At 64.9% G+C, this 42045-nt stretch carries 28 protein-coding genes (1 of these 28 cut by a window edge); 15 read left to right on the top strand and 13 right to left on the bottom strand.

The genetic code is table 11. From position 1 onward, the window contains the following. Positions 1–471: 471 nt before the first annotated feature. The 5 genes from QHF83_RS28825 (at position 472) to QHF83_RS28805 (ending at position 5336) form a co-directional block, all read left to right on the top strand. Complete coding sequence (locus QHF83_RS28825; protein ID WP_282421180.1) at positions 472–1434, top strand: hypothetical protein; 963 nt, start codon at positions 472–474, stop codon at positions 1432–1434. Positions 1435–1553: 119 nt separating this feature from the next. After that, positions 1554–2597, top strand: a complete 1044-nt coding sequence (locus QHF83_RS28820; RefSeq protein ID WP_282421179.1) for a hypothetical protein — start codon at positions 1554–1556, stop codon at positions 2595–2597. A 52-nt stretch (positions 2598–2649) separates the two neighbouring features. Continuing rightward, positions 2650–3738: an RNA polymerase sigma factor gene (locus QHF83_RS28815; RefSeq protein WP_282421178.1), complete on the top strand. Its 1089-nt coding sequence runs from the start codon at positions 2650–2652 to the stop codon at positions 3736–3738. Positions 3739–4359: 621 nt separating this feature from the next. Then, positions 4360–4926, top strand: a complete 567-nt coding sequence (locus tag QHF83_RS28810; RefSeq protein WP_282421177.1) for a hypothetical protein — start codon at positions 4360–4362, stop codon at positions 4924–4926. A 134-nt stretch (positions 4927–5060) separates the two neighbouring features. Next, positions 5061–5336: a hypothetical protein gene (locus QHF83_RS28805; RefSeq protein WP_282421176.1), complete on the top strand. Its 276-nt coding sequence runs from the start codon at positions 5061–5063 to the stop codon at positions 5334–5336. 20 nt (positions 5337–5356) lie between these two features. Here the strand turns inward: QHF83_RS28805 and QHF83_RS28800 are convergent, their stop codons facing one another. Next, positions 5357–7021, bottom strand: a complete 1665-nt coding sequence (locus QHF83_RS28800) for a serine/threonine-protein kinase (protein ID WP_282421175.1) — start codon at positions 7019–7021, stop codon at positions 5357–5359. Positions 7022–7116: 95 nt separating this feature from the next. Next, on the bottom strand, positions 7117–7884 hold the full coding sequence (locus QHF83_RS28795; RefSeq protein WP_282421182.1) for an FG-GAP-like repeat-containing protein: 768 nt from the start codon (positions 7882–7884) through the stop codon (positions 7117–7119). A 1020-nt stretch (positions 7885–8904) separates the two neighbouring features. On the opposite strand from QHF83_RS28795, the gene QHF83_RS28790 reads away from it, so the two are divergent. Next, a complete protein-coding gene (locus tag QHF83_RS28790) occupies positions 8905–9111 on the top strand; it encodes a hypothetical protein (RefSeq protein ID WP_282421174.1) in 207 nt (68 codons plus the stop codon). A gap of 59 nt (positions 9112–9170) precedes the next feature. Here QHF83_RS28790 and QHF83_RS28785 read toward each other — a convergent pair whose 3' ends face one another. Next, the gene (locus QHF83_RS28785; RefSeq protein ID WP_282421173.1) at positions 9171–10589 is read right to left on the bottom strand and encodes a sigma 54-dependent Fis family transcriptional regulator; all 1419 of its coding nucleotides are present in this window, start codon (positions 10587–10589) and stop codon (positions 9171–9173) included. Between the two features lie 311 nt (positions 10590–10900). On the opposite strand from QHF83_RS28785, the gene QHF83_RS28780 reads away from it, so the two are divergent. Continuing rightward, complete coding sequence (locus tag QHF83_RS28780) at positions 10901–13093, top strand: discoidin domain-containing protein (protein ID WP_282421172.1); 2193 nt, start codon at positions 10901–10903, stop codon at positions 13091–13093. A gap of 341 nt (positions 13094–13434) precedes the next feature. On the opposite strand, the gene QHF83_RS28775 is transcribed toward QHF83_RS28780, so the two are convergent. From QHF83_RS28775 to QHF83_RS28750, 6 genes are all read right to left on the bottom strand, one after another. Beyond that, positions 13435–14781: a sigma 54-interacting transcriptional regulator gene (locus tag QHF83_RS28775; protein ID WP_282421171.1), complete on the bottom strand. Its 1347-nt coding sequence runs from the start codon at positions 14779–14781 to the stop codon at positions 13435–13437. Positions 14782–14793: 12 nt separating this feature from the next. Then, positions 14794–15888, bottom strand: coding sequence for a LuxR family transcriptional regulator (locus QHF83_RS28770; protein ID WP_282421170.1), 1095 nt, complete (start codon positions 15886–15888; stop codon positions 14794–14796). Between the two features lie 21 nt (positions 15889–15909). After that, positions 15910–18438, bottom strand: a complete 2529-nt coding sequence (locus QHF83_RS28765) for a hypothetical protein (RefSeq protein WP_282421169.1) — start codon at positions 18436–18438, stop codon at positions 15910–15912. A gap of 422 nt (positions 18439–18860) precedes the next feature. Continuing rightward, on the bottom strand, positions 18861–21560 hold the full coding sequence (locus QHF83_RS28760; RefSeq protein ID WP_282421168.1) for a DUF4215 domain-containing protein: 2700 nt from the start codon (positions 21558–21560) through the stop codon (positions 18861–18863). 24 nt (positions 21561–21584) lie between these two features. Next, positions 21585–23675, bottom strand: coding sequence for a Hint domain-containing protein (locus tag QHF83_RS28755; protein ID WP_282421167.1), 2091 nt, complete (start codon positions 23673–23675; stop codon positions 21585–21587). 33 nt (positions 23676–23708) lie between these two features. Beyond that, complete coding sequence (locus QHF83_RS28750) at positions 23709–26699, bottom strand: DUF4215 domain-containing protein (protein WP_282421166.1); 2991 nt, start codon at positions 26697–26699, stop codon at positions 23709–23711. A 363-nt stretch (positions 26700–27062) separates the two neighbouring features. Here QHF83_RS28750 and QHF83_RS28745 point away from each other — a divergent pair, with 363 nt between their 5' ends. The 3 genes from QHF83_RS28745 to QHF83_RS28735 are packed head-to-tail and all read left to right on the top strand — an operon-like array spanning position 27063 to position 31063. Further along, the gene (locus QHF83_RS28745) at positions 27063–29546 is read left to right on the top strand and encodes a serine/threonine-protein kinase (RefSeq protein WP_282421165.1); all 2484 of its coding nucleotides are present in this window, start codon (positions 27063–27065) and stop codon (positions 29544–29546) included. Between the two features lie 40 nt (positions 29547–29586). Continuing rightward, the gene (locus QHF83_RS28740; protein ID WP_282421164.1) at positions 29587–30312 is read left to right on the top strand and encodes a hypothetical protein; all 726 of its coding nucleotides are present in this window, start codon (positions 29587–29589) and stop codon (positions 30310–30312) included. A 4-nt stretch (positions 30313–30316) separates the two neighbouring features. Next, positions 30317–31063 carry a hypothetical protein gene (locus QHF83_RS28735; RefSeq protein ID WP_282421163.1) on the top strand — a complete coding sequence of 249 codons (747 nt, stop codon included), beginning with the start codon at positions 30317–30319 and terminating at the stop codon, positions 31061–31063. Between the two features lie 515 nt (positions 31064–31578). Here QHF83_RS28735 and QHF83_RS28730 read toward each other — a convergent pair. Next, entirely contained in the window at positions 31579–31968 is a 390-nt protein-coding gene (locus QHF83_RS28730) for a hypothetical protein (protein ID WP_282421162.1), read from the bottom strand. Between the two features lie 6 nt (positions 31969–31974). Further along, positions 31975–32565, bottom strand: a complete 591-nt coding sequence (locus QHF83_RS28725; protein ID WP_282421161.1) for a hypothetical protein — start codon at positions 32563–32565, stop codon at positions 31975–31977. 745 nt (positions 32566–33310) lie between these two features. Between QHF83_RS28725 and QHF83_RS28720 the strand changes: the two genes are divergently transcribed. The 5 genes from QHF83_RS28720 (at position 33311) to QHF83_RS28700 (ending at position 39506) form a co-directional block, all read left to right on the top strand. Continuing rightward, on the top strand, positions 33311–35587 hold the full coding sequence (locus QHF83_RS28720) for an AAA family ATPase (RefSeq protein ID WP_282421160.1): 2277 nt from the start codon (positions 33311–33313) through the stop codon (positions 35585–35587). Further along, a complete protein-coding gene (locus QHF83_RS28715) occupies positions 35584–36933 on the top strand; it encodes a hypothetical protein (protein WP_282421159.1) in 1350 nt (449 codons plus the stop codon). Before QHF83_RS28720 ends, QHF83_RS28715 begins: the two co-directional genes overlap by 4 nt. 499 nt (positions 36934–37432) lie before the next feature. Further along, complete coding sequence (locus QHF83_RS28710) at positions 37433–37609, top strand: hypothetical protein (RefSeq protein WP_282421158.1); 177 nt, start codon at positions 37433–37435, stop codon at positions 37607–37609. 966 nt (positions 37610–38575) lie between these two features. Next, complete coding sequence (locus QHF83_RS28705) at positions 38576–38785, top strand: hypothetical protein (RefSeq protein ID WP_282421157.1); 210 nt, start codon at positions 38576–38578, stop codon at positions 38783–38785. A 169-nt stretch (positions 38786–38954) separates the two neighbouring features. After that, entirely contained in the window at positions 38955–39506 is a 552-nt protein-coding gene (locus QHF83_RS28700) for a hypothetical protein (RefSeq protein WP_282421156.1), read from the top strand. Positions 39507–39623: 117 nt separating this feature from the next. Here QHF83_RS28700 and QHF83_RS28695 read toward each other — a convergent pair whose 3' ends face one another. Beyond that, a complete protein-coding gene (locus QHF83_RS28695; protein ID WP_282421155.1) occupies positions 39624–40727 on the bottom strand; it encodes an ADP-ribosylglycohydrolase family protein in 1104 nt (367 codons plus the stop codon). Positions 40728–40937: 210 nt separating this feature from the next. Beyond that, positions 40938–42045 carry the 3' portion of a tetratricopeptide repeat protein gene (locus QHF83_RS28690; protein ID WP_282421154.1) on the bottom strand. Its footprint extends 224 nt past the window's final position, so the window shows 1108 of its 1332 coding nt (coding positions 225–1332); its start codon lies off the right edge, out of view; its stop codon occupies positions 40938–40940.

Here is a 42045-nt window from a genome sequence, read left to right as displayed (position 1 = left end):
ATTACGCAACAATCTCTTCGACCTGAGACGCCATGCCGCCATGCTGAACCTCGAGGTAATCCAGCGTCGCAGCGACATGGCCAACGCCGCGTAGTTCCTGGGAGGATCGAACCGTTCGGCGCTCTAGACATCCAGACTTGCCTGGGACAAACGTTTGTCCAGGAGGATGCGCCCACGCTCCGTGCACATCGACTCGTGAGCACCCACCCGGCAGCACCGGGAAACGGGACCGAGTAAAACCCAAACCCATCGCCGGACCTCGTGGGCGCCTCTCCTCCGCCTTTTTCTCGACGCCAACATCAGATAAGTGCCGGATCGCCCGGAGGTTGGGGCTCGTGCGTGCGGCCCCGGACGAACCGTTCGGTTTTTCCTTGCTGCCGCCCCTTGCGGAGCACCGACCTGTCCTGGTAACCGTCCGCGCCGATGGGGTCCGGGGTGCGCCGATGGGCTTGGGCGATCGCGACGGGGGCGGTGGGCTGCCTCCTCGCGCCTCGCGCGCAGGCCACGGTCGTCGTCCCCCATAGGCTGGTCTACGAGGCGCCGAAGGAGTGTCCCGACGAACGGGCGCTCCGCAACTCGATCATCGAGCGCATCGGCCGAGACCCCTTCGATGCAAACGACCCGAAGACGTTGTCGGTCCGGATCGAGCGCGCGGAGCATGGGTTTCGCGCAACGATTGTCACGACCAAGGGCGAGAGCATCCGAACGCGAACCCTCGAGTCTCCGATCAGCCGTTGCACCGACATCTTCAAGGATGTCGACTTCGTCGTCGGTTCGATCGTGGAGCCTATCCTGATCGATCTGCCGGTGAGGGAGGCTGTGCCGCCCGCGCCCTCGGCGTCCCCACCTCCCGCCCCGCCCCCGCCGCCCGCGCCGACCCCCTCCGCGGCTCTACCGGCCGCTACGCGGTCGTCGCACGGTTCGTCCAAGGCTGATGCCCCCGGGGCCCCCCTGCGCGGCGAGATCTTCGCCGGCTTCTCGATCGCTGGTCTCGCGACGCCGGGCCCGGTGGCGCTGGGGGCCACGGTCGGGGGCGGGCTGCGAGCGGGCCTGTGGACCTTCGGCGTCGAGGTCCGCGGTCTTGCCGACGTGCCCGGTAGCACGGAAGCCATTCCGGCTGACGTTTCGTTATGGACCGGCGGGCTGTTCGCGTGTGCGTTCCGGCCGCTCTCGGTATGTCTCGCGCTTACTGGAGGGGTGTATCAAGCCGCGCCGGAGGACAACGTCCGGATGCGGTTGACGCGAGCTCCGTTCGTTGCGCCTGCATTTAGGCTCGCGTACGAGTTCCCGATATTGCGTGGTATATCCGGCAGAGCACAACTGGACGTCGCGATCCCAGTCACGCAAGCGCTTCTCGTTGACAGAGGGCAGTTCACTTGGTCCTCCGACCCAGTCTTGTTGACTGGGACATTGCTGGTCTTAAAGCCGTTTTGATCGATCTTGCGGCACTGAAGCGACGTATGGTAGCTGTTGGCATGGCCCGCCGAACCAATCGAATCGCGATGTCGATCCTTCTGCCAACGGTGGCTGTAGCCGGGGCGGGGGGTTGCTACGTGACCGAGCTCGTCATCGAGAGGCCCTTCGAGGACGCAGGCACCGATGCCGGTGAGGCAGATGCCGGCAACGACGGCGACTCGCCCGATGCCTTTGAGGAGGACGCCGGCCCAAGTTGCAGCGGCGATTGCGCTCCGATCAACCATCCCGATTTCGATTTACCGATGCTCTTCTGGTTCGGGCCGCCCAACCAGATCCCCGATTGCCCGGTTCGTGCACCGGTACGGCAGGACCTCCTTCACGCCGACCTGCTCGTCCCTGCGGACGACTGCGAACCCTGCACCTGCAAGCCCTCCACGGGCTCCTGCGGGCTACCGGAGACGTTCACGGCGCACGCCGGTCTTTGCTACTCCGGGGCCGTAGGCACCTCGTTCGATCCTCCGCCGGACTGGGACGGCTCCTGCACGGCAGCGAACTCCATCGCTACGCAGGCGCAGTGCCCTCCGGGGAGCGGCGTTCCGTGCGTCCAATCGCTCATGCTTGGAGCACTCACGAAGCTCGACGAAAAATGCGAACCCGACCTGCCGCAGGTGCCGAAGGTGAAGCACTTCTCGGGCGTATCGTGGGGACTCGCCGCGATCTCCTGCCAGGGCTACACGAACCCGCCGCTCGCGGGATGTCAGGATCCTGGCGAGATCTGCGTGCCCGCCGCGGACCTCGAGGCCGGGTTCCGCCAGTGCATCCGCGCGCGGGACGACGTCATGTGCCCAGGGCAGTCCTACACGAAGAAGTTCGTGTTTTACGAGGGGTATGACGATCAGCGAACCTGCACGGCCTGCACGTGTGGCACGCCAACCGATGCCGTGTGCACGGCGACGGTTTCCGTGTTCAAGGACGCGATGTGCACGGATCCCGTGTTCCAGGGGGTCACCGCAGCGTCCGTGGGGCCCTCGTGCCACGACATCGTCCTGAAGGGCCAACCCCTCGGCAGCAAGTCCATCTCCGACGTCACGTACCACGCGGGAATGTGCGCGGCCGGTGGTGGGGAGCTCGAAGGAACGGTTGTCCCGGTACGTCCGATCACATTCTGCTGCCAGCCGTAAAAATTCTTCGGCCCCGTGCAACAAAACCTACCCCTCACGACATAAGGGGGGTGTGACGTCTCAGGACCGACCGGAGCATGAGGCCGCCTTCTCGGCCCTGTACCGCGACCACTTCGAGGCGGTCCTGGCCTGGTTGTTACGCAAGGCCGTTCCACCCCGCGACGCCGTGGACGTCGTCCAGCTCGTCTTCATCGCTGCCTGGGAGCACAGGAGCGATATCCCGGCGCCCCCCGGTGAAGCACGCGCGTGGCTCCTCGCGACAGCCAATAACCAGCTGCTGAATTATCGACGACGCCAGATCCACGCAAAGCTCCTACCCGAGGATGTCGTGCCCTGCCTCGCCGACGAGCAGTTACTCGCCGAGCAACGCTTGATCAAGGGGCAGCTCATCACGAAGGCAATCGACGCCATGGAGGATGGGCCCAATCGGGCGGCGTTCGTGGGCGTGTACATCGAGGGAAAAACGACCGCGACGATCGCGACCGAAACTGGCGTATACGAGGGCTCGGTCCGGAGCGCCTTGAGCCGTGGTCGGGCCGAGTTTCGAGAGATCTACGAGCGTCTCCACGGCGAGCGAGACGACCTCGATGCGCTCGATGCGGCGACGCTCGCCGTGGTCGCGCTTCTCCTGTTTTCGAGGGTTCGTATCTGGGGCTACGTCGACCAGATCCTCGGCCTCATAGAGCCCCGCGAGCCTGCAGGGGCGATGCCGAGACGCGAGCCCTCTACGCGCTCGCCGTGGCGACGTCTCGCGCCCGCCCTTGCCGCGCTGCCGCTTCTGCTGCCATCCGCGCCTCACCCCGTATTACCCGAGGCCCCCCAGTTTGCCGCTGCTGCGCGTGCCGCCGAGGCCCTCCACAGTCCACCGTCGCCGCCGCCGGTCACGACACCGTTGGCCTCGACCACGTCCCGGCGCCCGTCCCCGCGGAAACGCACCGAGCAGCAGCTCGAGGATTCCCGAGAGACCGAGCGCAACATGTTGCAGCAGGCAGCTTCGCTTCTCGTCCGCAAGGAGCCAAGGAGCGCCTTGGTCCTGCTCCGCGAGCATGCCAGGAGATACCCCGAGAGTCGCCTCGCAGAGCAACGTGACTCCTATACTCGACAAGCCATGATCGCGCTTGGAGAGCGCATAGGCGAGTGAGGTTGGCGCGTACGCGGTTGACGCGCGCCTTTGCTGTTCGTCCGAATTGCAGGGTGTCATCCCTGGAGAGGAGCATTCCATGCGTGGTATCGGGAAGTGGCCTCGAGCGTCGGTATTCGTGACGTCGTCCGCGCTCATCGCCATGCTGTTGGCCGCAAGCTGCCAAGAAGCGCTCGACATCGAGGAGGCCGACCTCATCTGCCCTGCCGACTTGCCCGATTGTACGCTGTGCGAGGAGGTCGAAGACTGCGGCCCCGGAACGGAGTGCCACACGTGGACCTGCACGAACTCGATCTGTCGACCCATCAATGCGGCACCGATGACCGAGTGCTCGACGGGCGTATGCAGTGAAGATCCTGTCTCCGTATGCGTCGCGAGCGCGGCTGACGGCGGATGAAGCATCAAGGAGGCGCAGCACCAATGCTACCCGCGAGCAAGCGATTAACGCCGGTTCCGACAGGCGACGAAGAGGAGCCCGAAACGCAGGTATGGAGGGGGGCGCCCCTCTTGGACGGCGGCGCTGGGATGGCTCCTGCTTGGGCGAGCACTGCGCCGCCCAGCGCCGCCGTCCAAGGGGGGCCGCCCCTCGATGATGACCCGGAGCTGCCACGCGATACCCGCGTGGATCCTCCGCGCGTCTTCGACGAAAACGCGCCCCCCGAGAGCAGCGTGGTCCCCGTCGCCAGTCGTCGGCAACCCTGGTGGGCGCGGTTCTTCGCCACGCTCGCGGACGCCTTCGGCAGCCCACCGCTGTGGAAACGGCTTCCGCCGATCCCGCCGCCGCGCTCCCCCGAGGCAACGCGCGTCTCTGCGGGGGCCGTGGGACACGACGAGCACGGCGAGTACATGCTGTTCGCCCTTCTGCGGGCCCCCAGCGTCTATCAGCGGGCCGCGGTGCACGTTGCTTACCGCGCTCTAGATGCGCGACGGCGGGGCGACGACGCCTACGCCGAGTTCATCGTGCAGTTCACGCTGTCTCGGATGCGCCCTGATCGGGATGGCAGGATCTCGATGCAGCGGTTGCAGGACTCCCTCTGTCATCTCGGACATGCGGGAGGCATCGCACCCGTGTTGAGACGGCTCGAGGACCAGGGGATCGTAGAGCTCGTTCTGAAGGACAGTGACGATCCGATGGCTGCCATTCTCCGGCTGGACATCACGCACGTCGTGCTCCGAGTGAGGGCGTGAACGTGGAGAGGACCCACATGGATCAAAGCCACCCCAATCCGGAACCGCGCATCCCCACGGAGCTCGCTCTCGCAAGCGATGGTGTCGTGTACGTTCACGCGGAGGAGGGCTCGCCTCCTGATGAGGGACGCGCAGTGTTCGTCGGATATGCCCTCAAACCTCGCGAGGTGGCGGCGTACGGCGTGCGCCAGCTCCTCGCGTGGGCCGTGATCGGTCGGCTCGCGCTCGGAAGCGATGGGCGCGTCTACGTGCACGAGGGGGAGATCGGCGGGCATGGCGTGCGGAAGGCGTTTCGTGGGGTTGCCATGACGTCCACGGAGCGGGCCGCTCTCGTGGAGGAGCTTCATCGGACCGCGTTCAATCTGACGCTGCGCGTGCAGAGCAAAGCTGGCCAGCGAAAAAGCACCTGACCATCGGTGATCGTGCTCCCTCACTTGTACCATTTTATGACCTGGCCACGCTCGCCGCGGTTTGTCCAGTAAACGGCTTCCTCGTCGACGAGTACGTCGTAAGGGTTGTCCTGTCCATCCGCGATTACCTCGGCCCCCCCGCCCTGCTTGGGTATTCGCAATACGCGCCCCTCTTCGGGGCTCGTCCAGTACACATGCATATCATCGACGGCAATACCTTCCAGGCCGACCGCGCTCATTGCAAGCACCTGCTCTTCTCCACCGGCCTTGGCCACTCGCATCACCGAACCGCCGGACTGATTCACCCAGTACACATGTGTCTGATCGAGGGCGATGCCCTGCGGCCATGGTTGCCCCGAGGCAAGCTCCTCCGGCGTACCCCCCTCGCGCCGCATGCGAGCCACGGTTCCACCCTGATTCGTCCAGTACACGTGCGCCTCGTCTATTGCCACGTCATACGGTCGGTTCTGGCCAGCAGCGAGGACCTGCAGGGAGTTCTTGCCACGCGGATCAACCCGCAGGATCTCGCCGCTCTGCCACCCCGTGTAGAAGACGGCACCATCCTCGCCGACCGCGATGCCACCGGCCAGTTTGCTGGGCCGCTGCAAGACTTCGACCGGAACGCCGCCGAACCAAGCCCATAACTGGCCATCCGTATCGTTCCAATACAACTGGCCCGATGCCGCGAACGCGACGGCCCTGGCGCATAGCGCTGGCCCCCGCGCGATCACTTCGGGAGTCCCCCCTTCGCGCTTCACACGCGCCACGACGCCGCCACCGTTTGTCCAGTATACATATGCGCCGCCGCGTGCGAGAAACCCAGGAAGAAAATCGGTCTCCGCGAGCGCCACGGGCCGGCGTGGCGAGAGATGCGTCCAGAAGGGCGCAAGGATCGCCGCAACCATTGCGAACCCCAACATCGTCACCCCGACGCCCCGGCGCCGCCTCCGCGCCGTGTCCGTACGCGCTATATCGAGCACGCGCGCCACTTCGTGCGGCCTGGGGCGCGCACGCGGATCACGCGCCAGGCAGTCCCTCACGACACGCGCGAGACACCGGGCGAGGCCGCGCGGCTCCACCTCGCCCGCGACGGGCGCGCAGCCGCCGGCCATTTCCGCAAGGATCAAGCCCAACGCGTAGATGTCGCTTGCCGGGGCGGCCGGCTCGCCTGCACGTTGCTCCGGCGCGGCATACGCAGGTGTCATGATATCGGGATCGTCGACCTCGCCGCCCTCGATCGGGGTCACGAGATCGAGGTCGATGACGATCGGCTCGTGGCCGTCCCGCAATACGATATTTTCGGGCTTGAGATCCCGAAGGACGATCCCCGCCTCGTGTATCGAGGAGAGCGTGCGGGCGAGGGCTATGCCTATACGCACCGCCTCGTCCACGCGGAGTACGCGCCGATGCTCGAGAACCTGCCGCAGGGTCGGCCCCGGGACGAATTCCCGCACGAGAAAATGGATATCCTCGTGCTCTTTGATTTCCGGCTCGATCGGCCGTGCCACACCCGTGCAGTTCTGCATATGGTTGAGCCATCGGGCCTCACGAGCCAGCCGGAGGCGGGTCTCGACACGCGCCTCGAGGGCGAGCTTGATCGCCACTCGCCGCGGTGGCGCCGCCCCAAGGTCAAGCGCGGCGAACACGCGCGCATCGACGCCTTCGCCCAGCACCTCTTCGAGCACGTAACGGGCCGCGAGGACATTCCCGGACGCGCAGCATGGCTCTACGCGTCCAGGGACTGGGAGCGTGCGCGCATATCCGCTGGGCTCGGTCCAGCTCATCGCGAGCGCTCCGAAGGCGGCGGCCGGACCGGTATAACCACGGATACCGTTGCCGACATGACGAATCGGCCCGTGCCGTCCCCTAGATGAATGTCTCTCTTGGCGGGCATGTCCGCAGTGGTCCGTGGCACTGGATCATAGGTCACGTCTGCGTCGAGCAATCCGTCGCCATTCCAGTCGATGAGGGAGAGGCCGCCGCTCCCGCCCCGGTCCTGACCGTGTTCGATCGCGGGTAACACATCGAATGCCGCCTCCGGCGGGCGGAACCCCCGTCCATCGCCGCGCAGGAGCCAGACCTGCCCGGGGTCGCCGTCGTCATCCGGCGCGAGCACGAGGTCGAGAAGGCCGTCGCCGTCTACGTCTCCGAGGTCACCCTGGTTCGCCGGCATCGGTATCTCAGCGACGAGGCCTGGCGCATGGCCGAGCGGGACGTCGCTTTTCGGAGCAAATCTGCCGGCGCAGTCGCCGGATAGCAGATACACCTTGGTGGGGCTGACCCCACCGCTTGCGTAACTCGCCACGACAAGGTCCGCGCAGCCGTCTCGATCCACGTCCCCGAGCGTCCGCGTCGGCGAGGTAATGTAGCTCTGGATCTCCGAAAGGTCGAATGCATCTTCCACGAGCACGGCGCCTTCGTTCATCGCGTCGAGCACGGTGGTCCCCACGAAGATCCTGGGACGCCCCGCGTTGCCGGGGAACTGCCTCCACGTCACGACGTCCAGGCGACCATCGCCATCCACGTCTCCTCGAGAGATTCTGCTCATCACACTGGCGGGCATGCGTGGCAATCCGCAAGGGGGGGCCGCACGCACGCTCGCTCCACCCTCTGCACAGAGGCGTATGCGCTGGCTGTGACACGTGTCCCCGACCCAGCCTGTGAGCTCGAGCTCGCCATTACGATCGAGGTCCGTCCACATGGGTGAATCCAAGCAGGGATACTGGAAGGACAGGGGCGGGTCGAGCGTCCCATCTCTGCGGATCACATAAAACTCGGCCCCGCAGGAGGGCGCCGTCCTCGAAGGCTGCCTGCCGAGGACGTGAACCTGCTCGATGGGCACCTCGAGTGGTGTACACATCCTCGGCGTGGCGAGCGCTTGATGCCTCGCCACGCCCAAAGCGAGCGCCGCAGCGGAGACAGCACAAGCCCAGGGCGTGCGCCCGTGCGCGGTGCGGCCGCTCGACGCCGCCAGCCGCGCGGCGACGTTCCGCGCTGTAGGACGCAGAGCCGGGTCGGGCTGCATGCATTGCATAATGAGGATCCTCAGCCAGCCAGGCACCTCCTGCGCGAGCGCGCGCCAATGCGCAGATGGCGGAGCTCGTCGCAGCGCGAGCGTCTCCGCAGGGGTCTCGCCTGCGAGCGGCACGTGGCCCGTCAACATCTCGAACAGGCATACCCCGAGTGCGTACACGTCCGCGGCCGGCAAGGCAGGTCGACCCGCCAGCTGCTCCGGAGCTGCATAACGCGGCGTCATCGGAGCGGGTCTCCTCCGCGTGATCACCTGCGTCTCCCACAGGGCACGCGCGATACCCAGATCGACGAGCACAGGCTGCCGCCCGCCTCGTAGCCGGACATTGGAGGGCTTGAGATCACGATGAACCCCGCCCACCCCATGCAGGGCAGAGAGCCCTCGGGCCATGCCCGCCCCCAGGCGCGCGGCCTCTGCAGGCGGCAATGGCCCCGTTTCTTCCAGCATTTCCCGCAACGAAGGCCCTTCGATAAGTTCGAGCACGAGGAACGGCAACCCATCGTGCCAGCGCAACTCGGACTCGATGAGGCTGACCACGTGCGCGCTGCCCCCGACCGCCTGTACGCGCGCGAGCATGCGCAGTTCGCGCGCGACGAGCCGGCGAAGAGCCTCCCCGGAGGCCGCGTGCTCGGGACGGAGGACCTTGATCGCCACGGGCCGTGCCCGTGCGCCGTCCCACGCGCGAAATACGAAGCCGAATGCTCCGTTCCCGATCGGCGCCTCGATCACGTACCGGTCGGCTAGAGAATTGCCGACACCAACGAACTGAACGTCCCGCTCGTCCGACATGTGACGCACCAATGTCAGAAGCGCAAGTCGACGACGGTCTCCCCGCTGCCCTGGCTGCCCCCGGGTCCACGAAGATTGCGCAGGCCATGACGCTCCATAGCCCGCTGGATGTACCGGCGGCCCACGCCCGCAAGCTCGGCCGTGTGGGTGACGTTGTAGCTCGTCTTCTCGAGGGCCTTCAAAATGTACGCGCGCTCGTACCCTTCCTTGATCCGATCTATGCCCTTGAAGAGATGCTCGTCGAGGTTCACGGGGATATCCTCGAGCGCCAGGTGCACCTCTTCCTTCGGTCCCTCCGAACGCTCGGCGCCCAGCAGCATGGCGAGCCGAATCTTGTGCCGGAGTTCCCGCACGTTTCCGGGCCAGGACCTCTGCTGAAAGCCCGCGATGGTCGTGTCGGGTAGAGGGGGACTCTCTGGGCTCTGTGCGCGGAACTCGGCCTCGAAATGGCGAGCGAGGAGCGGAATGTCGTCGAGGCGATTGCGAAGCGTCGGGACCTGAACCACGACCTCGGCGAGCCGATGGTAGAGGTCCTCCCGAAATCGACCTCGCTCGACCTCAACGTTGAGAGAGCGGTTTGTCGCGGCGACGATGCGGACGTCGACCTTCCGGACTTCATCGTCACCGAGGCGGCGGACCTCGCGGCGCTCGAGGGCACGCAACAGCTTGGGCTGAAGCTCGAGGGGCAGTTCGCCGATCTCATCGAGGAAGAGGGTACCTCCATGCGCCTCTTTAAAGCGGCCGCCACGGTCTCCCGCGCCGGTATAGGCGGTTCTTCGGGTGCCGAATAGCTCCCCTTCGATGAGCGTCGCCGGGATAGCCGAGCAGTCGAAGACCACGAGGGGGCCATTATCGCGGCGGCTGTGCCGATGTATTCCTTCGGCGACGAGCTCTTTGCCCGTGCCCGTCTCCCCCTCGACGAGGACTGTCATGTCCGTGGGGGCCACGAGCTCGAGCAACCCGAATAGGCGACGCATGGCGACGCTGCGACCCAGCATGGATCCGAAGCGGTCTTTCGCGGAGAGGGGGATCTCGATGGCCTCATCCAGCATGCGCAGGCGCAGCATGGAGGTCCCGAGGAGGAGTGTGGCGTCAGGTCGGGCGTATGCGTCGAAGACGCGCACACCGTCAAGCACGGTACCATTACGACTTTTGTTGTCGACGACCCGGATGGACTCGCCCTCGATGCGCACGGTGAGGTGGTGGCGGCTGACGGTCGGGTCGGGGAGGATGAGGTCTGCCCCCGGGCCACTTCCGATTCGGGCGCCGTGGCCGTGGAGTTCGGCCTTCAGGCCCTGGGCGGGGCCGCGGACGACCTCGACGCAGACCTTGCGAGAGCGGAGCTTGATGGGCTCGTCATGACAGGGAGCCGTGCGCGTCCAGTCTCCCTTACCGTCTCCCTTGCCCTGAGATCGTTCATCGGATGAACTCATCGTGACCTTGCTACCACAGGATTACCGGAGCACGCACGCGCATATCTCTAAAAATGCTGGATCCGTCCGGATCCGCTTCGGCCTTCGCAGGCGCCGCAGTGCGTCCCGTGGGACGCGCCTGTGCGTGGATTATCGGTATAGCCTGTGCGTGCCGTGATCGCAGCCAATGAGCCGTCGTGTGTCTGGCGCAATTACAAATTTTCCCGGAATCACATATCATCGACGCGCCCTGCGAGCAGCCAATCGCGCCGTCCCGAGGTGCGTTCATTGGGTACCACTCCGCCTCCTGCGGAGGGCAAAAGTGCGTCCACGTGGACGCACCTAATCTCGCCGAGGCAGGGATTTTCCGCGCCATCACGCTCGGCATGCCCCGTGCAATTCGGGGGCGCCGCCGCTGGCATCGCCCGTCGCGTCATTGCGCGCACGGACCACAGGCGATGCTGGCGAATGAGATGAATGGAGTGAAGCTCATGCCTGCTAAATCGATTGGTTACGCCATCGCCATGGTCGCTCTCGTCGGATCCTCCGGCTGTACTGGTCCGGATGGACTGGGGACAAAGGGCGCACCCGCTGAATCCGGGGTCGCGGATCACTACACGGAAACGATACTCGCCTCTGGCCCGGGATGGTCCAAGCTCCGTATCAGCGGGTATGCGCTCGATAGCGGCGGGCAGTATTTCGATGGCAACGTCTACGTGCTTCGTAACGCAGCTGGCATTGCCACCTCGCCACTCGACGATGGAGTCAAATCCGAGCTGGAGCTCGAGGCAGGTGGTGTGGACGGAGATGTCGTGTACTCCGTGAGCGAAGACACCATAAAAGAGATCATGGCCTCGGAGAAAGCCGGCGCGCTCTCGCCTGCCTTACAGGCGATTGCCGAGCCCGGTGACGTCGACTCCGATGCGCGGGGAGGTGCCAAGCTCTTCGGCAAATGCAGCAGCAAGTCCACGACGATGACGAAGGCGGTCGATCTGAGTGCCGTCCTCACGTCGACCCACGAGTTCGGCTCCGGCTTCACAGGGACCCTGGCCCTGGATGGCAATGTCGAGGGCTCCGCCACGGTGGAAATCAAGGTCGAGCGTAAGCGATACGCCATTTTCGGCGCCTGCATCCCGTACGCTATACGTTTCGAGCACGCGCGGGCGTACGGAAACGCAGTCGTTGGACCCAGCCTGAGCCTCACGGGAACCCTCACCTACAAACCCAAGCCCTGGGAAACGGAGATCGCCAAGCCGTCCTTGGGTGCGCTCACGTTCATGGTAGGGCCGGTTCCTGTCCGAATCCCCTTGAGCCTGCCGGTGTCCGTCGGCTTCGATCTCGAGGCGAGCGCTACCGGGACACTCGTGTACAACACCGGGCAGACCGCCAGCGGCAACTTTGACTACCAGTGCACGCTCAACGAGTGCTCTGGCACCGGAAGCTACAGTTTTTCGGGCTCATCGCAAACTCCGACCGTCACAGCCAGCGCGGAGGGACGTGTCAAGCCGGCCGTCTGGGCACAAGTTGCGGTGCGTGCTGCCTTGTACGACGAGAAGCTCGCATACGCCCAGGCTGGTGTTCGTCCGTATGTGTACGGCGATCTCTGGGGTTACTATGGCAATAACTGCGGCGATGCCAACGAGGACGGCGAGAACGAGACGGTTGATGCGCTCACGTTCGATCTGGACTGGCAGGTCCGCATCACGGGGGAAGCAGCTGCGTTCGGTGGCACCCCCAAGCGGTGGAAGCTCTGGCAATCGAAACGCAACCATATCGCATTTTGGGACCTCGCTGGCTCCAAGGCCATCGAGCCCATGCTGAGCGGTCCGGCGACTGCCTCGACGGGGGCATCCTCGCAATATGGCGCGAAAATGCGGCCCTGCTGGCCCTACGAAGACAGCGTCAACTACGCTCTCGCGTGGGGCAACGACACAACGGCATACTTCAGCGGTCCCGCCCAAACCTGGACCAACGTCACGGGGGCCTGGGGCAACGTGGGGTCTTATACAATGAATCTCACGGCGCTGTCCGACGAGCATGGTCGAAATTTCAATGGAACGACGGCGCGTACCGTGCATATCGGTCAATCGAGTGAGAACCTGGCGCTCGGGGCAAGCACATCGGCGTCCTCCACATTCTGCTCTGGCAGCGACGTGCACTGCTACCACCCCGAGCGCATCAACGATGGAGACCCCAGCACGGCGCTCGGCGGCTACACGAGCTGGTCGAATGATTATGGCAACTCATTGCCACAGTGGGTCGAGCTGAATTTCGGCAGTGCGCATAGCTTTGCGCGTGTCGAGCTGTACACGACCATGGGCTACGAGGTGCAGAATTACGAGCTGCAATACTGGAACGGCAGCGCATGGCTACCCTTGGTCACCGTGTCTGGCAACACCGAGGCTCACCGCACGCATACATTCCAGAGCGTAAGCGCATCGAAGCTGCGCGTCATGGGACTGCTCGGCTCCGTCGTGCAGCCCGGATACGTCAGGCTCAACGAGGTGGAGGTCTACGAGAACTAGGGGCCTGGGACGGGGATGCCCCGCCCCCTGTTGAACTTGACGTTTGCAGCGGCGGCCCGGACGAACCCTACGCGACGTCCTCTCGATATAATCCAGACAACACACAACTTTCCTGACGCAGGAGGCTGTTTTCGTGGCTCTTCTTTAGGGGTTGGCGAACGCTACGCTGCATCGAACCCGTGTGCCGTCGTCGCGCGAGAGCTACGGCAGCGCGGCGTCGAGGCCAGCGTGCGCACGGTTCAGCGCGCGGCAGCCGACCGGCAGAGGTCACTATCGCTTGACACGTCCTGACCCGAGGAGCCCCCGCCCTGCCCCGAAGAGCGCGAGCATCGCCCGCTACATCATGGTTCTAGGTCGCCTCGAAGCCCGTACCGCTTCATCGCCATCTGTACGAATTTCCGTCCCACGCGGGCGAGCTCTGCTGCGCGAGATACATTGCCGTCCGTCTTCTGGAGCATCAGCCTTAGGTAGTGCTTTTCGTATGCCTGGGCCACGCGATCGCGGCCGTGAAGCAGCGGTTCGTCCAGGCGAATGCCGAGAGACTGTACATCCGGCTCCCACCCTTCGTTGCTCTTCGACCCTTCGCTGGTCCTGAACGCGAGGGCGCGCGCCACCGCGTTGCGAAGCTCTCGCACGTTCCCGTTCCACGTCAAACCCGAAAAACTGTCGATGACCTCCTGCGAGAGCGGATGCGTGGACCGCATGCGCGCCGACAGCTCCTGTTCGAAATGGCGAACGAGCATTGGGATGTCCTCGGAGCGCTCCGAGAGCGGCGGCAGACGCACCGGGACCACGGCGAGCCGATAATACAGGTCCTCGCGGAACGCACCGAGGTCGACGGCGCGGGACAGCGGCCGGTTCGTGGCGGCGACGACGCGCACGTCGAACCGCTTGGGCAGATTTGCTCCCACGCGACGCACCTCCAGGCTCTCGAGCACCCGCAAGAGCTTCGGCTGAAGGCCATGCGGGAGTTCCCCGATCTCGTCCAGGAAGACCGTTCCTCCGTCGGCTTCCTCGAAGATTCCAGGCCTATCCATCGTTGCACCGGTGAATGAGCCCCTGATGTGCCCGAAGAGCTCGCTCTCCGCGAGCTCCTGGGAGAGGGTCGAGCAGTCGAGCACGATGAAAGGCCCCTTGGCCCGCGGGCTGGCCTCATGAATCGCTCTCGCGGCCACCTCCTTCCCCGTCCCCGTTTCCCCCTCGATCAGCACCGTGGCGTCGGTGGCCGCCGCGCGTTCCAGCACGGCAAATATGGCCCGCATCGCGGTGCTTCTTCCGAGCATGTGCCCGAAGCATTCACCAGGGAAGAGAGGCAGCTCGATGAGCGTGTTCACCATCAAAAGTCGGAATACGGTCTGGCCAATCGTGATACACGAATCCGGACGTGCATAACCATCCCGCACCTGAACGCCGTCAACGGTGGTGCCGTTGAGGCTACCGGCGTCTAGGATCCTGATCTTGTTGCGCTCGATCCGCAAGGTCAGGTGGTGCCGGCTCACGGTTGGGTCCTTGACCTTGAAATCACAGTCGGCGCCGCTACCGATCCGGACCCCGGGGCCCGGGAGCTCAAGGATCTCCCCAGCCTGGGGCCCCTGAATCACCTCGACGCGAATCTTATTAGTTCGTAACGTCAATCCGTTCGGCGACGGCACTATCGTATTCGTCGAGTCGTCGTCCCCTCGATTCATTGTTCCTCCTCGTCAGGCTCGGTCGTTTAGGAGCTTCGTAAGCCCCGCGCGGGACTGCACGCCGAGCAAGCTGTAGATGTGCTGAACGTGCGTGCGGAACGTATTCGGACTGATGTGCAGCTGGTAGGCGAGCTCCTTGTAGGTAAGGCTGGAGCGAGCCAAGAGGAGCGCAATCTCACGCTTGCGCTCGGGGAGCTTCTCCAGAATGGGCGAGCTCTCGGCACGGCAAGGGCGCAGGTTGCTCGGCAGGCTCCACTCCCGCATCGACAGGAGGTGTACATCCTCGTGAAGCACGTGCGTTTCTTTGGGGAGCACGTGCACGTGCACCTCGAGCGCGGCAAACCGATCGGGATGACCGACCTGCCAGGATCCGCCGCCGGCCGTGAGCCGCTGCGCGGAGCTCACGAAATCGAGCAGGGCGCCGCGGCTTTGGGTAGCCCTGCCAGCATGGTATCGCGCGATCAGGTCAAGTGCCCTCTGGTTCACTTCCAGGACTGCGCCGCTCTTTCGGGCAAGGCAGATGTACCCGAGCCTCTGCTCTTCCACGATCTGAGATAGGATCGAACGCGACGCCACCAGGGGCAAACTGGCTCGATGGACGGCGTCCCGCACGTCGTCGACCAATGCTTCCATAAGCAAGGGCGCGGCCGTCGGGAATTGCGTGCCTCTCTCCGTGAGCAGCGCCAGCATGACGTGCTCCGTGCCGCGGCCGGGAACCATCCGTTGATGCACCTTGTAGCCGGCCCCCTCCCCCAGCCCGAATGCGTCGAGGGCCTGGAGCACTTCCAGGCCGTCACGCAGGGGCCCTGCTATGGCATCCGCGTCGCGCCAGAAGCCGCCGGGGCTCGCCTCGAGGACGAGGCGGAGCGCGGGCTCCAAGTGCTCGGAGCTCGTGCTCATCCACCCCTCGAGGAGCTCCGTGGGCAAACGCATCGCGTGACTGATGAGGAGCTGCGGTGCGTCCCTGCGCACCACGGAGAGCAGGCCCGCCACGGTAGGGACGCACTGCGCGAGGGCGTCGAGGATCACCGTGGGGTCGTCCCCCGCGGCGACCCTCGATAACATCTGCGCAGCACGACGCAAGGCCCTTCGCTGACGATCGTCCATGGTGCTCCTTGTCACGCCAATCTACCCGCTTCCCGTGAGGGGAAGCAAGGCATCCACGAGCGACGCGGACGAGCCCCGCGCAGAACTCCCACTGGCTGGAGGATCGAGTCGGGGCCGCGCCCGGCTCACCTTGCCGATGAGCGCCAGCATCCCCTCCGATGACAGGGTCGTGTAGTGCGCGCACCGGTACACGCCTCGGCCCACGTGCACGGCTCTCGTCATTTTCTCCGCCATGGATGGCCACGGGGACGCGAGCCTCGCCATCGCGTGCCCCAGATGCTCCTCGAGCCACGCGAGGTACTTCTCTCCGAGCGCACGCGCATGTTCCCGGGCCTCCGCGTACTTCGAGGCCGAAACGCCCTTCGGGATCAGAATCGACAGGCAACTCTCCTTGCCGGGGTCTCGATCGCCACCGTTCGGGTTCAGGCTGGCGAAGTCGTTCGCTAACCGGAAGGTATGGTCGGCGAGCTGTCCGACCTCGATCAAGGCTCGCAAGCGCTCCTCGTGGACGTGCTCTGCAGGCGTCGCGAGCCCGCAGAAGAGAAATAATACCTCCACGGCAATGGTCGGCGCCGTGTCCGCCACGTGCAGCAGCAATCGAAGCTCGCGGCGTAGCTCGGCGAAGCGGGCAGGATCGCTCGCATCCTCGCGCAGGAGGAGCCGAATTCGTTCGCCGACGGGGCCAGGCGCCCTGGACGCATACCTCGCCTCGATCTGCTCGATCGCTTCCTTTCGCGGAGGTCCGCCGAACCCGAGCCGGCGCACGAGTGGATTGTCGACAACGTCCGGCGCGCGTTCGAGCGCGTTGGCCCGATAATGGCGTACGAGCGCGTCACGGCAGGCCTGCGCGAGCGCGCCGCTTGCGCTCGCGTGGCGCGCGAAGAGGCTCTCCCATTGCTTGCCGATGGCGTCGACAATCCGCATGCCCCGCCCGACCGGGGGAGCGGCAGGTCTATCTCCACGGGCGATCGCCTCCAGGTGCTCCGTCGCAGAATGCAGTCGCGCGCGCCATGCCTCCGGCGTCTCGCCAGGCAGGACCCGATCGAAGACACCATTGTCGCCTGCCGAGATGGCGAGCATGCAACGAATGGCGAGTTCGGCCGAACGCTCCCAGCCCTCCCCCGTCGGGTCCGCCTCGTCCGGCACGCGGAGCATCATGTATGCGCCCGTGTACGCATAATTGCGATCTCCCTGGCGCAAGGCTCGATCCGGGAGCAGGAGCCCCTCGGACAGCGCCTCGCCGAGCACCCGCGCTGACATGGCCTCGACGAGCAGGTCACGCTCGGCGTCCGCGTCGGCGTCCCTGGGCAAACGCGCTCGCACGATCTGCTCGATGGAGCGCTCGGGCTTCGCTGCCATCACCTCGATGAGGTCCAGGAGCTCGGCGGGCCAAGGCGGCTCGACCGAGATCGATGGCCCTAGACTCCTGTCCGCGCCCTGCAAAAGGACGTGCGCGACAGGGAAACGAACCGCGCGCCGGAGCGCATGAAGAATGCCTTCCGCCGTGGGAGCGCACGGATGGACCGGCGCCGCTGCCGTGGCAGGCGCGGCCAGGAGGATGTTCTGTGCAGCCTGACCCGGGGCGATGACCGCGTCGTAGTCTTCGGTCGTGCAATCGGACCAGCGGGCCGCGGGGACAATTCGAATCGCGTACCAGGCATCGTCCACGAGCGCGCGCTCGTGGCCACGCATCTCGCGCGCGTCCAAGCGGCGCACCTCCACGGCGGGCTCTTTCGTCGGATCGGCGTGGCGGGCTTCCAGCCTCGCGTCGACCTCCTCTGCTGAGGCGCAGACGGGAATGGTGAGCCGCAGCGGCGCAGGTATGCGAGAGCGCGGCAGCGACTGAACGAGCTCGAACACCTGATCGAGGTCGTATCCGGGCGCAAAATGAGACGGCGCGTCCCGCAGACCTCGATCGATGAGGTTTCCGATCTCCTCGGGACGGGCGTCGGGCCACAACGTCGTCGTCGCGACGCACGGCACGAAAGGAGGGAGGCAGAAGCCGGGACGCACGACGTCCGGCTCCTCGGCGCCGGTCCGGAGGACGAGATCGACATCCCGCTCCCAGGCGAGCTCGTCCGGATAGTCGATCCAGAATTCGAGGACCATCCGTGGCTCCGGGAGAGACTTGGTCGCCTCGCAGGCCGCCTCGATGCAAGCGACGAGCCTGGCCCGGGAGCCCCCCGAGGTGCGCATTCGTGCGAGGTTACCGCGCACGCTGGAGCGAATCCCGCGTTGAACGAGCGCTCCGTGTTCCTGGATCTCCGCACGCAACCACTCGAATTGCGCGGCGACGACGTCGAAGAATGCTTCCGGCCTCTTGTCGACGTTTTGACGGGAAGCGATGCAGACGAGCAGTGTTCCCACGTCGCCGCGCAGCGCGACGTGCTCGGTGCAGGCGACGACATTGGCGGCTCCGGCGGCGTAATCGCGACCGGATTCGCCTTTGCGATGGTTTCCGTCCGGGAGCAGGATGATGCGACGCGATTCTTTCCTCGCGGCCCGCCAGGGCGGCTGACATTTGACCTCAAACCAACGCGGAGGCTGCATGGGAAAACTCCTTGCTCGCAGGGTAGAGCCGCCGACCCAATGAAGATCGAGCGGCAGGGATGCCCCGCGGCAGTGCAGGAGCCATGCCTGCGGTCCGGAAGCGTTTTTCCCGGGTTTCTCCGGGGGTGGGTGCATCCGGCAGAGCGCAGTGGGAGGCCATTCGGAGGGTCGGGCTGTATCCAGGCGGCGGCAGTCCCTCCAGTGCGATGACCCGCGAGGAACCCGAGGACGCGCCAAACCTCCTTCAGGCTGGGCAAGGCGAGGTTCCTCCTGGCGCGTCTCCGGCGGCCTGGATGGCGCCGGGCGTGCCGCTGGTCCCTCCGTCGGGGGTCAGGGCCAAGAATAGGTTGGTTGTATCGAGATCGCGGCGAACGCTGCCGGCAGCGTGCGCCTCGGCGAGCAGAACCTCGAGGCAGGTCCCTTCAGGGGGCGAACTTCCGCAGCCAGACGTTGCTGCCCTGGCCGGTCACCGCGTCGTATCCCGTCACCAGGACGTTGTCGGCCCCGTCGGCAGCGATCCCCATTCCGTAATCGTTCGCGTTGGCGGCGCCGTTGTACCCGTTCGTCCACAGGACCATGCCCGTCGGCGAGAACTTACGCGTCCAGACGTTGATCCCCTCGCCCACCACGTACTCATAGCCCGTGACGAGCACGTTCCTCCCGGAATCGGTGGCCACGTCGTTGCCTCGATCCCAATAGTTGGCTGCGCCGTTCCACGTGCTCGACCAGATCGAAGCTCCCTGGGAGGTGTACTTCTGGATCCAGACGTTCTCGTCCTGGCCATTAACGTAAACGTAGCCACTCGCGATGACGTCACCATTCACATCCACGGTCACGGCATTGGGACGATAGCCGGTCGCATTGAAGGTCATAGCCGAGGTGAGCGTCCCGTTCGCGGCGTACTTGATCACCCAGATCTTGTCCGCGCCGCCGGAGAGCGACGTCTCGAACCCCGACGCGATAACGTTGCCGGCTGCGTCGAAGCTGACGGACATCTTTCCGATTGCGAAGCCCGAGGAGGCGGCGTAGTTCCTCATCCAGCTCAGGGTCCCCGTCGCGGTATACCTGGCGATCCAGAAGGACGCGGGGCTACCCGACGCCGATCCGACGACCGCGATGAACCCCGACGCATCCACCGCAACGTCGTATCCGATGTCGTCCCCGGGAAGCGCGTGGGTCGCCTTCCAGAGGACTCCGCCGCTCGTCGCGCTGTGCTTACGGATGACGATATCAAGGCCGGTAGACGAGCTCGCCTCCGCGCCGACGACGACGGGATCCCCCGAAGGGGCGACGGCGACGCCATACCCATAGTCGTTCCCGCTGGCGGCCCCGTTGGCGTTCGTGGACCAGAGCAGGCCGCCCTTGGGGGTGAACTTCCCGAGCCAGATGTTGAGCCCTTGCCCGACGACCGATTCGACGCCGGTCACCAGGATGTTGCCTGCGGCGTCGCTCGCGATGGCGAACCCTTGATCCTGCCCGCTGGACGCACCGTTGTAGTTGCCGGTCGCGAGCGCGGAGCCAGGAGAAACACAGCTATTGTTGCAGCCATCGCCATTGTTCGTGTTCCCATCGTCGCAGATCTCGCCGGGCTGGACGAACCCATCACCACACGCGGGCGGCTTGCAGAGCATCGTGCACGTGTCGTCGTTGTTCGCGTTCCCGTCGTCGCACTGCTCGGTGAGCTGCTTGATACCGTCTCCGCACGTAGGCGGCTTGCAGAGCACCGTGCAGGTATCCTCGTTGTTCGCGTTCCCGTCGTCGCACTGCTCGGTGAGCTGCTTGATACCGTCTCCGCACGTAGGCGGCTTGCAGAGCGTGGTGCACGTATCGTCGTTGTTCGTGTTCCCGTCGTCGCACTGCTCCGTTGCTTGCTTGATGCCGTCTCCGCAAGCAGGCGGCTTGCAGAGCGTGGTGCACGCGTCGTTGTTGTTCGTGTTTCCGTCGTCGCAGGTCTCGCCGAACTGCAGGAATCCATCACCACAAAAGGGGGGCTGGCAAAGCGTGGTGCAGGCGTCGGTGTTGTCGAGATCCCCGTCGTCACACGCTTCCCCCACTTGCACGATGCCATCCCCGCACGCAGGGAGCTTGCAGGTGTTCGAGCATGCATCCGCGTCGTTACCGTTTCCGTCGTCGCATGCCTCGCCCGGCTGGACAAACCCGTCCCCGCATTTCGCGTTCTTGCAGGCATTCGTACAGGCGTCTGTGTTGCTGGTATTGCCGTCGTCGCACTGCTCGGCAGCCTGCTTGATGCCGTCGCCGCAAGAAGGCGACTTGCAGAGCGTCGTGCACGTGTCGTCGTTGTTCGTATTGCCGTCGTCGCACTGTTCGGCGACCTGCTTGATACCGTCACCGCAAGAGGGCGGTTTGCAGAGTGTGGTGCACGTGTCGTTGTTGTTCGAGTTGCCGTCGTCGCACGTCTCGCCGGGCTGTGTATACCCGTCACCGCATACCGCGAACTTGCAGGAACTGGTGCAAGCGTCGAGGTTGCTCAAGTTGCCGTCGTCGCACTGCTCACCTGCCTGGAGGATGCCGTCACCACACTTGGCCGACGAGCATCGGTTCGTGCAACCGTCGTTGTCGACGGAGTTTCCGTCATCGCATTGCTCGGTGCCCTGCTTGACGCCATTCCCGCACAACGTGACGGCAACGGCGGCTGCATCGCAAAGCGAGAACCCCGCGCCGGCATAGGATTTAGCCACGATGGGGGCCGTGGAGGTCGCGGTGAGGGAGAACGGATCCAGCACCTTGTATCCTGCCGGATGGCTGAGCGAAAGCTTGACGTTCGTGTAGGGCTTGACCTCGACTACGGCGAAGCCGTCGGCGCCCGTGAAGACCGAACCGCCGATGTGCGTGTATTCGTCGCTCGTCACGAGGACACGCATGCCCGCGACGGGGATCTCGGGCGCCAGGGGCTCCGTCAAGCTCCTCTCCGTGACCTTGACACGAATGCAGTCCTTCGCGACGAGGTCGCTGGGGCTCCAGGAAGCTTCGAGCCCTGGGAAATCGAGATCGTCCGGGGGTTCGGCTGGGCCGCAGCCGGCGAGCACCAGGGCTGCCAGCGCCGGCGGCGCCATCACGACGCGCGCTCGCCAGAAATGAGAAAATGGTTCGAGTCGTCGCATGCTCTCCTCCTCTCTGTCCGGTGGCTACGGACGAGCCGCCTCCCGAGGTTCGACGACGGCCCCTCGGGCCAGATCATTCCGGTAATCGCGCTCCCACTCCGACGCGACATGATCGGGGCGCGGCTTCGGCGCGCTCTCGATCTCGAATTGCATTTCGTTGTCGCCGACCAGATACCCTTCGGCGAACATGGTCCGGTTCTCCTTGCCGGCGCGCGCGAGCTCCTCGGGGGTTCCCAGGGAGAGGTTATACACCGTCCGGTCGTACGTGACGCGTTGCACCGACATGAGCACGGCAGGACCTTTCTCGGTCATGACCTCGTCGCCCTCGGTCAGATCCCCGGCCTTCACGATGCCCCGCCGCGTGGTGATGACGGGGTGCATCTCCGTGACCAGGAGATCGTGACCGTGGCTATCGTACAGGTTCACGAGGGGCTTGCTCTCGCCGCCGGTGACGACGCCGGTGACCGTGAGGACGAGGCCACGATCGTTCGCGACCACCTTGTCACCCACGCGGAAGCTCTCGACGGGCAACAACGTATTGTCTGCGCGACGGATCTCAGTGCCCTCGGCGAAGCACGTCTTGAGGAAATCGACCGGCGCCACCCTCCTCGTGGAGTACCGGTTCCCGCAGGGCTGAGGCCCCTTGGTCTTGGCATACACCATCATGTAGAGGTGCGATCGTTTGCTGTTGTTCGACTGGTAGCAGTTGCCGCCGAAGTTTCCGAGCATGTTGAACGAGCTCTTGGCGCCCGACACATCAGGATCCGAGAATGCATCCGAGAGACCGGTACCAATTGTATCGTTCGTGTAGCCGCCATTGCAGAAGCCTCCATCCTCGTGGAGAACGAGCTGTGCTTGCGTGAAGGCGGGGATGTACGACTCGATGGTGCAGCCGCCGGGGTGGTAGAGCTGGTACGTGCCCTTGATGGGCACGTACCGCGTGTTATTCTCGTACTTTGGCGCGGCCTGCCAGTACGCCGATCCATTCATGGTCAGCTTTCCAGTGAGCAACGAGGTGAGGTTGGTTGCAGCGACACCTGTATACGGATACTTGAACGGCAAGAGCTGACCATTCGTCTCCTGCACGGTGGCGTAGTCGCAATCGAGCTGACCGTAGATCTGCGATGCATACCCGCGCTCCAGACAGATGCGCACGCGTCCGTCATTGTCTGGGTAATTGTAGTAGGTCCGGAGGCCGTACGGGTTGCGCCCATAGTTATTGGTTCCCGCGTAGAAGTCATTGTACAAGGGATCTGCGTTGCTGTTGATCACGTTCGTCGGATGCTCGATGGTGATCGTCGGCACGGCTTTGTAGGTCTTGTCCGTTGTGGATTGCGAGAATGCACCCCCTGGCCCCACCGTCTTCACCGTGGCGTACGTGAAGTGCTGCACGCCGTTCTTCTCAGCGATCGCCAGTGAATCGAGCACGAACATCTTGTTCGGATCGTCCCAGGTGCCGAAATCGATCTCGGGGAACATGAGGGTCACATTTCGCCCGCCGTTGTATTGCTCGATCGGAGGCGGCGCCGCGAGGACCGCATGGGTCGTCCCCTCGAGATCTGGCGTCCGGTACGCGATGCCGTCGACGTAGCTGTAGGACGAGCCGTCGAAGCAGCTCATGACCACGCCGGGCATGAACTTGGTGTTCTTGTAGATGTGGACGTTGACCTTCTCCTCGAGGAGCAGGAAATGACCGCACCAGCTCGTCTCGAGGGCCGAGGTCGCGCTGCTCACGGGCTCCGTGTGCACGGGCTCCCCCGGCATCTCGCCGACGCTCGGCGGCGTAACCTCGCTCGGGCGCTCGCCCAGCCGGCCGCGCTCGAGCAGCTCGAAGAGCTTCGGTGCGTTCTCCGGCGTGTTGCCGGAGGCGAGCAAGCGATTCTTGACGAACCTGTACTGGCGTTCGTCCCGCAGGTCGATATTCATGTACGGCCGGCGCGCCGTCTCGAGCTGCGCCTCGAAGACGGTCGACATGTACCGGCTGTCCTCCGCCAGCGTGGCGGAATCGGGGATCTCGATGGCCGCCTCCGGCGATGCGCAGCTCGACAACCCCAGGGCGGAGACGAGTATTGCCGCGGGACGGAACACGTACGTGAGGTGGTGATGTCGGTTCATGAACCTTCCTCCATGCAATTTGTGGAATGAGCTTCAGCGAATGGTCACGACGAGCCGGTAGTCGAACTCCGCGGCCGTGGCAGGCGACGCGTATTGCGAGGCCCGCACCGCGAGATGATACGAGCCGCCCGCAAGCGACGCGGCGCCGGGATCGAGCGGCATGCTCCCCGAGCCGTCAAGCAGAGAGCAATACCCGCGACCGTCGTCGTCATCGTCCGCGAGCTCATTCCACGCGGCATCGAACAACGTGAGGCGGCTATCAACCTCGTCCGACTCGCAGGTCTCCAGGCCTCCCTCGATGACCTCGGCACGAATCGATTTCCCCGGAGGCACAGTCAACCTATACACATCGATATCGCCGGCCGCCTGATGCCCGCCGAGAATGAACACATCGGAGCCGGAGAGCACGTTCGCATTCATGGCGGTATCATTCGGTTCGCTTTCGCTGCCGCCGGACGACTGGACGTTCACCTCGAGCCTGTACTCGGTTACCGTCGAATCCGTGCCCGTCTCCTCGACCTGAACATAGAATGTCCCTGCCGGCAGGCTCGATACGAGCGCGCCGCACGATTGGATGCCGCTCGAATCGTCCATGGCGACCTCGACGCCTGCCGTATCGAGGAGGCGGATGGTCGTCGTATCGCTGGGGCAGTCGACGCCGCTCCCGTCGAACGCCTCGAAGCGCACGACCGAGGGCGCCGCGAGGACCATCTTGAAGACGTCCCGGTCCGCCACATTGCCGATCGAACCTGCGAGGACCTTGTCCCCGGTGATCAAGGCGGGCGTCGGATCGAGCGCGCGTGCATCCGCCTGCGCAAAGGTATTGTTGGGCTCGACGTCGGGCCCCTCGAGCTGGCAGATGGGGCTGCAACCGTCGCCGGCGACCGTGTTGCCGTCGTCGCAGGTCTCGCCATTGTCGATGGATACGTTTCCGCATACGGCCTTGTTGCGGCACGTGGAATCGCAGAGCATACCGCCGTCGCATTGCTCAAACCCCTCGACGACGCCATTGCCACAGAGGGACAGGAGCTCGACGGCGAGCTTGTACGGGTCGACGATGTTCGCATTTCCGCTCTCGACGCGGACGAAGTAGGTACCAGGTTGCAGGCGGCGCAAGGCCGGCGCAGAGAACGGCTCGAGCCACGAGCACGCGCCGAGGCCGCCGTCATCGTCCGTGGCGAGAATCGTGGCGCCGTCGGGAGCGACCAGCGTCGTCTTCGTATCGATGTCCGCGCAGCTCCCGGGCCCGAACGCATCGAACGTCTGCACGGAGAGGTCCCCGAGCCCCGGCAACGTAATGGCAAAATAGTCCACGTCGGACGAAGGTGATACAGCGCCCCGGAGCACCACGTTCGGCGCGTACGGGCCGCTCGCGAGAGCCGCGGTGTCGTTGGGTTCGTTCTCGGCGGGCAACTCTTGCTTGCACTGGGCGCTGCAGCCGTCACCACCGACGGTATTGCCGTCATCACACTCCTCTCCGGGCCCCTGCGCGCCGTCGCCGCATGCAGAGAGCTGGACGTCGATGGACAACGTGTAATCGAACGTCGCAGCGGGTTGTCCGGCCGATGCGGTGACCGAGACGACGTAGTCGCCTGCAGGGAGCACTGGCGTCGTCACGCGAGAGCAATACCCCGCGCCGGCATCGTCGTCGCTGGTCACGACGAACCCTAGGGGATCGAGGATCTGGACGTAGCTATCGAGTGATGAAGAGTCACACGTCGTCGCGAACCCGTCGATCGTCTCCGCCGTGATCGCTCCGCTCTTCCCCGACGGAATCGTGACCGCGAAAATATCCCTGTCGCCAGCAGGAGCGATTAAGCCCTTGAGCTTCCCCGCGAGTGCAAGCTGGCCGAAGGGGTTTGCCATTCCACTTTCGCCGTTCGGCTCCACCTCGCACCCAGCTTCGAGCTCACACGCGGCGCTGCAGCAATCCCCGGCCGTCACGTTTCCGTCGTCGCACGTCTCCGCGCCGGACGCGCGGACCCCATCGCCACAGGCGGATACGCAGACGCTCGGCTGGAGCGAACAGGTATACCCCGGCTCGACCACGCAAACCGCGCTGCAGCCGTCGGCGGAGACATTGCCGCCGTCATCACACCCCTCGGGAGGCACGAGGACCCCGTCGCCACACCCCGCGACACACGCGCTCGGCGAGCCGGCGCAAGTGTATCCGACCTCCACCTGGCACGTGGAGTCGCAGCCGTCCCCATTGCCATTGTTTCCGTCGTCGCAGCCTTCGCCGACGACGGCGTCCCAGGCCCCGTCGCCGCACGTGAAGATCGAGAGCGTGGCCGAGAGCGTGTAGTCGAAGGGCGCGGCCATCGATTGCTCGCTGGCCCTCACCTCGACGTAGTACGGGCCGGGCGACAGCGGACCCACGGAAAGCTTGGAGCAAAACGCCTCGCCCCCATCGTCGTCCGTCGCGAGCAGCGCCCCCTGCGCATCGAGGAAGGAGAGCTGGCTGTCGAGCGCCAGTGAGGAGCACGTCGTTGCATACCCGTCGAGCGTCTCCACCGTGACGACGCCCTTCGCGCCCGCGGGGACCACGAACTCGAACCAATCCTCGTCTCCGTTGCTGGAGACGAGACCCTTGACGGCTGTGCCACCCATGGCGAGCGTGGCATGGGAATTGGCGCTCGCGGCCTCATCGTTGGGCTCGATCTCGCAGGTGGCCTCGATCTGACACGTCGTCGAGCAGCAATCGCCAGGAACCATTGCGCCGTCGTCGCAGGTCTCCTCGCCGGACACGATTCCATCTCCGCATGGCCCCTCGCTGCCGCCGCTGCCGCCGCTGCCGCCGATGCCGCCGGCGCCGTTGCCGCCGGTGCTGTTGCCGCCGGCGCCTCCTGCTCCCCCGGCATCCCCGCCCTGGCCCCCGGCGCCAGCGCTACCTCCACCGTCTCCGCCTGTCGCCTGGCCGCCGATTCCGCCGGGAGCTGGGCCCCCGTCCTCACATCCCGTCAATGCAGTGCCAAGCGTAACGACAAATGCCAAGACCAGGCCGCTCGCCCAATTGGACCGCATCGATGCCTCCCGTCCGAACTACATTTGTGACGAGCCTGCCCGTTCGAGGGGCCGAGCTCACAGACAAATGGCGTGCAATGGCAAGGATGGTCGCAGTCGCCCGGCGAGATGGGTATCCGCAATTCATCGGATGCAGGAAACTAGCTGCGCGAGCGACGAGTCGTGGGGCTCTTCACCCATCGTCGACCGAGTCACGGGGGATCGGGAGGGTCGGCGCCCGCATGCACGATATCTTCCGGATGTCTATACGCAGAATTGCGTATCTGGACCACTCTCAGGAACACGTCATCTGGCGCCCGGTTTTGTGAGTGACTCGAAATTTTGGCCCCCCCCGTCACGTTGCTGCAAGCTTGGGGCGCGAGCATGAGCACGGCCATTGGCGAAGACACCAGCCCGCCCACCATCAAGCTCCCGACGGATGACGTGCAGTCGGTCGACCTCCGTCCCGGCAAGACGTTTGCCGGTCGGTTCGAACTCATCTCCAAGCTGGGTGAGGGAGCCTTCGGGCAGGTCTGGAAGGCGATAAATACGAAGCTTCACCTGAAGGTCGCGATTAAGATCCCGAGAACAAAGGCACCAGATGATCTCGAGCGATTCCGCCGGGAAGCGCAGGCGCTCTGCCTGATCGACAGCGAGTACGTCCTCCGGTGCTTCGAGTATGGCGACGAGCTGGTTCCCTTCCTGGTGATGGAGCTCCTGACGGGGGAGAGCCTCGCGAAGCGGCTCGAGCGCGAGGGGCCCATGCCGATGCCGACGGTGAAGTCGATCTGCAGACAGCTATGCAAAGGGCTGCATGCGACCCATGCGGCGGGCGTCATTCACCGTGACCTGAAGCCGGGGAACATCTACTGCATCGAGGGCAAGGTCAAGATCGTCGATTTCGGGTTGATGAAGCTCGTCGAGCCGATGGTAGATCCCGGGACTGAGATCATCGTCAGCGAGCACGACGAGCTGACCCAAGAGAACATGGCGATGGGCACGGTGAGCTACATGAGCCCAGAGCAATGGCACCATTCCAATCGCGTCGATTTCAGGAGTGATCTCTGGTCCCTCGCGGCTGTGCTTTATCGGCTTCTCACGGGGAAGTCGCCGTTCGCAGGAGCGGCGCACGTCGACGTCGCACGGCTCGTTCTGCTCTCCACCGATGGACCGCCGCCCATATCGCATCTTCCAAGCGAGGTAAACGCATTCTTTCGTATCGCGTTTCAGAGAGATCCGAAGATGCGGTTTCAGTCGGCTGCCGAGTTTGGCGCGGCCTTCGACGCTTTCCCGGATGGTTCGAGTGTTTCGCCGCCAGCTCCGGCGCGACCCGTTTCCAAGCGGAGTATTTGGGCCGGCGGAGCAGCGGTTTCCCTCGTCATCGCGGGAGTCTTCGTCACCGCCAGCGCACGCCCGGACGTCATCACGCCGATGTGCGATCCACGAAAGGGTGACTGCGATGGGGCCATGCTCAACGGGTGCGAGACGGATCTCACGCGCGTCGAGAGCTGCGGCGCTTGTGGGGTACGATGCATCAACGAGCACGGCTCAACCAGCTGCGTGGGTGGTTTCTGTGCGCCCGTATGCGCTGAAGGTTTCGCCGATTGCGACGGGGAACGAGCGAACGGTTGCGAGGCCGATCTCGGAGCTCCCGCGAACTGCGGTAAATGCGGCAACGCATGTACGAACCAGCACGGTGACATCGCATGCGTTGCTGGCCAGTGTGCACCCACGTGCCAGCCAGGTTTCATGGATTGTGATGGCAATTTGACCATTGGTTGTGAGACGGACGTCGTTTCCAGCGCTCTTCATTGCGGCATCTGCGGACGCGGGTGCAACACGATTGCGGGCGACAGCTCGACCTGCCAGGAGGGGATCTGCAAGGCTAACTGCGATCCCGGGCGTCACGATTGCAACGGCGATCCCGCCGATGGGTGCGAGGTCGACGCGCAGGCGCAGCCGGAGGCCCTGGAAGGCGGGCGGTGCAAGCCGGTCGTCCTCGGGAGGTACGAGCCTGGCGCACTCAGTGTCGCCGTGGACGACGACGTGGATGGCATCGTGGCATGGACGGTTCCCAGGCAGGGAAAAGCTTGGCGCATGCGCAAAGACGGTGGCGTCGCAGCGCCGATGTCCGTGGGCGGAGCACCGACACGCATCGCGTTCGACACCGGCCGCTGGTACTGGACGGACACGTCATCCAAGAGCTTGGTCACGATCGACTCCGTCACGGCCACGCGAAAATCGCTGGTGCAATGGCTCCACCCCGAGCAACAGATTGCGGGGCTTGCATCCTCGGAAGGCGGCGCCTTCTTCCTCTTCCAGAACGCGACCACCGGGAAGGGAACACTTTTCAGCGCGCGTAAAGAGCTTGGGAAGAAGCCGCTGCTCGAGTACGACAGCGCCGACCCGAACCCCTTCGGCTTTGCGACCGGGCGTCGGGGCATTTACTTCGTGCGAACGGAGAAAGGCGGCAGCATCTGGGGCTGGTCCTATAAGGAGCGAGGTGAAGCCTGGCTCGTCGCCGAGAACCAGGAGAGGCCGTTTGCCGTGGCCGTGGACCCTCGCGAGGAGGTCGTGGTCTGGTCGCGTGAAAAGGATGGATCTGGGACCATATCGATCGCGCGACGAGACGGTCCGATCGAGATCCTTGCGGCGAACGAGCCTGGGCCACGCTGTGTCGCCGTCGACGAGGCGTGGGTGTACTGGACGAACGACGGCGGAATGGTCAAGAAGGCACGCCTCGATGGGAAGCAGGAGCCCGTGCTGCTCGCGTCCGCCCAGGAGCGTCCGATGGGGATCGCGCTCGACGCGACCCGCGTGTACTGGGTGAACGAGGCGTCAGGCGAAGTCGTATCGGTTGCCAAATGAGCCAAATGGGAGGTTTCGGAGACTAATGATTCGGATGAGGATGTTTCAGCGCGCCTCGATGGTTGCCATGTTCGTCGCCGGCATCGGCACCGTGGCGAGCGCAGACCAGACGAACGAACTCATTTACGAGATTAACGAATCCGACACGCTCTACGTGGTGGCAACGCAATATTACGGGGATCCGGCTGCTTTCAGACTGATCTTCAGGAGCAATGAGACCATTTTACGGGAAGCGTACGACAAATATGCGCGTGATGCCAGAAAGCTTGGTGAGCCTATCAAGCCGTTCGGTAGCGGCACGCTCTGGCCGAAGACCAGGATCGTGCTGCCCCGAGCGCTCGCCACGCCCGCGGGAGTCCTGTACGAGAGGCGGAATTTGCCCCTCCGGCGCGACGTCGCGGAGATGATCGCGCGCAAGAAGCGGGTGGACCTGGACGACCTGGAGCAGATCGCAACCAACGTGCGCCCACGCGGGCTCAAACCTCCGCAGACAGTCGCACCGCTCACGGGTTACGCCCAGGTATCCTCCGCGAGCAGCGCGGTGACGAGGGAGACGCCGCCGAAGTGGTACGAGCAACCGGAGAACGAATTGCATCGTTGTGCCGTCTCAGTGTGCGGCAAGTTCCAGTCGCTTTGTTTTTACGAGTGCCTCGGGGTCGCGAAGAGGTTCCTCGACGGAGGCGCGTCCTGCAGCCGTATCCCGGCGACCTTGCCGTACGACCAGCCTGAGGCCTCGGCGCGTGATTGCAGCGCGATGCTGGAGTAAGGTCATGAAAAACAAGACGATGAGAGGGACACTTGGAGGATGCTTCGGGTTCGCCCTGGTCCTCGAGATGGTGGCCTCGGTCCCCGCGCCCGCTGCCGAACCGGACACGTCGGCTGTTCCCTCGGCGAACTCCAAGGCCTACCAGTCGGAAACAGCGGAATCCAAGCCAAGCCAGGCCGTGATGGACGGGAACATCGTCCCGGATTGCAACGGCGGGACGACGCAGACTCCCTACTGGCTGACCAGGATTCTTTACCATGGTGCCTTCTGCGTGCACGCGCCGAGGAACGCGCCACTCCGGGTCGATTACGGCACGACCCTCGTTGGGTACGAGGATCAGCAGAACGGCAAGCTCAGCGAGCATCAGGCGTATTATTCGCTCTCCCGGATCGTTGTTCCGCCTGGTCAGCGTCGCGTGATCTGGGCAGTATGCGGAGGGGCCGGGATGTCGCTGCCGGACGGCACCCGGGTCGTTCCAACCGTCCGGATGGACGCTGCAAGAGTGGCCAAGATCGCCTTGTTGGTTCGCGGCCTCGAGGACGAAGAGGGCGAATACAATCGCTCACTCGCCGTTCTCCGGGGAACGAAGGAGCAGGCCATCAGGGATTTCATGGAGCCGCGCCTGGACAACATCCGGGAGAGCATAGATACCCAGACGGGGCCGCTCCGAGCTGCGCTTCTCCAAGAGAACCATACGAGCCTTCGGGGAGCTGGTTTTCGTGTAGCCCCGACCTGGAGCGAGGATCAGTGACGGGGCTCGTGGACCTGCACAAATTCGGGTCCTCGCCCCGGTTCCCTGGGTGACTTCGACAGGGCTCCTCGCCATCCCCGGATCATCGTAGTGCGCCCCTCCTGCACCAATCCTGGAGACCGTCACGCGCATCGCCGAATGGCGCGCCAACCCCGAGGTGCTCGGCGTGGTCCAGGTCGGATCGAAGATCCTCGCCTCGTTCGATCTCGCCCAACCTAACTGTGCGTGTCCCCATCGGGGTTCGAGCCCACGTACGATGGCCCGCACGTCGGTGGCGCGCCGCTCCAGCACGGCTCCCTGCGCTCCGTCGGAACGGCCTCGGCGGCACTTTCAGATATTCTTCACAGGTGGTGCACCGTTGAGCCGTTAAGCAGCTAACTCCGCACGGCTCGGGTCGATGGAAGCCACGGTCGCGTCCGTCCCCACCCCACCAATTTTGGCCTCGGGCACGTTACTCCCAGCGCCCTTTTCCCATGTGCCGTCCATGTGCCGCGACCCTGCACCACACCACGGACTCACCCGGCACGAGGCGTGGCGCCGCGGAACGAACTTTCCTGAGCGATCTCCGGCACTTCGAGGACCAAGTCCGCGTCTCGCAAGGACTTTCCGGATCCCGCATCCCAGGGTTCGATTCCCGGCGCCCCGGCGACCTTGGCGAGGGGAAGCGGGACGACCTGAGCGAGCACGACGCGCTTCACCCTGAGCTTGGCGACCTCGGCACAGAGGGCGTCCCAGGGAAACTCGGTATAGATGTCGATCGTGCTCTGCTTTTTGTGCGGGTTGTGCATGCAGAGCTCGAGCAGGTCCTTGCGTGCCCTGTCTGTGCGGGCGAGCGAGATCATCGTCCGGCGCAGGTCATAAGCGCGACGATGCCGGAGGCCGAGCGTCTCGAGGTCGAGGCACATGCGTCTTTATACTGGCGCGAACCACTTGCCGCTCCGCTGATAACATACGAACCCATACGTATCGGCGAGGGAAAGGGCATCGTCGTCGAACCCCCCGGCACTGACGATGATCACCTCGTCGGGCTTCCAGGGTGCACGCGCATTGTGGCGGACATCCTGAACTGCGCCACTCAGCTTCTCGATATCGGCGCGCTTCACGCTTGTCTTGCGATTCTTGCATTCTACCCATGCGTGGGTCGTGGCGCGCTTCTTTCCGAGGATCGCGAGCACGAACGCGGCAATACTCAGCATGAGGATTCCTGAGCCAGCCGCTCTGGGCCAGATAGTGGATACGGTGCCCTCGACTGCGCCGGTTACCAGCGCCAGCTCATCCGGTAGAAGGTAGGCTGCGACGGCCAGAATGAACAGGAGCCCCCCGATGATGTGCAGCGCATACCAGAGCCGGCTGAAGCGCTCCCCGTGCACGTCAACCTCATAAGGTCGCTTGGCCACTTCTCCGTTGATCAGCTCACGCTGGGTGGCAGCCGTGTAATGGAGCATGGAGACCATCCACGCGGCGAACTCCCGCTCGAGTGCCTCCCCCTTCGCTCCGGGCATGGCGTTCTCCCCTGGCCGGGACACCCCCTCGTGAAGGTTGGGTAGGTGCCGATGTGATCGTCAAGCGTATCGCGCTTCGAGACCGACCGAGGCCGCTCAGCGGTCGCATGGCGCGCTCCTGGGGCAATGATGGGGGGCGTACCCAGGTGATCGCAAAGGAAGGGCGAGCCCGTCACCGCAAGCAAGCCAAGGACCCACCCCAGCTGCAAGGCCGGGCACACGTCCCAATCCCTGCGTACGCCCTTGTCGAGAAGACTCCCGTGCCAAATCTCTGCCAAATCTCGTGTCCAGACCTGTCCTCTCCTGGCCACTTACAACCCGCGAGAATCCTTGCGGAAACAGCGTATTTCGTAGGGCGAGCCGAACGCCCTGGAAGGGGATTCCTAACCCGAACGTCGCAGGTCCAGTTCCTGCCGGGGTGCAAATGATTCCGCTGAGTTAGCGCTTCCTACCGCGCTGCCCCGCCGAACCCTCGGAACCCGTTGCCCCACTGTTGCTCAGCGGGATGGGTTGGGTCGAACCAGAACAGGCCCGCCGCGGCCAGCGCCGCGATGACACCGTCACGCCAGTCGCCTGAGTTGCTCCCATAGACCGCAACATCATGCGTCGATGGGATCTCCATGCGCAGCCGTCTCCCTCCGACGTCCGGACGCGGCAAACCCTCTGATCCCACCAGGAACGGCCCGCGTGACGAAACACGAAGGGCTTTCCAGGACGTAACGGTGTGCGCTAGCCTGCACTCACCATGTTTCTCGCCCCCACCCTCGCCGACGAGCTGAAGCGCGATCACGCGCGGCTCGTCGAGTCCGGCTCCCTCCCCTCCGAGGCCGACCTCCGGCGCTACTACGACACCTTCGCAGCGAAGTTCGGCCCCGCGGCGCTGCGCCGGCTCGACGGCGTAGAGCTCCTCGAAACGCTGCACGCGCACGGGAACAAGGACAGCCTGGTCTACTGGCTCGAGTTCAAGAACGACCCGGAGCTGCCGGCGATCTTCGGGAGCATCGCCGGGGGGAGTGCGCTCAAGTTCGGCCTGTACAAGCGCAAGGAGACGGGCCGGTGGATGACGGGGAGCCCGGTGCAGCAGGAGGAGCTCTCGCTGGAGGACGCGATTTCGATGGCGCGCTCGCACCGCGACCAGTTCGTCGCGGCGGCGGCGGTGCTGGATCGATTCCGTGCGAGCGGCGGAGACGATTACGAGGCACTCCAGAAGGAGATCGAGCGCGCAGCGCCCGACATCGCCGAGACTGCGTGGGGGCACAAGTACCTGAGTCTTCTGTACCCGGATCTCCTCGATGATTATCACGCCCCGCAGTATCAGCGATTTCACCTGATCAAGTTGCTCCAAAAGCCTCCGCTCACGGAGGGTCGGTATGTCGCGGCCGGCGCTTTCATCCCGATGGCACGGGAACTCGGGATGCCGGTGAACCATCTGTCGCGTCTGCTGAACGAGCGGCACGGCTCGCTGCACTGGTACTACCGGGTGGGAACGTCGTCGGGCAACGAGCGTCGGGACGAATGGCCGGCGATGCGCCACGGGAATTTCGTGGCCATCGGCTGGCCGAGGCTCAAGGATCTCTCGGCCATCGAGCACAACCAGGCCGGAAAAGAGCGCGTGAAGGCGCTCATGGCGAAGCACTACTCGAATGACCCGAGAGCGCTGGGGCGATCGGCCAATCAAATCTTCAAGTTCGTCACCACGATGAACGTGGGAGACCTCGTGCTCGCGGCCGACGGAGAGACGGTTCTCGGGATCGGTCGAATCAAGGGGGATTATCAGTACACGCCGGGGGTCGAGTTCTGCCATCGGCGTCCCGTCGAATGGCTGTCCATCGATGAGTGGAAGATGCCCGAGCGGGATGGGCTCATGACGACGGTCCACCTGCTGACGAAGCCCGCGGTGCTCATCGAGGCGGAGCGCCGGATCCCCAAAAACCGAATCATTCGGGTCGATGGCGACGCCGGCGACGACAGGCCCCTGACCGCGCCCCCGCGCCCGCTCGACGAGATGCCCGCACGTATCGAGGAGGTTCTCCTGCGCAAGGGCCAGGTCATCCTCTACGGCCCTCCGGGCACGGGAAAAACCTACTGGGCGCTCCGCACCGCGAATGAGCTCGCCGCCCGCGCGTGGTTCGGCAGATCCCACACCGACCTGACCGACGAGCAAAGAGAAACGCTGAAATCCGCCGTCATGACGTGCACGTTCCACCCCGCGTACGGCTACGAGGACTTCCTCGAAGGATTTCGCCCGGTCGAACGCGCCGGCACGCTCGGCTTCGAGCGCCGCGACGGGGTGTTCAAGCGGCTCTGTGACGACGCGCGTCGGCATCGGAAACCCGTGTATCTCGTCATCGACGAAATCAACCGCGGCGACATCCCGCGCATCTTCGGCGAGTTGCTCACGCTGCTGGAAAAGAGCAAGCGTGGCACGGAGTGTACGTTGCCCCTCTCGGGCCAGCGGTTCTCCGTACCGGAGAACGTCTTCGTCATCGGGACGATGAACACCGCGGACCGCTCGATCGCCCTGCTCGATGCGGCCCTGCGCCGGCGATTCGGGTTCATCGAGCTCATGCCGGACGGCAACGCGCTCGGGGACGCGGTCGTCAAAGGTCTCCCGCTCGGGCCCTGGCTGATGGAGCTCAACAAGCGGATCCTCCAGCACGTGAAGCGGGATGCGCGCAATCTACAGGTCGGCCACACCTATTTCATGCACGGGAGCGGGCCGCTCACGGACGTTCGGCGTCTGGTGCAGGTCGTGCGGGAAGACCTGCTACCGCTGCTCGAGGAGTATTGCTACGAGGATTACGAGGCGCTCGAGAAGATTCTGGGCGGGAGCCTGGTGAAGCGCGAACAGCGAGGTATCGAGGAGGAGCTGTTCAAGCCGGGGCGGGAGGATGATCTCGTCGATGCCCTGCTGCTCCCGACGCCGGATCTGAAAGCGACGGGCGTGGCCACGCGCTCCGATGCCGAATCGAACACCACCGAGGAGGACGAGGGCGACGATCCGCCCGGTGAAACGCCGTGAGCGATTCGATTGTGATCCACCTCCGGGAATGGCAGCGCCGATCCCCGGGCCAATCCCCCGGCGATCCACTCGAAGGTCTCCGCCTCGCGAACGCGGCCGATCGCGCGCTCGCCGCGCGCCTCACGAGCGAGGGCGTGCTCGTCGTGCGCGAGCTCGCGCGCGGCCTCGAAATCGAGACGACGTCGTACGTCGGCAAGCTCCGCCTCGGCGCGTTGACGGTCACCATCGCGCCGAAGCTCGGCCGCGAGCCCTTCGCACGGCTGTTTCGCCATGCATACCGCCTGCGCGAGCTCCGGACCATGCCCACGGCTCCGTTCTCGGCCGGCGGCAGCCTCTTCGAGGACCTCTTGCCTTCGCAGCTCCTCGCGGAGGCGGGAGAGCTCCTCGCCCGTGGGCTCGACCGGCGTTACGTGGCCGTCGAAGAGTCGCTCTCGAGTCCGCGAGGGCGCATCGACATGAGCCGAATCGCGCGGGAGGGCGGCGTGCTGCGCGGGAGCTTGCCTTGCAGGCACCACCTGCGCCTCGCGGATTGCCTGCTGAACCAGGTGCTCCTCGGCGGACTTCACCTCGCGGCGGGGATGGCGCTCGATCGTGCATTGAAGATCGAATTGCGGCGGCTCGCCGACGCGCTCGCCGTGTCGGTCCGAAAACGCCCCCTGCACCGGCAGCTCGTCACGCAGGCCGAGCAGGGCCTCGATCGAATGGCGGCGGCGTACGCGCCGGCCCTCACGCTCATCGGGCTGCTGCTGGACGGCGAGGCGCCGGCCCTGGAGGATTCGGACGAACCCTTCGTGCTGCCGGGATTCTTGCTGGACATGAACCGATTCTTCCAGCGGCTCCTGGAGCGGTTTCTCGAAGACAACCTCGAGGGCTGCGGGGTCATGAAAGAGCAGGCGCTGAAGGATCTCATGCGGTACGCGCCGGGGGAAAACCCGAGACGGCGGCGCGCACCGCGGCCGAGGCCCGATTTCGCGGTGAGGACGCCGGACGGAAAGAGCCTTCTGCTCGACGCGAAATATCGTGACCTGTGGGAGCGGGAGCTGCCGCGCGACATGCTGTATCAGCTCGCGATGTATGCGCTGAGCCAGCCGCGGGGCGGCGTGGCGACGATCCTGTATCCGACGGCAGCGAACGAGGCGCGGCCGGCGCGGATCGAGCTCGGGGATCCGCTCGACGGCTGGGGGCGGGCGTCGATCGTGCTCCAGCCGGTCCATCTCGAAGAGCTCGATCGGGTGATCGCCGGGGGACGGGAAACGGCGCGGGAGCGAGGGGAGATGGCGCGAAGGATGGTATTCGGCAGGGCCGAGCAGCAGCACGAGCGGGAGATGCAGCTGCCTCTTCCATAGCGGATCTCAATCTCCCGCTACGCCTCCGCCCCCGGACAGTCGTACGTCGCTGATAGCTTCCCAGCGGACACCTTGGACCTCGGTTTCTCCACGAACGAATCCCAAGATTCCGGTTGCACACCCGGCGGTCGTCGACATGCTCCCGGCGGACGTCGACATGCTTCCGGCGGTCGTCGTCATGCTCCCGGGTGCTTGTCGACATGCTCCCAGCGAACGTGGACACGCTCCTGGCGGACGTCGACATGCTCCCGACGGTCGTCGACATGCTCCCGGCGGTCATCGTCATGCTCCCGGGTGCTTGTCGACATGCTCCCGGGTGCTTGTCGACATGCTCCCGACGGTCGTCGACATGCTCCCGGCGGTCGTCGTCATGCTCCCGGGTGCTTGTCGACATGCTCCCGGCGGTCGTCGTCATGCTCCCGGGTGCTTGTCGACATGCTCCCGGCGGTCGTCGACATGCTCCCGGCGGTCGTCATCATGCTCCTGGGTGCTTGTCGACATGCTCCCGGCGAACGTGGACATGCTCCTGGCGGACGTCGACATGCTCCCAGCGAACGTGGACACGCTCCTGGCGGACGTCGACATGCTCCCGGCGGACGTCGATGTTTTTTTCTTGTCGTCCCGGTCGATCGCGACCTCGACCTTGTCGTCATCGGCGTACCAGACATCGACGTGAATCGTGGACCGGGCTGCCTCGCGATGCTCCCCTTGGCGTGCGGGTTTCGCTGCATTGCCGTCGCCACGGGTCGAACCTGCGTCGGCGATGAGCAGGGGAACCTGTGGATCGCGACGACACAGGGAAGGCCGCGCGGGGGGACTGCCCCTCGATCCCGACGCCTTCTTCGCCACCTCTCGCGAGGACGATTGCACGAGATGGCGGCGGAAGCGCTCCGTCCCAGCGCCGGCGCGGCCCAGTGCTTGTCGTCGCAGAAGCTGCTACCAGGTGCTGCCGCCCCAAGGACGAGGGATGATTTGGGTGTCCCTCTCGGACGCGTCATGACACTCGACGAGCTCATCTCCAAGATCAACGAGACCCTCAACGACACCGCAGCGACTTCGGTACAGCGGCATGACGTAGGCGGGGTCGAACGGGTCGTGATAACGAGGAAACTCGGCCGTTCGAGCATGACCTCACCTCCAGGTTCGTGAAAATAGAGGACAAAACCCGGTGGTGAAATCGGAGCCCAAATCGTCGGGAGTGGCAAACAGGAAAACGACGTCCAGGGCGTCAGGACGATTCACGCCTCGGACAGCGCCTCGGCGAGGGCCCGGCGGAGCCTCGGTTCCATGACGTTCGTGATGCGAGAAGCGACGTCGAGCGCACGCCCGGTCACCCGTGGCGAGATCGAGCACCCGGTAGACCTGCCCCATGGCGCCGGCTTCGGCCTTTGCGTCGAGGCGAAAGCGCTGTACGAGGGTTTGCCCGACTCTCATTCCGGACGGCATGGCAGGCAGACAGGGGAACGACCCGCCATCTTCGCCATCAAAGCATACCGCCTCGGACTGCGGATCACCTATCTTGGGTGCGCCCCTCGCGTCATTGGGTCGACATGCCTCCGTAGTGCGACACGCTACCCAGCACCGCAATCCCTGCAACCGCCCGTTCAGGACACGTTCTTACGATGCGTGGCAAGGGCGCGCGGTGATCACGGCCTCCCGCGTCGTGCCACGACCCTTCGTCCCGCCTTCGCGGGCGCATTGGTTCCCGTCCAACCCGCTGCCCAAGATGAAAGAGTTCGACCTCCATCACACGCAGCTCGTGGTCCCGCAAGGCGACGTGCTCGTTCACGCGGGATACCTGTGCGGGTTCGGGGATCTCGACGAGCTCGCCCCGAGGGGATCGATGTCCTGATCATTCACTGGCCCCCGTTCGGAATCGGTGATTCATGGCGCTGGCGGTTATCAGAATTCCCATGCGGAGGTAGCCGTGGCGCTTCGGCTCGTGCACGCGTACGAGGGCGTGAACATCAGCTCCAGACCTTCATGGCACTCCGGCGGAGCCGAGGTATCTCATGACGTAGATGAAGCAACCGGACGTCCCCCCAAACTTTGAAGAAGAGTCCCGTCGACTCTGGAGCGATTACCATGCGGCGCGCGATGCAGGCTTTGCCGGCTACGACTTCGAGGCGGTGAGCTCGAAGCTCCGATCGCTGCGCCGGAAGGCCTCGAACGGCGGATTTGCTGTGATTGCTCAGCAGCTCCGCGATCTCGCAAATTACGTCTCGCTCGCGAAGAAAAAGCAGCAGACGCCCGAGCAGCGTTTGCGCTCGTACTGGCCGGCGCTCGTTCCGTCGGTGATCGAGGCGGCGCTCCGTCAAGCCGAGGAGGCGTTGAAGGAGCGCTCCGTCCCGAAACTTCGCCGCGCCATATCCGCCTTGCGCTGCACCGAAGAGCCCGAATACCTCGCTGAGATCGCCGAGGAGGGGCTCGCCGAGGAATTCGCGCCTCATATCCCCGGCGCGGTGGAGGACGAAGGCATGCTCGTCCTCTCCGCCGAGCACGAAGCGCTCATCGAGCGGGGGCGGGTCATGCTCGGTCGGCTGCACGCTGCCGTCGGCGGACGACGCGCCTAGCTGCGAGCCTCAACCGAGGGTCGACGGAGATCCGACTGCCGCTTGCGCTGCCCGTGCACCCCGTCAGCCAAGCGCCATGGTTCGACGGGTAGCCCGCCGAGCTCGGCCTGTCGCGTCCTACGCGTTCCAGCGCGGAACACGCACGACTCCATCGGCCGCTGGATAATCCGTGGGATCAGGGCAGCCGCGCCCCATGGCCGCCGCGTGGAGATCCCGAGCGACGCGTTCGATCAGGTCCCTCAATTCGAGCTGCGAGAGCCACTGCATCGGCAGCGCTGACGCGCCGAACATGACGCCGACGAGGTTGCCGGTGATGCTCCCCGTGCTGTCGCTGTCGCCGCCATGCGCGACGGCTCGCCACAAGGTCTGCGCCACGTCGCGCGCGGTCGCCTGGAGTGCGCATGCAATGGCGATCGCGAGCGCCTCTTCCCCGACCCAGCCCCCTCCGAGCTGCTCGATGGCAGAAGGAGACAGGGCGCCTCCCGCCGCGAGCGCTCGCGCGCGAGCCAGCGCCGCCGCGACCTCTTGGTGCTCACGCTCGCGTATCAAGAGCGCATCGACCAGGCCCATGGCCTCTTCGAGCGTCGCGCCCTGCGCGATATCGTGCACCAGCGCCGCCAGATACGCGGCAGACAGATAACCACTGGGGTGCCCGTGCGTGAGCACAGCGGCGTCTCGCGCGGCGACGAATGCATCCTCACGGGTGCGCGCCGCGAGCCCGAAGGGGGCCGCGCGCATCACGGCGCCACATCCCTTGCTGCCGTTCGGAGGGTCGTCGATGGTCGCGATGGAGGGGCGCGTGAAGCTCGACGAGAGAGCGCTCAGGCACGTCTGTCCGGGTGCGCGGCGCGCGTAAAGGCGCGGATCCGCGAGGAGCAATCCTTCGCCGCTGCGGTGTCGTACGCGATCACGCGGCGCCATTTCTTGCGTGACGTACCACCGCTGGTAGGCGCCCAATGCGAAAGGCACGATCGCGCCGCTGCCGGCGCTCCGCGCGCGCAGGAGGGCTTCGGCGGAGAAGAGGGTCATTTGCGTGTCATCCGAGACGCGTACCTCCGACGCGTAGGAGAGGTCCGGAGGCGCCGTGGCGCCGAACCGCTCGATGATCTGCTTCTCGGATCGGACGAACTCGATCGGATATCCCAGCGCATCGCCCAGCGCTCCGCCGAGCAAGCAGCCCAGAAAGAGGTCCTCGCTCGGCGACGCTTCCCGTGTGCTCATGCGACCCTCCATGGAATCCTTCGTCCTTGTACCACGTGCAGCGTCGCGACGAAACGAACCGCACGGCGCTCCGTCATCCGCGAGGCCCGATCGCCTTTTGCGCCTGTTCCTTGAATCGGCGTGCCTGCGGATGGTCGGGGACCATCGAAAGAAGGCGGTCGCAGAGGACGATGACCTGCCAATGGTCGCGCTGGTAGGTGGCAACGACCTCTATCTGACGGAGGAGCAGCTCGGGGCTGTCTCCGCCGACACGCCTCGCCTTTCGATACCATGCGAGGGCTCGGGTGTAGCCCCGCCGCTCACCGAAAAAACTCTCGGCGATCTCCATGAAAAAAAAGCGCGAAAACGCTCGTCGACCTCGGCGCGGTAGCCGTGTTCGGCCGCCCCGTCTCGGGAGATGTCCGCCACGAGCCCGAGGGCATGCGTGCAGAGCTGTCGTTGACGATCGAGCTGCGGCACGTCCTCGAAGATCGATTCCAGCTCGGTCAGCCATCGCCTCGCATCGTCGGGATCGAGCGCCAAGGCTCGTTGAAGGAGGTCCCTTGCCTCCCGATGCCCGACGTGGGGAGCCATTCGAATGCACAACTCGGCGAGCTCTCGCCGATAGGGGCGCTCGAGAACACGCCACTGGCCAGGGTCTCCGATGAACGCCGTGGAGCGCACCTCGAGGGCCTTCCGGTATTCGCGGAGGGCTTTGCGCAGGTCGAAATCGGCCTCGTGGATCTCGCCGAGCTCTCGGTAGGGAGCTTCCTGGCTTCGTGGGTCGATTTCAATGGCCTTCCGAAAATACGCCCGCGCTTGCCCGACGTCGCCACGACGCCTCGAAATTCGCCCGAGCTCGGCCCAAGCCCCGACCGACCCCGGTCTGTGGTGCATCGAGGGGATGTACCCCGGGTTGATGGGCCAGTTGTTGTCGGGACATCGCTTCGGAGCGAGCTTCAGAAACTGGTGGAAGTGGTTCTCCGCGTCCTCGGGTCGCGTGGCCCGGTGGATCATCCCGAGGAAGAAATGACAGGCTGCGATGTCCAAGCGGCATGCTCGTTCGTCCGATGCGAGCAGTGCCTCGAGCAGGATCTCGAACAAACCGCTCGCCGTATCGAGCTTGTACTGAACCCAGGCGACCTCGGCGACCTCGCCGAAGGTGGCGAGCAGGGAAGGCTCGATTCGCAAAGCAGGAACGAGCGCTCGGGCGTGGACGCCAGCTGCCTGGATACGACGCGCGACGGTCGTCTTGCTCGTGGTGAAATGGTGGGTCGGCCATTGGTTCGTGAACGTGTGGTTCGGCAAGTCGAACAAACTCGCGGCTTGCCATAGTTGC

The sequence above is a fragment of the Polyangium sp. 15x6 genome (genome assembly GCF_029960785.1).
GTDB lineage: Bacteria > Myxococcota_A > Polyangia > Polyangiales > Polyangiaceae > Polyangium.
This window is presented reverse-complemented; position numbering and strand designations above follow the sequence as displayed.

Excerpts from the sequence above, each read along its gene's own strand:
- QHF83_RS28795 (WP_282421182.1), bottom strand. The coding sequence starts at position 7,884 with ATGAGCAGAATCTCTCGAGGAGACGTGGATGGCGATGGTCGCCTGGAC.
- QHF83_RS28785 (WP_282421173.1), bottom strand. The coding sequence starts at position 10,589 with ATGAGTTCATCCGATGAACGATCTCAGGGCAAGGGAGACGGTAAGGGA.
- QHF83_RS28775 (WP_282421171.1), bottom strand. The coding sequence starts at position 14,781 with ATGAATCGAGGGGACGACGACTCGACGAATACGATAGTGCCGTCGCCG.
- QHF83_RS28770 (WP_282421170.1), bottom strand. The coding sequence starts at position 15,888 with ATGGACGATCGTCAGCGAAGGGCCTTGCGTCGTGCTGCGCAGATGTTA.
- QHF83_RS28765 (WP_282421169.1), bottom strand. The coding sequence starts at position 18,438 with ATGCAGCCTCCGCGTTGGTTTGAGGTCAAATGTCAGCCGCCCTGGCGG.
- QHF83_RS28760 (WP_282421168.1), bottom strand. The coding sequence starts at position 21,560 with ATGCGACGACTCGAACCATTTTCTCATTTCTGGCGAGCGCGCGTCGTG.
- QHF83_RS28755 (WP_282421167.1), bottom strand. The coding sequence starts at position 23,675 with ATGAACCGACATCACCACCTCACGTACGTGTTCCGTCCCGCGGCAATA.
- QHF83_RS28750 (WP_282421166.1), bottom strand. The coding sequence starts at position 26,699 with ATGCGGTCCAATTGGGCGAGCGGCCTGGTCTTGGCATTTGTCGTTACG.
- QHF83_RS28745 (WP_282421165.1), top strand. The coding sequence starts at position 27,063 with ATGAGCACGGCCATTGGCGAAGACACCAGCCCGCCCACCATCAAGCTC.
- QHF83_RS28740 (WP_282421164.1), top strand. The coding sequence starts at position 29,587 with ATGTTTCAGCGCGCCTCGATGGTTGCCATGTTCGTCGCCGGCATCGGC.
- QHF83_RS28735 (WP_282421163.1), top strand. The coding sequence starts at position 30,317 with ATGAAAAACAAGACGATGAGAGGGACACTTGGAGGATGCTTCGGGTTC.
- QHF83_RS28730 (WP_282421162.1), bottom strand. The coding sequence starts at position 31,968 with ATGTGCCTCGACCTCGAGACGCTCGGCCTCCGGCATCGTCGCGCTTAT.
- QHF83_RS28725 (WP_282421161.1), bottom strand. The coding sequence starts at position 32,565 with ATGCCCGGAGCGAAGGGGGAGGCACTCGAGCGGGAGTTCGCCGCGTGG.
- QHF83_RS28720 (WP_282421160.1), top strand. The coding sequence starts at position 33,311 with ATGTTTCTCGCCCCCACCCTCGCCGACGAGCTGAAGCGCGATCACGCG.
- QHF83_RS28710 (WP_282421158.1), top strand. The coding sequence starts at position 37,433 with ATGCTCCCGGCGAACGTGGACATGCTCCTGGCGGACGTCGACATGCTC.
- QHF83_RS28700 (WP_282421156.1), top strand. The coding sequence starts at position 38,955 with ATGAAGCAACCGGACGTCCCCCCAAACTTTGAAGAAGAGTCCCGTCGA.
- QHF83_RS28695 (WP_282421155.1), bottom strand. The coding sequence starts at position 40,727 with ATGAGCACACGGGAAGCGTCGCCGAGCGAGGACCTCTTTCTGGGCTGC.